Raw genomic sequence first — 57,671 nt, forward strand, 5'->3', positions numbered from 1 at the left:
AGCATCAGAGCATTTATAAAATTGAGTGCTCGTTACTATTGAGATCACCCAAATTAAATATCGGGCATCCCAATTTCATTGACAGCAGCCTAGCCAAAACCCCAGTTAACTTATTTTGCCACGCGTTGCTGATTCTCCAGAATCTCAGGCAAACTTTTTTCAATCCAGCCAATCAGATAATTCATTTTTTCTGCAGCTTGCGAACCTAAAATGGTCAACTGATATTCCACTTTGGGTGGCACCACCGGATAGACCGTACGTAAAATAAAACCATCCTGTTCCAGCATTTTCAGCGTCTGCGACAGCATCTTTTCACTCACCCCTTCAATGCGCTGTTTCAGCTCACTAAAACGATGTACCCCATCACTTAAACAGCGTAAAACCAATACCGACCATTTGTTCGCCAGATGTTCCAATATTTCTCGTGATGGACATGCTGTGGATAAAACTTGACCTAATAATTTACTGGTTGCGTAGGCTGTCATCAATTCTCTCCTTTGGGTAATAAGCTTACTTTTTAGTATGTACTTACATTTAGTAAGTTAACAGATTAAGATTTAGCCATCAAGTACCTTTATTCATCAAAATCCAGAGGTTCATGTTATGAAAATTGCAGTCACAGGTGCAACAGGTCAACTTGGTCAACTCGTCATTGAGTTTTTATTAAAAAATACCGCTGCACAAAATATTGTCGCCTTGGTTCGCACACCCTCCAAAGCCCTGGCTTTGACAGATCAAGGGGTTGAAGTGCGTCATTTTGATTATGATCAGCCAGAAACATTAGAACCGGCTTTACATGGCATTGATAAACTTTTACTGATTTCAGCCAATGAAATTGGCCGCCGCACCCCACAGCATCAAGCCGTGATTGAAGCAGCGAAACAAGCAGACATTCCTTATATTGCCTATACCAGTCTACTCAATGCAGATACTTCTCCTTTAGGTTTAGCACAGGAACACCGTGAAACCGAAAGCCTGATTAAGGCGAGCGGTTTAAACTATACTTTTTTACGCAATAACTGGTATAGCGAAAACTACCTGGCTGGCTTAGCCCACACCATTGAAACCGGAACTTTATTCGGCGCAGCACAAAACGGTTTAATCAGTTCCGCAGCTCGGGCAGACTATGCAGAGGCAGCAGCCAAAGTATTAACAAGTTCAGGGCATGAAAACAAAACCTATGAACTTGCAGGCTCAAGCAGTTTTAGCCTTGCGGATTTAGCGGGCTATATTTCGGTAGCCTCGGGTAAAACGGTAAACTACCAAAACCTCAGTGCTGAAGAATATACACAAGCCCTGATGCAGGCTGGTTTGCCCGCGGGCTTGGTCGAAGTGATTGTAGATGCAGATGTACAAACCGCAAAAGGTGCTATGTTTAGCGATCGCAAAGATTTGCAACAGCTGATCAAGCATCCAACAACGCCAATACAAGCATCAGTTCAGGCAATGCTTTAAATTTAACTGCCCTTTATCTTTATCCCTCTGTATGCTCAGGGGGATTTTTATAGTGGTGTCGAGAGACCTTATAAATATTCGGCAAAGCAAGGCATCTGCCAATTTTTTTAATGCAAAAAAAAAGAGCCTCAAATAAGGCTCTTTTTCGTACTACTTTACAAATTATGCATTTGTTTCAGTAGGAATCTTAGGATAGCTTACGCCGCCCATTTGTTCCGCAATACGTAATACCTGGCAGCTATAACCCACTTCGTTATCGTACCAAACGTAGCAAGTTAAACGGTTGCCTGAAGTGATTGTTGCTTGCGCATCAAATACACCTGCAGTACGTGAACCGATAAAGTCAGAAGATACAACTTCAGTCGAGTTGGTATAACCAATTTGACCTTGAAGGTTAGAGTTGATCGAGATTTGACGAATGTATTCGTTCACTTCTTCACGATCTACTTCTTTCTCAAGCGTTAAGTTAAGAATAGCAAGTGATACGTTTGGAGTAGGAACGCGTACAGAGTTACCCGTCAACTTGCCTTTAAGTGCAGGAAGCGCTTTAGCAACAGCTTTAGCAGCACCAGTTTCAGTAATAACCATGTTCAAAGTCGCAGCACGGCCACGACGGTCAGCTTTATGGTAATTGTCGATCAAGTTCTGGTCATTCGTGAACGAGTGAACTGTTTCAACGTGACCATTCAGCACTTTGTATTTGTCTTCTAACACTTTAAGTGTCGGAGTGATGGCGTTCGTTGTACAGCTTGCAGCAGAGATGATGGTGTCTTCATCAAGAATGTCGGCTTGGTTCACACCAAATACAACGTTCTTCATGTCACCTTTACCAGGTGCAGTCAAGATTACACGTGCAGCGCCTGGGCATTGAAGATGTTGAGCAAGACCTTCTGCATCACGCCATTTACCCGTGTTATCAATCACCAATGCATTGTTAATACCATAAGCAGTGTAATCCACTTCAGCTGGGCTAGATGCATAGATCACTTTAATGAAGTTACCGTTTGCAATAATTGCTTCGTTTTCTTCATCAACTGAGATTGTACCTTGGAACGGACCGTGAATTGAGTCACGACGCAACAATGAAGCACGTTTTTCCAAATCGCCATCAGATGATTTACGTACTACGATCGCTTTAAGGTTTAAACCACGACCCAAACCTGATTGGCCAATGATTAAACGAGCAAGAATACGACCGATACGACCAAAACCGTAAAGAACAACATCTTTGCCTTCTACAGCCTTCGCACTACCTGCTAAAGATTTCACTGCATCAGCAACAAAAGCGTCTACATCGCCGCCTTTTTCTTTGAATTCAACAGCAAGTTTACCTAGATCAATTTCTGCTGAACCAATATTTTCAATTTTAGCTAAAGCTTCTAAAATCGGGAAAGTGTGAACCACTGAAAGCTCAACATCCATCACACGTGTACGGCGATGAGCTTTTAAAATTTGGATTACTGAACGGTTAACTAAAGAACGACCGTATACAGAAGTCACGATATTTTTTTCACGATATAATTGACCAATAAGTGCAATCATACGTTCCGCGATTTCTTCACGGTTTTTCCAGCGACCTTGGTGCTCTGCATGTAGGGCGATGATAGTGTCTTTGCTCACAGATACGTCCTCTAATTAATTGTATATCTAGGCATAAATTTCAAAACCCGGCAATTGTAAAGGAATTATCAGCAACTTTGAATCGAAAGCTGAATTTTCAATGCGCTTTTTACGATATATTCACTATAAATTTACAAAATAGTTGTAATTATTATAATGATTTTGCTTTTGAAATTTTAAAACCGCAATTTTTGTGGTTTTAAAAACTTTTTTGTTACATGTTGTTTAATCAAACCACCTAAGTTTTTATTCAATTTAGCAAATGGAGTCTATTTCAAACGATCCTGATAGTTTTCTACATTTTGATTCAGCGCCTGCTGTTTACGCTTTTGTTTGATGATATGAATTGTACCTTCTACCACCAACAATAAAACGGCAATCCAGATGGGAATATAAGTGAGCCATTCCCCTGCCTCAACCCGCTCACCCAGCACAATTGAAGCAAAGGCCAAAAGCACCGGTTCCAGATAACTGAGTAAGCCAAAAATTACAAAAAGCAGATAACGGCTGGCCAAAATATAACTGCCCAGTCCAAGTGCGCTTAAAAAGCCCAAACCGATAATGGCCCAGATCAGATGCGGGAAAGATCCCATCACACCCAAGGTGTCACTGTGAATAAAGCCCAAATAAAAGGCCACCGGCAAAATGAGGCATAAATCCCACCAGAAACCACCCAGATGATCCGTTTTAAAGACACGGCGTAAAAAGAAATATAAGGGGTAAGCTAAAGCGACATAAACCGTTTCCCAGGCGATACTGCCGATACGCCAGATTTCATGTCCTACCCCTAAAATGGCCAAGATCACAGCTGCCAGCTGCCATTTCGATAGTTTTTCTTTATAAAGTACACAACCGACCAGCACCATCACCAAAGGCAATAAGAAATAACCCAGTGAAACTTGCAAGCCACGGCCATTGATGGGCCCCCACAGAAACAGCCATAACTGTGTGGTACACAAAATGGAACTAAAAATCAGCCAGATCAAAAATACAGGCTGTTTAACCATACGTTTAAAAATCTGGGAAATATGCTGCAAATCACCAGACCAGTACATAAACAGGGTTAAAAAAGGCAGCGTCACCAGCATCCGCCAGGCAAAAGTTTGTTCGCTATCAAAAGGTTTCAAAAACTGACTATAAAAATACAACACCCCAAAAGTAACAGATGCCAATATCGACAAAACCAAGCCTTTATACATCTTTTACCTCAAGGATATTATCCATTTCATGCGCATACCGAATGATCCCAGAATAATGGATCATTCATCTTTTTTTAAGTCAGGCTATAGTAGCAAATAAAAAACCATGCCTAAGCATGGTTTTGAACTTTTGTTAAATATTCAGTCTGCTATTTCATGGTCTGCTTGGTATGAATCACATCGCCCACGTCATAACCCACCGACTTGGCATATTCCAAATATTCGTTGACAACTGCCTGATCAGGTTGCGGGCTACGTGACAATACCCACATGTATTTGCGTCGCGGCTCACCGACTAATACCGTCTGATAGTTTTCATCCAGTTTAAGCACCCAATAATCACCGCGACCGAAAGGTAACCAGCGGATCGCTTCAGGCAAGAAACTCACTTTTAATTTGCTATTAAACGGTGCATTTTGCACAAAAGCCTCACCAATAGACTGGTTTAGGCTACCATCTTTGCTGTAACAGCGGTTGTCTACAGCAACATTGCCATTCTCGTTCAAGGTATAAGTCGCAGTGACATCACGATCACACTTGTTCTGGAAATATAAAGGTTTACGTGCCACTTCATACCAGACACCCAGATATTTATCCAGCTCGAGCTTTTCGACCGTTTTTAAAGGCTTGGTTTGTGCATAGGCCATGGTAGCCATACCCAGCCCCAATAATACCGCTCCACCTATGGCAATTTTTGCTATTTTATAGCCTGCTTTTGGAAGATTATTGGATGTCATAAAAGTACCTTTCAGTCAAAATTTCAAATTCTTAAAATGCTTATACATTTAAAAGTAACGATTTCGACTGCTTCATACTGTAGCGTTATGTAATGATTTTGCAATAAAAATCATCCAACTAACTGAGCATTTGAGCTCTCAAGCGGACAATCTCGTCACGTAGTCGCGCTGCCTGTTCAAACTGCAATTCTTTCGAGGCTTTCAGCATCTCTTTTTCCAGTTTGGACAAATGTTTTACCAGCAATTTAGGGTCTGCCAAAATGTGGCGTTCATCGGCACTTAAAGCACGGGCCTGATCCGAGATTTTCTCGTCAATTTGATCATCAGTCAGCACTTCACCGGTATCGATATCCTGGTTATTCTGACGCTTGGTACTTCGTGGTGTAATACCATGCAGGGTATTAAACTCAATCTGTTTGGCACGGCGCCGATCAGTTTCATCAATGGCTTTTTGCATGGAATCGGTGATCCGGTCGGCATACAAAATCGCTTTACCTTTCACATTACGCGCCGCACGACCAATGGTCTGAATCAGTGAACGCTCAGAACGCAAGAAACCTTCTTTATCGGCATCCAGAATTGCCACCAGTGACACTTCTGGCATATCCAAACCTTCCCGCAGCAAGTTAATACCGACCAGTACATCATGCACACCGCTACGCAGCTCATGAATAATTTTGGTACGTTCTACGGTATCAATGTCTGAATGCAGATAAGCCACCTTAACGCCGTATTCTTTCAAATACGAGGTTAAGTCTTCCGCCATGCGTTTGGTCAAGGTCGTGACCAGAACACGTTCATCCAGTTCCTTGCGGATATTGATTTCTGAAAGCACATCATCGACCTGAGTCAGCACTGGGCGAATTTCAATTTCAGGATCCAACAGCCCAGTTGGACGAACCACCTGTTCGGCAATTTGCTGCGATTTTTCCAGTTCATATTTTGCCGGGGTTGCACTGACATAAATCGTTGATGGAATAATGCGTTCCCATTCTTCAAATTGCATTGGACGGTTATCCAGCGCACTCGGTAAACGGAAACCATAATTGACCAGATTCTCCTTACGCGAACGGTCACCCTTATACATGGCACCGATTTGCGGAACGGTTACATGCGATTCATCAATAATCAGCAAGGCATCATCCGGAATATAGTCAAATAATGTCGGAGGTGCTTCACCTGCCGGCCGACCGGATAAATGTCGTGAATAGTTTTCGATACCGTTGGTATAGCCCAATTGTTGCATCATTTCCAGATCATAGCGGGTACGCTGTTCAATACGCTGTGCTTCCAGCAATTTGTCATTGGCCCGAAAGAAACCTAAACGCTCCTGAAGTTCTTCGCGAATGGTGCCAATAGCACGGGTCAGATTGTCTTTTGGAGTGACATAATGACTTTTAGGATAAATCGTTACCCGTGGTACTTTACGCACCATTTTTCCGGTTAAAGGATCAAACCAGCGGATGGAATCGACTTCATCATCAAAGAGTTCAATCCGAATGGCATCCTGATCCGACTCGGCCGGGAAAATATCAATAATTTCACCGCGGATACGGTAAGTACCACGCAAGAATTCCAGCTCGTTACGGGTATATTGCATTTCAACCAGACGGCGAATGATGTCATCACGACTGATCCGGTCACCCTGTACAATATGTAGCAACATGCTCATGTAGGCATTCGGATCACCCAGACCATAAATTGCAGAAACCGAAGCCACGATAATGGCATCACGACGTTCTAGTAATGACCGTGTTGCCGAAAGCCGCATCTGGTCAATATGATCATTAATGGCGGAATCTTTTTCAATAAAGGTATCGGAAGAAGGCACATAAGCTTCAGGCTGATAATAGTCATAATAACTGACAAAATATTCAACCGCATTATTCGGGAAAAATGACTTGAATTCACCATACAGCTGTGCAGCCAAGGTTTTGTTATGCGCCATAACAATAGTCGGACGCTGTAACTGGGAAATCACATTCGCCATGGTATAGGTTTTACCCGAACCGGTTACCCCGAGTAACAACTGGTCGTGATAGCCTTTTTGAATACCCTTGACTAATTTTTCAATGGCTTGTGGCTGATCACCCGCGGGCTGATAGCTGGTCACTAATTCAAAAGGTTGATGACTATCCGACATATTTTTCAGCTTCTATACAATAATGCAGTTTCAATAATATGAGGGTTAAAGCTCAACATTCAATATCAATGTTCCGATATTTAGTGCTGTCCTTATATTGAGAAAATTGCAGCATTTTTGTCTTGACCGCATGCGCATTCAATAGCAACATGAAACAAAGCATCGTGATCACAATAAAGCCTATGACTTACCATTACCATGACGAAAGTATTGTCAAAAATCTACCGGAAGATAGCGTTTTTGTCTTTGGCAGCAACATGGCAGGAAACCATGCAGGTGGGGCTGCGCGTACTGCCCTGCAACATTTTGGTGCAATGCAAGGCGTAGGACGTGGCTGGTCGGGTCAAAGTTATGCCATTCCAACTATGAATGAGCATTTGCAGCAAATGCCCTTGTCGCAAATTCAGCACTATATTGATGACTTCAAGATTTATACCAAAAACCATCCGAAAATGACCTATTTCATTACCTCGGTGGGTTGCGGCATTGCCGGCTATAAAACCGAAGAAATTGCCCCAATGTTTAAGGGTATTTCACATAATGTGATTTTTCCTATTTCTTTCCGCCCTTTTGTAGAAAGAGCCTTACCCAAACTGACCCGTCATTTTCTTAGAACGGTATTTACTGATGAGGTTATTTTTTCCTCTCCAGATGAAGATATTACTGCCTGTTTAGATTTGTCAGAAAATGAAAAAAGTGCCGCCCGCATTATTCTCAATACCCAAATCTACCCAACCGATAGCAATGGCCGTGATCGTAGTTTTGAAATTTCAGACATTTTGCATGTGCTAAACGGCAAGATTTTTGACTGGCAAGACCATTCAGAAGGTTCAATGATGTTTGGCGGAGTGATTCTGGCCTTGCTGGAACTCTACAATATCAACGAAAAAGACTTTATGGATGTCTGGCAAGGTGAACGTGAAATTTCTCCGCCCAAACCAGAAAACAAGGCCCGTAGAGCCAGCCGCTAAGCTTTAATCTATTTCATAGAACCGATCTTGAAAGCCAGTTCCTGAATTGGCTTTTTTTTATCCGCCTGATTTTTTATTTTGAGACACCCTGCTCATTAAAAATACATATTATTTTACTTATCATATTATTTTAAAATCATTTTTTACATCATATACTTGATACTTAAATTCTAAAAAATAATGAGCGTCTTGAATGGACATGCTGAACTCCCCCTTTTTTGAACTCTCTCCCGTTGCCATGTGGCTGGAAGACTATAGTGAAATCAAAAAACAATTTGATCTTTGGCGTAGTCAGGGCGTGCAAGATCTGTTCAGTTTCCTGCAACAAGATGAATCGCGTATTCTTGAATGCGCAAAAAAAATTAAATTATTAAAGGTCAATTCTAAAACCCTTGAACTTTATCAAGCCCAAGACTTTGAACATTTATCGCAAAACCTGGAATTAGTCTTTAAAGAAGACATGACAAAAACCCATATCCACGAACTTGTTGCGTTGTGGAATGGTGAAACCCGTTTTTCCAATCCCGCAGTAAACTATACCTTGAATGGCAAGCGCCTGGATATCCAGCTCAAAGGCCTTGTACTGCCGCAACATGAACAGGATTTATCCTTGGTATTAATTACCACAGAAGATATCACTCATTACACTGAAGCCTGCCGTAGAGAAGAACGAAGCCGTCATATGGCAGAGGCACGCTTTACTTATTCTCCAACCTCACTGTGGATAGAAGATTTCAGTCGTATTAAAATTAAATTGGATCAATTGCGTAAATTAGGCATTGAAGATTTTGCAACTTTTCTGGATGTGCATAATGAATTTGTCATTGAATGCATCAAGGAAATTAAAGTCATTGATGTCAATCAAGCCACACTCGACCTGTTTGGTGCCCCGAGCAAAGATATTTTATTAAAAAATCTTCATATTGTTTTTGCTGAGGAAATGGTTCGAACTTTTCGGGAACAATTGATTGAATTGTGGAACGGTCATCTGCATCATCAACGTGAAGCGGTCAATTACGCGATTGATGGCAGCATTCGCCATGTGCTGCTGCAATTTACCGTATTTCCAGATTATCTGGATGACTGGAGCATTGTACAGGTTGCCCTGACTGATATTACCGCACGCAAAAAGGCTGAACATTATCTGGAATATTTAGGCAAACACGACGTACTCACCAAACTGTACAACCGTTCTTTTTATGTAGCAGAACTGAACCGGCTGGAACGCAATATATTACGTCCAGTCTCATGTATTTTTATGGATTTAAATGGATTAAAACAGCTGAATGACAGCGAGGGACATGATGCAGGTGACAGTCTATTACGGCGTATGGGTAACATTCTTACCCAGCTGATTCAACATACCCGCTATTCAGCTTCACGTATTGGCGGAGATGAGTTTGTAGTCCTTTTACCGGGTGCAGATGAAGCCGCCTTACAAAATTGTTTGCAAAGTCTGCATGAGCTTTTATTGGTCGATAATCAATTTTATGCCAATCAGCCGATCAGCCTGTCTATAGGTCATGCGACAAATTTTGAGCACGAACGGATTGAAGATATGCTTAAGCGTGCTGACCTGGACATGTATCGTCAGAAAAAGAATTACTATCAGAATCATGATAGACGCAGTCAGCTTTCTAGCTCGGATTAAAGATTCATAACACCGGGTTATACAGCAATAAAAAAGCCATGGTCTGACCATGGCTTTTTATATGGAGAACTTAACGCTTGCCCATAGAGCGGCGCGTACCACGTGGCGGCATCCAGGTACGATCAGCATAGCGCTGGGGTTTAGGGCGTAAATCTTCTAATACTTCATCGGAAGAATTTTCATCTGCCTTTTTAATTGGAAAAGGCAAATTCACAAGAGGCTTTTTCTTGGGAGTATTTTGGGTGCTCATATGATTCACTCAAGGATTTCTGCGACATATTGTACGGAAAAATACCTCGCAGTGCGAGGATTGGATTTTAGCTCATTGCGCAAGCACTTTATTCATGCCAGCAATCCGCTATTTTTCACCGCATAGTAACAACAATTGATCACCTAAAACCTTCATATCACCGCTATGAAAGCGTTAAAAATATACAAATATTTTTTCACTTCTAGTTTATGTCTAACTAGCTAAAAATCGCATCAAACAGTAAAAATAACATGTTACATAAAATTGTTTTTCTCCATGTTATTGAAACAAAACAGCTAAATTTTTACACGAATACTACCAGATTAATGTTTTTTAATAACAGAATGATTTTTCTCTAAACATAGAATAAGAAAAGTGAACGAATAAAACGAATAAACGCAAAATGGACATGGAGTCCCTGAATGAAAAAAACATTACTTTGTATGATGTCGTCTCTTGCTGCCCTACCTGCCCTGAGCCATGCCGATTCCCCCTATTTCAGTTTAAAAGATGGGGATGGCTTTAAACGCTTTGCTGTTTCTGTAGGTGCACTGCATGTTATGCCTCAAGGTAAAGCTCAGCCTTTTCAGGTGAAGACTGCGGTTAAAAATGGTGAGGTTGCCAAGAATGGTGATATTCAAGTCGATACCGTACTCAACAATCTCAATCCAAAGGTGAATCAAACTGCACTCGCAGCAGCATTAAAAGGATTAGGCTATCTTAGTGGTGGTCAACTCAGTAGTGGACTGAGTGGTAGTTCAAAGATTCAGGGCTTAGAACAATGGAACAATCCGGGTACAGGTCTGGAGGCAGATGATGTCACTACACTGGGGATCATGACCAATTACTTCTTTACCGATCATGTTTCCTTTGAAATGAAGGCAGGCATTCCCCCCAAAGTGGACTTACAGGGCAAAGGAAAAATTTATGCGCCCTTCTCTGCTGTGGCAACACCGCAAATTGGCAACTTGCCTTTAGAATTCCTCAATATTGATTTGCAAAATGATATTTTTATTACCGATTTAGAAGCCCATGGACCTGCTGCGTCGGCACGTGCCTGGACGCCTGCCGTTGAACTCCAATATCACTTTGGTAAAACTGGTATCAATAAATTCCGCCCTTATGTCGGTTTAGGGGTGATGTATGCTTACTTTAATGAACTGGAAATTAATCCGCGTACTGAACAAGATTTGATTGCAGCTGGTCATATGATTGCCAATATCAAACAAGGCTATGCCGGAGCTTCACTGGAAGGCAAACCAAGTAAAGCCAATCCTCAAGTAGACCTCGAAGCCACCGACGCTTTTGCTCCAATTGCCACTGTAGGTTTCACCTATGATTTTAATGAGCGCTGGTTTGCAGTGGGTTCAGTGTCTTATGCACATCTTAAAAATGAAACCACCATTACCGTATCTGATGACAGGCTGGGTAAATTAATTACCTCCAAAGCGGATATTGAAGTCAACCCAATACTAGCTTATGCAGGGGTGGGCATTCGTTTTTAAGTTCACCCTGAATAAAAAGGCGACTTTTTGTCGTCTTTTTTGTATTTATAAAACTTTCTATAACTTAATTTTATCTTTTGTTTCAATTTTATTTAATCGCCTCGCTCTTTATAATCGAATAACATAGCCACAACAAAACCCCGCATGGATGAATTATGTCAGACACCCGTTTTTCCAAACCTCTGATTTATATGTTAATTGGAAGTGCCATTATTCTGGCTTTGTCATTGGGTGTTCGTCATGCATTTGGCTTGTATCTTGTTCCAATGAGTCATGAATTTGGTTGGGGACATAATGTTTTTAGTCTGGCTATCGCCATGCAAAACCTGATTTGGGGTGCGGTACAACCGATTACCGGTGCTTTTGCCGATAAATATGGCAGTAAAATTGTGGTTGCTGTTGGGGGTGCACTCTATACCCTAGGTTTGTTGCTTATGGCTGTCAGCTCAACCGGATTATTACTGAATTTAAGTGTGGGATTGATCTTAGGTTTAGCACTTTCTGCGACTTCTTTTCCGGTACTGCTTTCTGCCGTGGGGCGTGCTGCACATCCGGAAAAGCGCAGTCTTGCCATGGGCATTGCCAGTGCAGCAGGTTCTTTTGGCCAATTTATTATGCTGCCGTCCACCTTGCTCCTTTTACAAAGTGTAGGCTGGTCAGCAGCATTAATCGTCAGTGCCATTCTGATAGCTCTGATCATTCCTCTGGCATGGCTACTCAAGGCACCGATGTATGTAGCCCCTCATGCTCTTGCCCAGACCAATAAACCGGCATTAAGCGTCAAAGAAATTTTGATTATTACCAGAAATCACAAACCGTTCTGGTTCCTGTCTTTAGGCTTTTTTGTCTGTGGTTTTCAGGTGGTGTTTATTGGTATTCATTTACCGGGTTATCTGATTGATCATGGTTTTGATGCCACCACAGGCACGATTTTCCTGGCCTTGGTCGGTTTATTTAATATTGTCGGCACCTATACCGCAGGCTGGCTGGGTGGAAAATATTCAAAACCTTATTTGCTTATGGGTTTATATGGCCTACGTGGTATTGCCATTATTGGCTTTTTATTGCTGCCTTTGAGTACCTGGACAATTTACAGCTTCGGCATCATCATGGGTTTATTGTGGTTATCAACCGTACCGCTGACCAATGGTATTGTGGCCAATATGTTTGGGATAAAATACCTCAGCATGTTAAGCGGCATTGTATTTTTTACCCACCAAGTCGGTTCCTTCTTTGGCGGATGGCTGGGCGGTGTCAATCATGACATCACCGGTGACTACAATATGGTGTGGATTTTTTCCATTCTACTGAGCATATTTGGTGTATTGGTGCATTTCTTTGTCAATGAGGAGCATGTCATTCATGACTGATTCTACCCTTGGACTAAGACTGGCGATTATAGCTGCCTTATTGCTTTTATTCGCGTTTGCCATCTTTTTATGGCTCAAGACACCTGAACTGTTTGAGTATTTCAATCAAGCTTTCTGTGCCCACTAAACTGCTGATTTTTAAACACAGCAACAGCTATTTTTACACTAAAAAATACAGTTTTTATTAAAAGCTGTATTTTCAATACATTAGTTAAATTTATGCATTTTTTCATAAACTTAGAATATTTTTTGATTTTTCAGCTGCTGCATTTTTTCTTAGATTGAGTGATAACGACAAAACAATCTGAGTAATAAACTATGACCGCATTAACCCAGCTTTCACAAGCCATTCATGATGCACCACGCTGGCATCAGGCAGAGCAATTTCAAAACCCGCAGGAAATTAGCATTGAGCCTTTAGCAGATCAGGCACTGGGTGCAGTGGTATGGGGTTTAGATGCACGTAAAGCCCAAGCAGGTGAAACTATTTACCGTCTAAAACAGGCACTGGCCGAACATCTCATTTTGATTTTCAAAAATCAGCATCTGGATGATTTACAGTATTTGGCCTTTGCCAGCTATTTTGGTTCCATTTTCCGCCCAAGTGCAGATAATCCTGTACTTGCCACCCAAACAGATACCGGGACACCACCCGATGTCGTTCCTGTTTCCAATGCTGTGGGACAGGGTGATTACACCGGCTATGGTGAACTTTCGCCGCATGCCGATCACCAATGGACGCCACAACCTTCTTTTGGTTCATTGCTATATGCCATTGAATTACCAAAGGATGGCGGACAAACATCCTGGTTTAATACCATCAAGGCTTATGACGCTTTAGAAGAAACAACCAAACAGCATATCGATCAATTACAACTGATTACCTATAACCCCTTTGTACGTCGACAACACCTTAAAGACAATGACAGTAATGGTTATGGCAGCAGTCCTTTATATCGTTTTAAAGATCAACCGATTATTGGTTATGCCTACCCACATCCACTGGTGCGCACCCATCCTGAGAGTGGTCGTAAAGCACTTTGGTTAAATACCCATTCCGAGGTGGAACTGGTCAATTATGATGATCAGGCTGGCAGTGAAATGATTGCTTCATTGCGCGAACATCTGTTAAAACCTGAATTCCGCTATGAACATCAATGGGAACCGGGTGACATTGTATTCTGGGATAACCAGGCCACGCTACACTCTCGTCGTCCCTTCCCATCCGATCAGCGCCGTTTACTGAAACGCATCAGTCTGGCAGGCGGTCGACCTTATTAATCAATGTCATCGATCTGAAATAATAACAATAAACAATACCTCATAAGATTACTCCACAGCATCATGGCCACTAGATTTACGAATGCGCAAAATCGTAAATCTAGGTATGGCCATGATGCTGCTTTTTTTACTGTTCAGCTCTCATACATTGACTGAAAAAGGCTGTTGATTTTAACTGCTGTATCATGGAATGCAGCGATTATTGAGTCTACGATCCTTTCATATCGAACACCAACCCATCAAATCGTTGATTATTTTCAAGATGGTCATTTTATTTAAATATTTCCAGCTTAAATTAAAAAATAAAAGCCCATCAAAAGTAATCACTTGAAATGGCTTTTTTCATGCTAGAAATATGTATTGCAGGAAAAATACATAACAAATTAAATCTGGCCTGTTAATCTTGCTCCGGCTAAAACTCAAATATTTTTTGGATCATTATGTTGCCCTCTGTTCCCATCTTGTCAAATTTCAGTTTATTTAAAATATTTCTTAAATTAGGCTGTACGGCATTTGGCGGCCCAGCAGCTCATCTGGTGTTTTTTTATCAGCGTTTTGTGCAACAACTTAAATATCTGGATGAACAGCAATATGCCCACCTCTTGGCCTTGGCACAAATTTTACCCGGGCCCACCAGTAGTCAAATGGGCATCGCGATTGGCTATCAGCTAAAAGGTTATCCTGGTGCGCTGCTGGCATGGCTCGGCTTTACTTTACCGTCCGCCCTGCTCATGACCCTTGCTGCAATGATCGGCATTCAATTTTCCAACTATTTTTCTGCCGATTTTTTTCATGTGATTCAGCTGATTGTGTTTAGTGTGGTGGCATGGGCTTTTTGGCAAATGTTGACTACTTTTTGTAAATCCAAATGGCAATATTTCTTGATGTTTTTGGCCGGATTACTGGTTTATGTTGTACCGCTAGGAATCAATCAGGTTTTAGCCATCCTATTCGGGGCATTTGCAGGACTGATTTATCACCATTATTTTCCGCAACAAAATACGCTTAAACCTGTTGCCAAGGAATCAATCACAGCTAAAAAATCTTTTACTTATCTCTGGCTTATTTTATTTGCCTTACCTTTTGTATTGGTACCCCCATTACAATATTTTTTCCCTAGTCTCTGGTTAGAAACTTTTTCAGGTTTATACCGTACCGCATCTTTAGTCTTTGGGGGTGGTCATATTATCTTGCCATTTTTACAGCAAGATTTTGTTGCTACTGGTTTAATCTCGAACCAGCATTTTGACTTGGGCTATGCTATTGCCCAGCTGATGCCGGGACCATTATTTAGTTTTGCCAGTTATTTAGGTGCATTATTGCCCTTAAGTTCATCTACTGTATTGAACGCGGCTTTTGCCACCGTGGTGATTTTTTTACCTTCTTTTTTACTCATATTTGGTGCTTTACCCTACTGGTCACGTTTAATGCAACAGCCACGTTTATTTCAAGCCTTGGCAGGAATTAATGCCGCAGTGGTTGGCTTGTTATTGTGTCTGGTGGTGCAGATGGGGCAAAAATATTTACTCTCTGGCTTAGATATTGTTTTTGTTATTGGTGTCATTGCATTACTTAAAAGCAAAATTCCAGTCTGGCTCAGCATTATTGGCAGTTTCTTGGCTTATTATGCGGTGCTGCTTCTCTTGAACAATTCTTTTTATTAAACAATTATGTAAACAAGCATGCCTTTTTGGTATTTAGAATTCCAATCACCCATTTTATATCTAGGCAGAATCAATTCTATATTCTTATCTTGATCTTACTGAAACCAGATACTTTTTACTTTTACTCACTGAATATCCCTAGTGTATTTTCCCATTTCTGCTTAGCGTATTAAAAAATTGCAACAACACTATGTGGATAAAGGAGAAAAGGATGAATGAGATCCAGTTTCCGAATTGTGTTCAGGCTTGCATGACTTGCTCCCTAGCCTGTACCCACTGTGCCAGCTCCTGTTTAAAAGAACAGGAGCTGGAGATGATGCGGGAATGTATACAACGTTGTCTGGACTGTGCGGATATCTGTCAGCTCTGTGCCCGCATGCAACAAAAGCAATCTTCTTTTCTAAAAGAAATCTGTGAGCTTTGTGCTCAGGCTTGCGAATATTGTGTAGAAGAATGCAGTCATCATGAGCATGAACATTGTCAGCAATGTGCTGAAGCCTGCCGCCGTTGTGCTGCTGAGTGCCGAAAGATGGCTACTTAGAATCAGGATATAACCAACAATATCTAGGCATGATGTTTTCCCTCCCTATAAACAAAAAACCCGCAAGTTTTCACTCACGGGTTTTCTATCTAAAATTTATAAAATCTTAGAACAAACGGTTCATACCATTCAATGTCGCTACACGGTACGCTTCCGCCATGGTCGGATAGTTGAACGTGGTTTCCACAAAATACTTGATGGTATTGTTTGGACTGTTCATCACGGCTTGACCAATGTGGATAATTTCCGAAGCATTATTACCAAAACAATGCACACCTAAAATTTCCAGAGTGTCACGGTGGAATAAAATTTTCAATTCACCCACGGTGTCACCGGTAATTTGTGCACGCGCCAAATGACGGAAAGATGCCTGCCCAACTTCATAAGGAATTTTTTCTTCAGTCAACTGCTGTTCAGTCTTACCAATTGAAGAAATTTCCGGAATGGTATAAATACCTGTCGGAATATCCGTTACAGGTTTAACATTCTCTTCACCACTCATGTTTGAACCAGCGCAACGACCCTGGTCATAGGCGGCAGAAGCCAATGATGGCCAGCCAATCACGTCACCGGCAGCGTAGATATTTTCCACTTCAGTCTGGTACTGATCATTCACTGTGAGCTGACCACGACTGTTTGGTGTAATACCCACATTTTCCAGACCTAAACCGTCAGTATTTCCCGAACGTCCATTACACCACAAAATGGCATCGGCTTTAATTTTCTTGCCACTTTGTAAATACATCACCACATGATCATCAAATGTTTCCAGATGATCTAGTTGTTCATTATGACGAATCAATACACCCTGCTCACGTAAACGGTAAGACAAGGCATCAGAAATTTCATCATCCAGGTAGCTGAGCAATTTAGGCTGGGTATTGATCAAATCGACTTTATGGTCCAGACCAATGAAAATGGATGCATATTCACAACCAATTACACCAGCACCGTAAATAATGATTTTTTGGATGGAGAAATCCAGATCCAGAATTTTGTCTGAATCAAAGACACGTGGATGATTAAAATCAAGCGCCGCTGGACGGTATGGACGTGAACCCGTCGCAATCACCAATTGCTGAAAAACGATCGTTTCTGTTACGCCTTCAGGGCTGAATATCAATACAGTATTTTTATCTTGGATGTACGCACGACCGTGATAAATATCAATTTTATTGCGGTCATAGAAACGGGAATGCGTTTCAACCTGTTGTTGAATTACTTTATGTGCATTACGCAGCACCTGTTTCATGGTGAACTGTTTCCAGTCGCCCACTTTTTGGAACATCGGGTCACGCTGGTAACGCAAAATGCTTGATACGGTCTGACGCAATGCTTTACTTGGAATGGTTCCTACATGTGTACAGTTACCACCTAACTGTTCACGCACATCAATAATTGCAACACGCTTGCCAGATTTGGCAAGTTTCATTGCCGCGCCTTCACCCGCAGGGCCTGAACCGAGAACTACCGCATCGTACTTGACGAAAGTTCCACTAACGACCTCTTTCTTACGTGGCATTCAACGCTCCTATATTTAATCCTGATCTATCTTCATTATATTATGACGTAATTAGTAGCAATTTGCTGTATTTACCTCACATATATTAAGTGATGACTACATTTATTAAATGAATATCGTTTTTACCCCATTTAGATTCAAGTCCGTTATAATAAAACCACTAATATATCTAGTATCTCCCCCGTCAAAAACAGTGGAAAAGTTGAATATGTCTGAAAACCGTAAACCTGAACAGGGTGTCAAACTTCGTGGCGCAGAGAAGGTCGCTCGTATTCCTGTAAAAGTTGTACCTACGGTTGAAACGCCACGTAAACCGGATTGGATTCGTGTGAAAATGGCGGCTCCAGATGAAGTTCAACGCATCAAAACCACCTTACGTGCACAAAAACTACATACCGTATGTGAAGAAGCTGCCTGTCCGAACTTGCCTGAATGTTTTGGTGGCGGTACGGCAACCTTTATGATTATGGGTGATATCTGTACCCGTCGCTGCCCTTTCTGCGACGTGGCACATGGCCGTCCTAATGCACTTGACCCTGACGAACCACGTCATATGGCAGAAACCATCGCTAACTTAGGTTTAAAATATGCCGTGATTACTTCAGTTGACCGTGATGACTTAAGAGATGGCGGCGCCCAGCATTTCGTGGAGTGTATTAAAGAAGCTCGCAGCTTAAGCCCAAAAACATTATTAGAAATTCTAGTTCCAGATTTCCGTGGCCGTATGGATGTGGCACTTCGCATTATGACCGAATGCCCACCAGACGTTTTTAACCACAATATTGAAACTGTGCCGCGTTTATACAAAGCCATGCGTCCAGGTTCAGATTACCAGCACTCTTTAAACCTGCTGAAAATGTTTAAAGAATACTGCCCGGATGTTCCAACCAAATGTGGCTTGATGGTCGGTATTGGTGAAACTGAAGAAGAAGTAATTGCACTGCTGGATGACTTACATGCACATGGCGTGGACTATGTGACCATTGGCCAGTATTTGCAACCTTCTAAAGAACATGCACCGATTGACCGCTTTGTAACACCTGAAGAATTCGAACGTTACACCGCACATGGCCAAAAACTCGGCTTCAAAAATATTTGGGCTGCACCGATGGTACGTTCAAGCTACTTTGCAGACCGTCAATACTACGGCGAACCTGTACCAGCAGTACGCCGTAAAACTGATCCAGCGAAAAAAATCGCGGTTCAAACTATCGAGGCTTGATCTTAAGTCCCGTTTAAAAAATGTCTGTTTGATCAATGCCAATCTCTGTAAAGAAGATTGGCATTTTTAGTTTTGATCTTAAAAAGATTGTAAAGCATAGACATAAAAAATCCCCTATTCAAATAAAGGATTTTTAAAACAGAAAAACCATTAAGCCGCTTTATTAGGTACACCGCTATGAAAGCGGAATAAATCATCCGGACTTAAAATCAGGTTTTTTTCAACTTCACGAAAGTGTGCGATACGCTGCTGAATATCTTCTTTAGGATTTTTTAACTTCGAGGTTTGAGCAACATCCAATGCCAAAGCCAAATAATCCTCAAAATGTCGCGATTCAGACTTCAGCAAATAGCGGTAGTATTTACCCAAATCTTCATCCACAAGCGGCGCAAGCGCATAAAAACGCTCACATGAGCGTGCTTCAACAAAAGCACCAATAATCATAATGTCGATTAAAGCTTCAGGCTCATACGTGCGTACTTCTTTACGCAAGCCACCTGCATAACGACCGGCACTAATCGATTGCCACTCCTGACCGCGCTTGGTCATCAGTTCAAGTACTTGTTCATAGTGCAGCATTTCTTCACGCACCAACTGTGCCAACTTGACCTGTAAATCGGTAAAGAAGGTGTAGCGAAACATCAGGTTCATGGCCGTACCTGCTGCTTTTTTTTCACAATTGGCATGATCTTGCATGAGCAACTCAAGGTTATTCATGGCTTCATCTAACCATGCTTTTGGCGTTTCACATCCCAAGAAGCCCAAAACGGGCTTCATAAGATCATCATAATTTATTAACGACATAATTCTAAAAACTTATCTTGCTGATTTAATGACAGCTTTCATTTGTTGAACGGCTTGGGCCAAACCGATAAAAACAGCATCCGCAATAATGGAATGGCCAATATTGAGTTCATGAATTTGAGGAATGGCAGCAATAGGTGTGACATTTTCAAGGTTTAAACCATGTCCTGCATTGACCACTAAACCTTTAGACGCCGCATATTCTGCACCTTTGACAATGCGTTCTAATTCATGCTGCTGAGCTTCTTCAGTTTCGGCATCGGCATAGGCACCTGTATGTAACTCAATGGTTGGAGCACCACACGCTACCGCAGCATCAATCTGGGCCAAATCAGCATCAATAAACAACGAAACATCACAACCAATGGCAGACAGGGCCTGGGTCGCGGCTTTGACATCTTCAAAATGGCCGACTACATCCAGACCACCTTCAGTGGTCACTTCCTGACGTTTTTCTGGCACAAAACAGACATGATGCGGCTGGATTTCCTTGGCAAATTCAACCATTTCAGGGGTTACTGCCATTTCCAGATTCATGTGCGTTTTTAGTACTGGACGCATGCGGCGGACATCGTCATCTTGAATATGGCGACGGTCTTCACGTAAATGCAGGGTAATGCCTTCTGCACCCGCCTGTTCACACATCAGTGCAGCATTCACCGGGTCTGGATAAGTGGTTCCGCGCGCCTGTCGCAATGTCGCCACATGGTCAATATTTACACCAAGCAATGCAGCCATAACAATTTCCTAACTAGGTTCTAAATTAAGATTGAGTATTTTGAATCCACAATTGACGGCTTTTCAGCGGTCGGTCTCCCAAAAGAGAGGTGATCATTTGCCGATACAGTTGTGACAATAATTGTAACTGCTCAGGATTAAAATCCCTACCTTTTTCATATTCACGCATCGAGAGAATTTGCTGTCCCAATAAAGTCGAGCGTGATTGTTGTGCGGTGGCAATAAAACCATCGTTAAGTTGGAATATATAATGCTGGTTTTCCTGAATTTCCTGTTGATGCGCATCCACTGTAAAATCCAGTGCGTAGCCTAACTCTTCCAGCAGGACATGTTCAAACTGTCGCAAAATTTGCCTTAAATAAAGATTGGGCTGTTGATGCTGTGCCAATTGCTGAAGCTGTTGTAAAGTTTGATGATATTGTACAAAGGTTTGCGGCATTTCTACTTCGACCGGACATAACCGAAGGATAATTTCATTCAAATAGAAGCCAGAAAAGAAGGCATCTCCAAAGAAAAAAACCGGCTGATTGACAATTTCCAGCTTGGTAAAATTTTTAAGATCAGATTTACCCGAAGCTTGCAAGCAAATGGGTTGATATTGCGGAGGTGGAGTTTGCCTTAAGATTCCATCAACGCGGCCATACTCTTTGGTAAACAGATGCACAATGTGACTGCGCTCCCGGTATTTACGATGATGGATTAAATAACCATGCAAGAGTTCATTGCGCATGACAAATTAAATCTAGTCTTTGTTCTTTTTTTTATCAGTATCACTTTCTTCATCATCCCCATCTGGAATGATTGCCCCCACAACGGCAGCGGTACCTTTGACTACGCCTTTAGTGGTTTTATAAGCCACTTTGACAGGAACTGTGACAATCTTGTAAATACATCCTTGCAAAAACATTATACACGCTACAACAGCCAGTACTTTAATCATCACCGTTCCTTTCAAAGTTAAAAGCTAGATATCGCTATAACCTAAACTTTTTAATGCTCGTTCATCATCAGACCAGCCACCTTTGACTTTCACCCAAAGCGTCAGCATGATTTTCTGTTCGAACATTTTTTCCATATCGGCACGCGCATCCATCCCGATTTTCTTCAATTTTGAACCTTTTTCACCAATCACAATCGCCTTTTGCCCTGGACGATCAACAAAAATAGTCGCATCGATATAGGTACAGGCTGCTTTCGGACGACCAGTTTTCGCATTAATGGTCGCTTCTTCAGTCTTGAATGACTCAATTTGCACAGTCAAATCATAAGGCAACTCTTCACCTAACTGACGCATGATTTTTTCACGAATTACTTCAGAAGCCAGGAATCGTTCTGAACGGTCAGTAATTTGATCCAGTGAATAAAGTGGCGGCTGGAACGGCAGATATTTTTCAATGGTATTACGCAAATGCTCAAGGTTGGCACCACGTAAAGCCGATACAGGAACAATCTCAGCAAAGTTCATCAGCTTGGCACGTTCCTGAATTAATGGAAGCGCCTGATTTTTGTTCTCAAAAGTATCCAGCTTATTGATGACCAGGATCACCGGCATTTCAGCATTTTTCAGCTTTTCCAAAACTAGTTCATCATTTTGGGTCCACTTTTGCGCATCCACCACAAACAGTACCAGATTGACGTCTCGTAGTGCCGAATGTGCAGCACGGTTCATCATTTTATTGATGGCACGGACTTCTTTCTTATGCATCCCCGGCGTATCTACGAATACAGCCTGAGATTTTTCACGGCTATCAATCCCGACAATCTTATGACGCGTGGTTTGTGGTTTACGTGAAGTGATTGAAAGTTTTTGACCCAGCAAATGGTTCATCAATGTAGATTTACCCACATTCGGGCGTCCAACAATAGCGACAAAACCACTTTTAAAATCAGAAGGAATAGTGGTTCCTTGTGCACTAAAGAATTGATTAATTAAATCGTTACCGCTCTCTTGCGGCTCGTGATCAGCATCGATGTGATCGGAATGAGTAGTCATTAAGACTTTTGCTCCAATTGTTTTAAAATATCTGCCGCAACTGCCTGTTCAGCAAAGCGACGACTTGAACCTTCACCATACAACACAGGCAAGCCCTCAATAATGCATTCCACCTTGAAATGCTGATTGGGAGCATCACCTTGAATATCCACCACATCGTAAACAGGGAGAGGTTTTTTACGTGCCTGTAAATATTCCTGTAAGCGTGATTTAGGATCTTTGAGTTGGTCTGTAGGCTCGATATGGTCTAAATATGGCGTGTACCACTTTAATACGATGTCTTGCAAGACTTTTAAATCATTACAATCGACATAAATTGCACCAATAATCGCTTCTACAGTATCAGCAAGAATAGATTCCCGATGATGTCCACCCGATTTCAACTCACCCGTGCTCAAAATTAAACATGGGCCGAGTTTCAAATCGTTTGCAATTTTGCCTAATGCTTCTTGACGAACCAATGTGGCACGCATACGCGTTAAACGCCCTTCATTTTCATGAGGGTAGGCTTGATACAAATAATGGGCAATGATCATCCCTAACAATGAATCGCCTAGAAACTCCAGACGCTCATAGTTAGTTTTGTGACTAACCGATCGGTGTGTCAGTGCAAGCTGCAATAATTCTGGCTGTTTGAACTGATAACCGATACGGTGGACTAAGCGCATATCACTTAGTTTGGGTTGACCTTTGATCAAAACTTTTCTCGAACTTTAACACTAAATCTATATTGAGCAAGAATGGCTTTCTTATCTCATAATCTTTTTTCACTTGCAAACCATCCACATTCGTGACTTGGGCGATTTCATCAAATTTAAGATCGCGAACATTGTTCATCTCTAAACGTTGACTCATCTGACTTGTAAACTTTAAAGGATCGGTATTGGCCGGGCTACTTTGCATTAACTCTGTAATCTGGCTATCTACGACCCGATCATCCCAGTACGGTGCCCAAACAGCAATTGCAATTTTTGCTAAGAAAGCAAAGCCAATAATTGCAATTAAAATTCCAATATAGGATGCCCCTTGTTGATTTTTACGCATTTGTTATTTTTTCCAATCATGCTTAATCAATTACACCGTTGCGCTTAAACGACGGTAATTTAAATCCAGGTTCTTTATGCATCCATTTATAGAACGCACGACCTGTTAGGTTTTCCTCTGGTACAAAGCCCCAGAAACGACTGTCAGCACTTTGATCGCGATTATCCCCCATCGCGAAGTAATGACCTTTGGGAACTTTTACCTCCCAATATAAACCATTTTCAGATGAATATTTACCATTTTCAATATAGTTAATAAATGGTGCCTGACGTGCAACGTTTACACCTTCAAGCTCACGCATCTTAAATGTGTGCTTGCCCAATGTTTCCTGATGATAAATTGAAGTAGGCGTATCCAGAATATCTTTTTCACGACTAAATTCCACCGGAACTTTCGCCACTTTTTGTCCATTAATACTCAGTTGTCCATGATCATAAACAATGTGATCACCTGGCAAACCGACCACACGTTTAATATAACTGATGGTCGGTTGTGGCGGATAACGGAACACGATCACGTCACCACGTTCTGGTTCACCCACATCAATGACTTTGGTATTCACAATTGGCAAGCGAATACCATAGTTAAATTTGTTGACCAAAATAAAATCACCCGTTTCTAATGTCGGAACCATAGAATCGGAAGGAATATTAAATGGTTCATACAAGAATGAACGTAGCACCAGAACCACTGCCAGGACTGGCCAGAAGTCATATGCCCAGGTGATGATGAAATTTTCATTACCCTTGCCTAGTGTTTGTCTTTGTTTAAATACAAACTTATCCAGTAGCCACACCAAAAAGAAAATCAGTGTGACGGGTACAAGGATTAAATTAAAATCAAAATCCATGAGCTAAATGACCTCTTTTATTATCTTTCTACTTTTAATACGGCAAGGAACGCTTCTTGTGGGATTTCAACACTCCCCACCTGCTTCATACGTTTCTTACCTTCTTTTTGTTTCGACAGAAGTTTCTTCTTACGCGACACGTCACCACCATAACATTTTGCCAATACGTTTTTACGCATCGCTTTTACAGTAGAACGGGCAATAATTTGCGCCCCAATGGCAGCCTGAATAGCCACATCAAACATTTGACGCGGAATCAGCTCTTTCATTTTTTCAACCAGTGCAATACCACGATGACGTGCATCCTGACGGTGACAAATCATTGCTAAAGCATCAACTTTCTCACCATTAATTAACACATCAACCTTAACCAGAGATGAACTCTCAAAACGGACAAAGTTATAATCGAGTGATGCAAAACCGCGTGAACATGATTTCAATTTATCAAAGAAATCCATGACCACTTCAGCCATTGGAATTTCAAAAGTAATCGAAACCTGATTCGCCATAAACTTCATGTCTTTTTGCACACCACGACGCTCTACACATAAAGTCATCACATTACCCAGATATTCCTGAGGAACTAGGATATGACACTCAGCAATCGGTTCACGCAAATCTTCAACCGTTGAACCATCCGGCATTTTTGATGGACTGTCGATATAAACTGTATCGCCATTCTTCATCACCGCTTCATAAATTACGGTTGGTGCAGAAGAAATGAGGTCAAGATCGTACTCACGCTCTAAACGCTCTTGTACGATTTCCATATGTAGCATACCCAAGAAGCCACAGCGGAAACCAAAACCTAAAGCATCTGAACTTTCTGGTTCAAAGAATAATGCCGAGTCGTTGATTTGCAGCTTATGCAATGCTTCACGGAACGGTTCAAAATCACTTGAATCAATCGGGAACAAACCGGCATAGACCTGCGGTTTGACCTTTTTAAAACCAGGCAAGATTGCCACGTCTGGTGTAGTCGCAAGCGTAATGGTATCGCCCACTGGCGCACCAAAAATATCTTTGATCCCGGCAATGATAAAGCCTACTTCACCAGCTTCAAGCATGCCTGTTTCAGTATGTTTAGGATTGAAGATACCTACAGAGGTAATGATGTGCGATTGACCTGTTGACTTAATCAACATTTTGTCGCCTTTACGCACACGCCCCTGTTTGATACGTACCAAAGACACAACGCCCAGATAATTATCGAACCATGAGTCAATAATCAGAGCTTGTAGCGGTGCATCACGGTCACCTGTAGGCGCAGGAATAACATTGACCAGCGTTTCAAGTACCCCTTCAATGCCGAGGCCTGTTTTCGCTGAACAGGTCGGTGCTTCAGTCGCTTCAATCCCGATAATGTCTTCAATTTCCTGAATCACACGCTCAGGTTCAGCCTGGGGTAAATCAATTTTGTTAAGTACAGGGAGTACTTCAAGTCCTTGCTCAATCGCGGTATAACAGTTTGCAACCGACTGCGCTTCAACCCCTTGCGCAGCATCGACAACCAAAAGAGCGCCTTCACATGCCGCAAGCGAACGTGATACTTCGTAGGAAAAGTCCACGTGTCCAGGAGTGTCAATAAAGTTTAATTGGTATTCTTGACCATTTGGATGCGTATAGTACAACGTCACCGATGCCGCTTTAATGGTAATACCGCGCTCACGTTCAAGTTCCATAGAATCCAGAACCTGAGCCTGCATTTCGCGATCTTGCAAACCACCACAGGTTTGAATAAAGCGATCCGCCAGTGTCGATTTACCATGATCGATATGCGCAATAATCGAAAAGTTACGAATGTTTTTAATATCAACAGATTTTTTAGCTTGCGCCATGGGCTACCTTGAGAAAAAACACGCCATGCAACCAATAATTAATGCATGGCAAAAGCCGAATAGAAATTGCGTAGGATTATAGCAGATGGATTTTTCAATGTATTCTAAATAATGAGTTCCTTTTCGCTTTGTGCAGTCATTTTCAAAGCAAAGCTGGATTGAACTCATTTATTCAATTTGAAACCATCTTATCGTATTGGCTAAAATCTAGCGGATTCACCTGTTCCGATATCGGCTGATAGGCTTGGATAAATGTCGGAGACATGCGTTTTGGTCGACCTGAAGCAATTTCCACACAAGCCCATTTAGTATTTCCCATAAACAGAACCGCTTGGTCGTGCGGACGGTAAAACACATATTGACGGAAAGAATACAAGGCATTGATATCATCCAGCCAGGTACGCAGAATGATCTTTTCGCCTGCAAATGCCGCTTTACGGTATTGCACATGATGCTCTACCGCGACCATGGCATGTTTCAGTGCCAGATATTCATTCAAGCCCAAACCTACGGCATCAATATGTGCAGTGGCGACATCCTGCATCCAGTGCATATACACCACATTATTGACATGTCCCAAACGGTCAATATCTTTTGCTTGAACGGTGATTTCCAAATCAAAAACTGTGCTCATCTATTTCACTGATCCTTACGCTGTTCAAAAACTACCTTCAAGACCAAACAGTCTACGTAATTTTGAATGGCAGTAAAATTGCAAAATATAAAAAAACCACTCCTCGATAGAGTGGTTTTCATTTGATAGTCTAAGATTATTCAATACGCATGCCTAAAATTGCACGCTGATCTTGACGAATAATTGAAACCCGTGCAATTGAGCCTTTTTTCAATTCAGACACAGATTTAATAAAATCATTACTATTCAAAATGGTTTCATTATTGATTTGAGTAATGATATCGCCTGCAATCAAACGCGATTGTGAAGCAATTCCCCCGCGCTTCACTTCCTGTACCAAAATACCACCTTTAATATTCAACTGCGTTTGTTCTGCAGCCGTTAAGTTACGAATGCTAACTCCTATAACAGGACCTTTTTGTTCAGTAACTTGTTCCACTTTCGCCGGGGTATCATCTGGAGCAGTGGTAAGTGTTGCCGAGATATTACGGGTTTTATCATCGCGTAAAACTTGCAATTGAATGTTTTGATTTGGTGTAGTTCGGTTTAAGTAATTAAGCAAATCCGAAGTTCTTGAAATGGGTGAACCATTATATTTCAAGATCACATCGCCCGACTTAAAGCCTGCTTTGGCTGCCGGGGAGTTGGGTGCAACCTGAGTGACCAGTGAGCCTTCAGGTTTGGACAGGTTATAAGATTCCGCAAGGGTACGATCGATGTCTTGCAACATGACACCTAAATAAGAACGTGTCACCTTGCCATTCTTTTTCAGCTGCTCCGCCACATCCATCGCCACATCAATCGGAATGGAGAACGACAGGCCCATATATCCGCCAGTACCACTAAAAATCCGCGAGTTTACCCCAACCACTTCACCATTCTGGTTAAACAAAGGACCGCCTGAGTTACCCGGGTTTAAAGCCACATCGGTTTGAATAAATGGCACCGAGGTTTCCCCCATCATGTTACGCATTTTCGCGCTGACAATGCCTGCTGATGCAGAATAATCAAAACCGAAAGGTGAACCAATGGCCAATACCGGCTCTCCCACTCTGAGCCGGTCGACATTACCGGTACGTAATTCAGGGAAATTGGAACCATTGACTTTTAGTAATGCCACATCGGTACGTGCATCGCTTCCGACCACCGTCGCATCTATTTCGCGGCGATCATTCAACATAATAGTTACTTTAGAAGCATCTTCAATCACATGATGATTGGTTAACAGATAACCATCCTTACTGATAAAGAATGCACTGCCATAAGCTGTTTTATCCTGCTGATTTTGTTGCTGCGGAACAATCACTTGATTACCAAAAAAACGTTTTAAAATTTCAGGGATCTGTTGCTGGATCAGCTCTTCCTGAGTCATTTTTTTGACGACATTTACACTGACCACCGCCGGACTGACTTGTTCAACCAGATTAGAAAAGTCTACCGAAGAAGCTGCTTGTGTTTGCATAGCCGCCATTGTAAATACAGCAGCATACATTCCTTTTTTTATATCGCGATTGTTCATATAAAGCATGCACTCCATTCATTATAAGTATGCAGAGACAGTATTTAGCATAAAACATGTCTGTCTTGGGTAATAATATGTTTGATTATATTTGTATAAACAACAGCTTAAATCTTTCTTAAAAGTTTGTTGCTTTATTACTTTTTCTCATCATACATTAGCATATTAGCCCTTGTCTTTTGATCAAAAAAGCGGTGTTATTAGCAAACTTTTTTCGAATTAGCTGATGGACATGTCTAATTTAAATACAACACATCATTTTGACGTGATCATTGTGGGTAGTGGTGGCGCAGGTTTGAGTCTGGCCTTATCATTACCCGATCATTTCAATATTGCTGTTTTGGCCAAATCGACACTCACCGAAGCCAGTACTTTTTATGCGCAAGGCGGCGTTGCTGCGGTTTTAGATGAAACCGATTCCATTGCACAGCATATTGATGACACCATGATTGCAGGTGCACAGTTATGCGAACGTGAAGCCGTCAAGCAGACTGTAGAAGGCGGCAAACCTTCTGTCGATTTTCTGTTAAAGCATGGCGTGCAATTTACCTTAGATGAACAGGAACAACTGCATTTAACCCGTGAAGGTGGACATTCACAGCGCCGTATCATCCATGCTGCAGATGCGACCGGTCGTGCCATTTCAACCACTCTGGTGCAACGTGCCCGTGAAAAGCAAAACATCACGATTTTTGAAAACTATATTGCCATTGATTTAATTACTTCAAAAAAACTCGGTCTGAAAGATCAAACTAATCGTGCCCTTGGCTTATACGCGCTCGATGAAAAGACTGAAAAAGTCCATACCTTCTTGGCACCCTCTACAGCCTTGGCGTGTGGCGGGGCCATGAAAGCCTATCTGTATACATCTAATCCGGATATTGCGACCGGTGATGGTATTGCCATGGCCTATCGTGCCGGTTGCCGGGTTGCCAATATGGAATTTAACCAGTTCCATCCAACCTGCCTGTATCATCCGCAAGCACGTTCCTTTTTAATTACCGAAGCCATGCGTGGTGAAGGGGCTTATTTACGCTTGCCTGACGGTGAACGTTTCATGCTGCGTTTTGATGAACGTGCGGAACTAGCACCGCGTGATATCGTGGCACGTGCCATTGACTATGAAATCAAGCGCTTGGGTATCCGTCATGTCTGGCTAGATATTACCCATAAAGATGAAGCGTTTATTAAAGAGCACTTCCCGACCCTATATGCACGGTTACTTGAACTAGGAATCGACATTACCAAAGAAATGATTCCAGTGGTTCCTGCAGCCCACTATACCTGTGGCGGCGTGGTGGTTGATGAAAATAGCCAGACCGACATCGAAGGTTTATATGCTATTGGTGAAACTTCTTATACCGGCTTACACGGTGCTAACCGAATGGCCAGTAACTCACTTTTAGAATGTTTCGTCTACGGTATGAGTGCAGCAAAACATATAGAAAGCCTGTTCAATCCGGATTATGTTTCTCCTGATGCGCCAAGTTGGGATGATTCCCAAGTTATGAATCCGGATGAAAATGTCGTTATTCTGCAAAACTGGGATGAACTGCGTCAAACCATGTGGAACTACGTGGGGATTGTACGAACGACTAAACGTCTGCAACGTGCCTTACATCGTATCGAAATGTTGAAGCGTGAAATCACTGAATATTATCAGGATTACCATGTCAGCAAAAACCTGATTGAACTGCGTAACCTGGTACTGGTTTCAGAGATGATTGTGCGCTGTGCCATGGAACGCAAGGAATCACGCGGTTTGCATTACACCCTGGATTATCCGGAGCTTGGGCCTGAATTGCGTAAAACGGTACTGACTCCACCCAACTTCAAGGTGGAAACCCCGTTGGTCAATGTCGATGCTTAAACCCGTCTAGTCTAAATAAAAAAGCCGAACACCTTTGTTCGGCTTTTTCAATTTGCATGATATTTCTTTATTGCGGGGGTGGGATGGAATAAGTACCTACCGCATGTGCAATCGGCTCATCTAGATTGATGGAGTATAACCATACATCACCGACAATGAGGGCCTTGCCGACTTTCATTAATTGACAAACCGCACGAATATCCTGTGCTGCCGTCGGTTTTCTTAAAAAATTAACGGATAAACTGGTCGTGACAGCCAAGGCAACAATACCGATTTCACCCAGTATTGCAATATAAAGTGCATAATCGGCAGCAGTCATCATGGTCGGGCCAGACACCGTTCCACCCGGCCTTAAATCAGCAGCATCCACATGATAGAGGATGGTAGCCCCTTTTTCAGTGACTGTTTCTATTTCGCATTTTTCCAGGCTTTGCGGAAATTCACGTTGCAAAAATTCAATAATTTCGGCTTTATTACTTTTCATTGTTTATAAAAAATCTTCCATAATGTTGCTCACTATAAAAGATTTTTCATTTAAACCCAATTGCTGCGAATGACTACACCGATTGCAAACATCCAAGTGCCTGGCTAAATACCTTTTCGGGCGTTTGGGTGGCATCCAGACGCTTAATTCGCTCACCGTCCTGCTCCCAAAGCTGCTGATAACCAGAGCGTACTTTCTCAAAGAACGTGGCTTTCTCCTGCTCAAAGCGATCTAGCGCACCCCGTGCACGCGCGCGTGACATCCCCAGCTCAGTCGGCGCATCCAGCCAAAAAGTGATATCAGGCATATGCGAGACAAAATTTGCATTTAATAAAGCCAGTTTTTCTTTGCTTAAGCCACGCCCTGCACACTGATAGGCAAAACTGGCATCGGTAAAACGGTCACACAGTACTGTTTTACCTGCCTTCAATGCCGGAACAATCACCTGCTGTAAATGCTGTGCACGTGCCGCATACATTAAAAGCAGTTCTGTGTCATTCGACATGCTTTCTTCATGGTTGATTGACAACAGCAGGGAACGGATTTGTTCTGCCATCGGCGTACCACCTGGCTCACGCGTCAGTACAACTTCATGACCTTGCTGTTGCAGATAATCATAAATTTTACCAATGAGTGTGGTTTTCCCGACACCTTCAGTGCCTTCAAAACTAATAAACATCCCCACTCCTTAATTTTTTGAACGAATTACAGTTAAATATTCTTGCACAGCACGATTATGGTCTTGCAAATTACTGGTGAATTTATGTCCCCCATTGCCCGTTGCAACAAAATAAACGTTATTCGAGTTATCTGGATGCATGGCGGCTTCAATCGCCTTTTGACTTGGCAAGGCAATCGGTGTCGGCGGTAAGCCATTGTTGGTATAAGTATTATAGGGTGTGGGCGTACGCAAATCGGTGCGGGTGATATTACCTGTATAACGATCGCCCATGCCATAAATCACGGTTGGATCGGTTTGCAGACGCATGCCTTGTTGCAAACGGCGGATAAACACCCCCGATACCTGATTTAACTCACTATCCAGGCTGGTTTCTTTTTCCACAATTGAAGCCATAATCAGCGCTTCATATTTATCCTTATAAGGTAAACCGCTGGCACGATTGGCCCATGCCGCATCCAAAGCCTTCATTTGACGTTTATATAGATCGGTCAAAATCTTTTTATCGGTTTCACCTTTGGCAAAGAAATAGGTATCTGGCGCAAACAGCCCTTCAGGATGGTTAAATGGAATATTCAAGGCTTTTAACATTTGATCTTGCGGAAGATTCAACACTTCTTTAGTGACCAAATCATCTTTCTTTAGAAGTTCAATTAACTGTTTAAAGGTCGTACCTTCAATCACCAGAATGCGGTTCATCTGTGCATTTTCAGCATTCGAGACCAGTTCCAGCACTTCACGTACCGACATGCCTTGACGAATTTCATAAACACCAGCTTTCATGCTGTCATGAATCATGATTTTTTGATAAAGCTTCAGGATAATAGGAAAACTGACCTTATCTTGCTGAGCTAGACGGTCAATAAAGCCTGAATAACTGTCACCATCTCCAATCGCCAGCATCTGCTTTTCACCTTGCACCGGATAGGACTTGAACAAGCTGGCAGCCAAGATGACTGCAAATAATACCGTCAGACCTGCAATTAAAATAAGGATGCCTTTTAAAGGAAATCCTGATGCAGTTTTATTTTTCGATTTTTGCTTTTTGCTAGACATATTAATGAATCTGATTCAATTGAAGGATATTAAAGAGTTCAATACACGGCTGAATATTCAACGGTTGCCGGTTAAGTTCAGTCACAGCTTTCATGGGACTTAAGGCATTACAGAAAAACAGGCTTTCAAATTTTGAAATATCTTCCATTTCAATAAAACGCTGTTCACAATCAATGCCCTGCTGCTGCATGCGGGACAAAATTTCGGCCCGCATCACCCCATGCACGCCATTATAACGGAGTTCTGGCGTAACCCATGAATTGTTTAAACGAATGAAACAATTACTGCTTACGCCCTCCACAACAGTGCCTTGTACATCGGTGACCAAAGCTTCTGCCCAGCCGTGCTGATCAGCTTCATGTTTTAATAATACCTGTTCCAAGCGGTTCAGACTTTTTAATCCCACCAAAGCCGGCATGCTCAAGCCCAAGGCCTGCTGCAACACCCCGGACTTGATTTTTTCAATGCGAAAATCATCTACAGCCTGAGGATAAAAAAACACCCAGACATCTGCCGGATGATCAGGCAAGCTATAGCCGCGTTGTCCCTCACCGCGACTAATGATGATTTTTAATGTGCCATTGACTTGTAAAAATTGCTGCTGCAACACCGCCAAAGTTTTCTCAATGTAGCTTAAGTCCACTTGCAGCATCAGCCGCTCACAACTTAACTGTAGCCGTGCCCGATGCAAGCTTTCAAGTTCAATCTTGCCATGTCGCACACGCGCAGTGGTAAAACAGCCATCACCATAATGGAAAGCACGATCCAATAATGAAATTTCGTTGATTTGCTGTGCATTTTTAAAACATGGCATAGGCAAACATCCTGTAAATAATGACTTAGTTTAAGAACAGCCGCCTTAGATTAATAGCTTTTTTATTCATATCAAATTCGTTTCTTATTATTTTTTCAACAAAAAAGATAAGGCTATGCTTGGCCCTGTTACAAAACATTAATAATTCAAAGGATAGCAAAATGCGCTCATTAAAAATCGGGGTTTTAGCGGCTCTTATTTCAGCAACATCTTTTACTGCGCTGGCAAAAGACTTTTTAAATGTTTCCTATGATCCAACCCGTGAATTATATGAAAACTACAACAAAGAGTTTGGCGCATATTGGAAAAAAACCACTGGCCAAGATATTAATTTTAAACAGTCACACGGCGGTTCTGGCAAACAGGCACGTTCAGTGATTGATGGTCTGGGTGCCGATGTGGTGACCTTGGCACTTGCAGCAGATATTGATGCCATTGCAGAAAACTCGAATCTGCTGCCAAAAAACTGGCAGAAACAGTTCCCGAATAACTCTACCCCCTATACTTCTACCATTGTATTTTTGGTACATAAAGGTAATCCTAAAGGCATTAAAGACTGGGGCGATTTGGTGAAAAATAATGTCGGCATTATTACCCCAAACCCTAAAACTTCTGGCGGTGCACGCTGGAACTATCTGGCAGCATGGGCTTGGGCAAAACATCAGCCAGGCGGTAACGATGCCAAAGCACAGGAATTCGTACGTCAAATCTATAAAAATACCAAAGTACTTGACTCGGGTGCACGTGGTGCAACCACCACATTTGCTGAACGCGGCATTGGAGATGTATTGCTGGCATGGGAAAATGAAGCTCACCTTGCGATTCGTGAACAACCGGGCAAGTTTGAAATTGTGACACCTTCTCTTTCAATCTTGGCAGAACCCCCTATTGCCATAGTAGAAAAGAATGCACAGAAAGACGGCAACCTGAATTTAGCCAAAGCTTATCTCAGCTATTTATATTCACCTGCAGGTCAAACCATTGCTGCCAATAACTTTTATCGTCCGCGCAATGCAGCTGTATTGGCCAAGTACAAATCCGTATTCAAACCATTGAAACTGGTCACCATTAATAAAGAATTTGGCGGCTGGACCAAAGTTCAAAAGCAGCATTTTGAAAATGGTGGTGTATTTGACCAGATTGTAAAAGCCAACAGTGCAAAATAATTTGAGTTCATCCATCAAAGCATCAGCTTTATTCATAAGGCCGGTGCTTTACTTATCAAACCAGTTTAATTTATCTTTTTTATTCATATAAAATTCATTTTTTATTATTTTTTATGCATAAAGAATAGCGCTATTCTGCATCCATGTGATGAAACATTTGAAAATATTGAGGTTCGCATGAGCATTTCAGCAAAATTGAAACTTGGGGTTTTAGCAGCAGTCGTATCCACCTTTTCTCTGGGTGCTGCAGCGAAAGATTTCCTTAACGTATCATACGATCCAACACGCGAACTATATGAAAACGTGAATAAAGATTTCAGCAAATACTGGGAAAGCCGTACCGGACAGAAAATTAACTTCAAACAGTCACACGGCGGTTCAGGTAAGCAAGCTCGTGCGGTCATTGATGGCCTCGATGCAGATGTCGTGACTTTAGCACTTTCTGCCGACATTGACGTGATTACGGAAAAAACCAAACTTTTACCGGCAGACTGGCAAAAGAAACTTCCACAAAACTCTACCCCCTATACTTCTACCATTGTATTTTTGGTACATAAAGGTAATCCTAAAGGCATTAAAGACTGGGGTGATCTGGTTAAACCGGGTGTAGGCATTATTACCCCAAACCCTAAAACCTCTGGCGGTGCACGCTGGAACTATCTCGCTGCATGGGCTTGGGCGAAACATCAGGCCGGTGGTAACGATAAAACAGCTCAAGAATTTGTACGTAAAATCTATAAAAACACCAAAGTCCTCGACTCTGGTGCACGTGGTGCAACCACCACATTTGCTGAACGCGGCATTGGTGATGTGCTGCTTGCATGGGAAAACGAAGCTCACTTAGCCATTCGTGAACAACCGGGCAAGTTTGAAATTGTAACGCCATCTCTGTCTATTTTGGCTGAGCCACCTGTGGCGATTGTGGAAAAAAATGCAGAGAAAAAAGGCAACCAATATCTGGCCAAAGGCTACTTGAACTTCCTTTACTCGCCACGCGGCCAGCAAATTGCGGCTGAAAACTTCTACCGCCCACGCAACGCACAAACACTGGCGCAATACAGCAAGGTATTCAAGCCATTAAAACTGGTGACCATCGACCAAGAATTTGGTGGCTGGAGCAAAGTTCAAAAAGCCCACTTTGAAAATGGCGGCGTATTTGACCAAATCGTTAAAGCCAATAGTGCAAAATAATAGCGTTCGATAGACAGGAGCATCGACATGATTCATACCGTAATTGTTCCGGGTGTAGGTGGCAGTGAATCTGCGCACTGGCAATCTTGGTTACAACGACAACTCATGTCATGCTCGCGTGTGCAGCAACAAGACTGGAACACCCCTGTGTTACAAAACTGGATTGCCGAGTTTGTAAAGACCGTGGCGCCTATTCAAGGCAGTGTCCAGATTGTTGCACATAGTTTTGGTTGTTTAACCACTGTGGCAGCTTTAGCCCAGCATCCGGAACTCAATCAAAAAATTAAAAATTTGATTCTGGTTGCACCGGCCAATCCTGCCCGTTTTGGCGAAGCCGGTTTTTCACGTGATAGCCAGCAAGATTATCAACGCTATTTTCATCAGCTTAAAATTGCTGTACCAACCACAATGATCATTAGTGAAAATGATCCCTGGTTAAATTTTGAAGATGCGCAATGCCTGGCCAAAGCGTGGAAACTCAATCCAATTAACCTGGGTCAAGTTGGACATATTAATGTTGCTTCCGGTTTTGGGCCTTTCCCTGAAATTTATGATTATTTGATTTCAGAAAATGTGTTGCAACACATCAATTTAACTGATGATAACAAGTGCTTTTTTAAATTTGCAATTTGAACCCCGCAAATTATGCTTGTGCCGATTTAAACTTTTATTTTCGCTGACTTTATTAGTCAGCATTCGCTCTTTTTGAGGAGTCATCATGTCGCAGCGATCCCGAGTGCTGCCAGGATTTGGTCTTTCTCTAGGCTTTACCCTAGCGTATTTGTCATTAGTCGTGCTTATTCCACTTTCGGCAGTGTTTATTAAATCACTGGGAATTGGATGGGACGGTTTATGGGAAATTTTAAGTTCAGAACGTATCTTAAAATCTTTGCAGTTAAGTTTTAGTGCTGCCCTGCTTGCAGCCTTAGTCAATGTGGTCTTTGGTTTACTGCTGGCGTGGTGCTTGGTCCGTTATAGCTTCCCTGGCAAGCGTATTGTGGATGCTTTGGTCGATTTGCCTTTTGCCTTGCCTACAGCCGTTGCCGGTATTGCACTGACCTCTTTATATGCCCCTACAGGCTGGATCGGTCAGTATTTAGAGCCTTTAGGCATTAAAGTGGCATATACCCCCATCGGGATTACTCTGGCTTTGATTTTTATTGGTATTCCATTTGTAGTCCGTACCGTACAACCGGTTTTAAGTGATCTGGAAACCGAACTGGAAGAAGCAGCATCGGCATTGGGTGCGAACCGTTTTCAGATTATCACCAAAATCATTCTACCGATTCTGTTTCCTGCACTATTAACTGGTTTTGCCTTGGCATTTGCACGAGGTGTGGGTGAATACGGCTCGGTCATCTTTATTGCCGGTAACCAGCCCTTCGAGACTGAAATTGCGCCACTGATGATTATCTCCCGTCTGGAAGAATATGACTATGCAGGTGCAACCACCATTGCAGTCGTGATGCTGGTACTGTCATTTGCCATCTTGTTCCTGATTAACCTGTTACAGGCATGGGCAAGCAAACGTACAGGGAGAACTGCACGATGAGTTTAATCACCAATAGCAATGCTTTGGCCGAGAAATTGCAGTCCCGCGATGCTACCCGTGAACCCACCTGGATTCGTTACCTGCTCATCACCATTGCCCTGATTTTCTTTTTAAGCTGCTTGATTCTGCCTTTAATTCTAGTGTTTGTTGAAGCGTTTAAACAAGGTGTCGGGGTTTATTTTCAGGCACTGGTGCATCCAGATACTTTATCTGCGGTAAAACTGACATTATTGACCGCCGTGATTGCAGTACCATTAAACGTGGTGTTTGGTGTAGCAGCTGCATGGTCGGTAGCGAAGTTTAATTTCCGTGGCAAATCCATTTTGACCACTATTATTGATTTACCTTTCTCGGTTTCACCTGTAATCGCAGGCATGATGTTAGTACTGATTTTCGGTACCCAAGGCTGGTTTGGTGGCTGGCTGATGGACCATGACATTAAAATCTTGTATGCCGTTCCTGCTATTGTGCTGGCAACCGTGTTTATTACGGTGCCATTTGTAGCGCGTGAACTGATTCCGTTAATGGAAGCACAAGGTACAGAAGAAGAAGAAGCCGCAATTGTACTGGGTGCTTCAGGTTGGCAAACTTTCTGGAAAGTGACCTTACCCAATATTAAATGGGGTCTGATTTATGGTGTCATTCTGTGTAATGCCCGTGCTATGGGTGAATTCGGTGCAGTATCGGTGGTGTCTGGTCACATTCGTGGTGAAACCAATACCTTACCTCTGCATGTAGAAATCCTTTACAACGAATATACCTTTAGTGCTGCGTTTGCCGTGTCTTCACTGTTGGCTTTACTGGCTATTGTGACCCTGATTTTAAAAACATGGGTAGAGATACGCCAAGAACGACAAAACAAACGTAATGACGATTCAACAGTTTCTTAAGGAATGACATCATGAGTATTCAAGTTAAAAATATTGAAAAACACTTTGGTGCATTCCATGCACTTAAAAACATCTCACTCGATTTTCCAGATGGTCAGCTGGTGGCATTACTCGGTCCATCAGGCTGTGGTAAAACCACTCTGCTGCGTATTATTGCAGGTCTGGAATCGGCTGATGGCGGTCGAGTCATTTTAGAAGGTGAAGATGCAACCAATGTTCACGTGCGCGAACGTGAAGTGGGTTTTGTATTCCAGCACTATGCCCTGTTCCGTCATATGACCGTATTTGACAACATCGCCTTCGGTTTACGTGTGCGCCCGCGCTCTACCCGACCATCTGAAGCCGAAATTAAAAAGCGTGTCTCCCGTTTACTTGATCTGGTTCAATTGGGCTTTTTGGCAGACCGTTATCCTGCACAACTCTCGGGGGGGCAACGTCAGCGTATTGCTTTAGCACGTGCATTGGCGGTTGAACCTCGTGTTTTACTGCTTGATGAACCTTTTGGTGCACTGGATGCCAAAGTACGTAAAGAATTACGCCGCTGGTTACGTACCCTGCATGATGAATTGCATATCACCTCGATTTTTGTCACCCATGACCAGGAAGAAGCACTCGAAGTTGCTGACCAGATCGTGGTCATGAACAAAGGAAATGTCGAGCAAATCGGTTCGCCGCGTGAAGTTTACGAAAAACCGGCAACCCCGTTTGTATTCGACTTCCTGGGTCAGGCCAACCGATTCGAAGGCCAACACCAGCAAGGCATCATCCATCTTGGCGAAGACCGCATTCAATTGCCACAAGCCAAAGATGCGCCGCAAGGTGAAATTATTGCCTTTGCACGTCCAAGCGAACTGCGTATTCATGCCACTCCGCAAGAAAATGCCATTCAGGCGATTTTCCTGCGTGAAATATGGATTGCCGGCAAAGTTCTTGCTGAGCTGCAAGACCGCCAAGGCAATTTAATTGAAATTTCGCTTAACTCGGAAGAAGCGAAATTACATCAATTTAAGCCAAATCAAACAGTGTGGTTAAGCCCAACGGCATTGCATCTGTTTGCCAATGACGTCGCTTAATAACAAATAGATGGGGCCAAAAACAGCCCCCATCCCTTTTAAGGTATACAGCATTATGAATTTCCAACAATTAAGAATTATTCGAGAAACCGTTAGACAGAATTTTAATTTAACTGAAGCTTCAGCAGCACTTTACACATCACAATCTGGTGTGAGTAAACATATTAAAGATTTAGAAGATGAGCTGGGCGTACAACTGTTTATTCGTAAAGGCAAACGTTTACTGGGCCTGACTGAACCGGGTCAATCTTTACTGGGCATTGTAGAACGCATGCTGGTGGATGCAGACAATATTAAACGTCTGGCAGATGATTTTAACCGTGTCGATGAAGGCACCCTGACCATTGCAACCACGCATACCCAGGCACGTTATGTGTTGCCACCGATTGTCAACCAGTTCAAAAAAGAATTTCCGAAAGTCCATTTGATTTTGCAACAAGCCAGTCCGGTTGAAATTACCGAAATGTTGCTGCAAGGCGAAGCAGATATTGGTATTGCCACTGAATCTTTAACCACTGAAGAAAATCTGGCTAGCGTACCTTACTATAATTGGCAACACAGTATTATTACACCGCAAAACCATGCACTTGCCAACAAAGCAAACATCACGCTGGAAGATTTGGCACAATTTCCGATTATTACTTACCATGGCGGTTTCACAGGGCGTTCTAAAATTGACAAAGCATTTGAAGATGCCGGCATTGATGTTGATATTGTGATGTCAGCGCTGGATGCCGATGTGATCAAAACCTATGTGGAATTGAATATGGGCGTCGGTATTGTCAACAATGTCGCTTATGATGCGGAACGGGATTATCGCCTTAAACAGATTCCAACCGATATCTTTGGGGTAAATACCACCTGGATTGCGGTACGTAAAGGACATTTGTTGCGCGGTTATGGCTATGAGTTTATTTCACTCTGCTCGCCAGAAGCAGATATCAAGGCACTGAAAAAATTGGCTTATCCCGAAGATTAAAAATTTGATTGATTAAGAAAGGGATATTAAATATCCCTTTTTTTAATTTTAATTCAAATTTTTTATTATTTTACTTATCAATCAAATAAATAATTCACTTTGTTACAGATGTAGGCTATGCCTTCGAACCAGTCAGCAGCAGCCCGGTAAATTTAGTCAATGCAGTACGTTTTAAAATAGACACTCACAATCTGACCACGCTTTTAGGCTATCAACCCAATTCGGCTTGGAATTTTTATGGCGGTTTAAGTTATCAGACCCTAGACACTCAACTGAAAATTTCAGGGCAATCGATGGGAATACAGGCTAATTATATTGCAAATATGGATAAAGACTCGGCCTTGGGCTGGTTGGCAGGTATCAGCTATCAAATTCCTGAATATGCACTAAAAACCTCACTCACCTATCGTTCTAAAATTCAACATACGCCACAATTTTATGAGCAGACTTCATCCATTCCTGCAATTCCAGTCTTGAATTTAAGCTCTGCACAGCACATCAGCATCGACACACCGCAGTCGCTAAATCTCGAGTTTAAATCCGGGATCACGCCTCGCAATGTCATCTATACCTATTTGCGTTGGGTCAACTGGAAAAATTTAAAAATGGTTTCTCCCCTGATGAGCTTGGGTGAAGCTACACCGGTCAATTTGGTGGATTATCAAAAAAATCAGCTTTCAGCCACCTTGGGACTTGCCCATATCTTCAATCAGCAATGGACATCGGCCCTGGATATAGGGGTGGATTCAGGCATTGGCTATCCAGCCTCTACCTTAAGCCCTTCGGATGGTTATTATAGTTTTGGCGTTGGCGGGTTTTATAATGTATAGCCTAATTTATTTATTGCCGCTGGCATTAAATATTTCAAGCTAAACAAAGCCAAAGTTTATATGGATCAAGAAGGAGCAGGCAATTTATTTGGCGTGTTATCTTCGGTAAACAATAACAAAGCTATTGCTTATGGCCTCAAGGTCGGTTATCGCTTTTAACTAAAACCAGCTTAATTTTACATAATTTAATTTTGAAAAAATAAAAAAACGAGCCGAAGCTCGTTTTTTTTAATGGGGGGGCAATCTTTGATTACCAGTTGAAGCTTACGCCTACTTTACCCACTGGCAACCATTGATATTTATCATCATTTGCGATTTCATTCGCTTCTTGATCTACTGCAACTTGAGCAGGTATGGTATTACCTGTTACTGGTGCTAGATTATTTTGTGTTAATTGAACCTTTGGGTTACCTGTGTAGTAAGCACCTACTTCACCAAATAATCCCCAGTTCTTATTAATTTTTGGTGCGAAACCAAAGCCTACATAAGGAGCAATATCGTTTTCGTAGGACATTTGACCACGTACATTACCTTCTTGACCTGCAACAGCTAATTCATAGTTATTGCCGTTAATGCTTAAGGTTTCCCCATCTCCAATACGTTTTTGTAAATCATATTGGTTATCCAGATAACCTACACCCGCAGCCATGTATAAGCCTTGTGCCCAACGGTTTGTACTTGCACCCCAAGGACGAATTTCTGCATTTAAATAAGCCAGCTTATTATCCATGTCCAAGTCATATTTTGTACCATTTACTGATACATCATCTGTCCAAGAAATATCACCGCCATTATAACCTAGGGCTAAACCGACATACGGGTTTGCAGTCCAAAGCAAGGCACCACCATAACCAGTTGTCCCTACTTCAGCACGAACACCGGTAGGAATAAGCTGGTTACGCTCAAATGTATAGCCATCTTGCACTACTGCATCATCAGCTGCCATAGCTGTTCCTGCAATAGCAGTTAATATAGATGCTGCTAAAATCGTAGCTAAAGTTTTCATGATAGATCTCCTCAAAAAATTTCTATTTTCATCATTAGTGCTTTTCTGATCATTAAAACTATAAAATATTAATTGCTTAACTTTTATTCGAAATTTGCTTAGTTTTTGTTATTTTTTGATACATTTTCTGTTTGCTTTTGATTATTAAATCATTTTTTGTTTACTTAATATTCATCGCTGATTTTTTATCTTATTTTTCGCCTCTTTCATAATTAATTCCGATCCAAAGCCACTTTTTCATCTATTTCTGTCTCAATATAGTGTAAAATCTTGAAAATTTTTTTTGGAAATGGAAGATCATGTCTCAGCTTTCAACAATCATTGAACAAGCTTTTGAAGACCGTGCAAATTTCACTGCGGCAGACTGCTCCGCTGAAATTCGTAGCGCTGTAGAAGAAGCTATTGCTGGCCTAGATAACGGTACACTTCGTGTGGCTGAAAAAATCGACGGTGAATGGGTTGTCCACCAATGGCTTAAAAAAGCTGTTTTGTTATCTTTTAAATTAAATGACAACAAACCAATCGAGTCTGGTGATCTTCGTTTCTACGACAAGGTAGAAACTAAATTTTCTAATTGGACTGAAGAACAGTTTAAAGCTGCAGGCGTACGTGTAGTACCACCTGCTGTTGCCCGTAAAGGTTCTTTCCAGGCGAAAAACGTGGTATTGATGCCTTCATACGTGAACATCGGTGCTTATGTGGATGAAGGTACCATGGTTGATACATGGGCAACTGTAGGTTCATGTGCGCAAATTGGTAAAAACGTTCACTTGTCTGGTGGCGTGGGTATTGGTGGTGTTCTTGAACCACTTCAAGCAAACCCAACCATTATTGAAGACAACTGCTTCATCGGTGCACGATCTGAAATCGTTGAAGGCGTAATCGTAGAAGAAGGTTCTGTGATTTCTATGGGCGTGTTCATTGGTCAATCAACTAAAATCTTTGACCGTGAAACTGGCGAAATCCATTACGGCCGCGTTCCTGCAGGTTCGGTTGTGGTTTCAGGTAGCCTTCCATCTAAAGATGGTACTTGCAACCTGTATGCTGCAATCATCGTGAAAAAAGTAGATGCGAAAACCCGTGCAAAAACCAGCTTGAACGATTTATTACGCGAAGACTAAGATTTCTTAAGTCTGTTGCGGAGCGATCGCTCCTCATCTCTACGGTCAGCAATGATCGTAGGGATTTTTGTTTTTGTGCTCTGTCATTTTTTGGTGTGGTAATTTTTTGTTATGAATACTCTTCGATCTTCCGCTATTCCTGTTTCTGATCCGTCTGCGGGTTTACGCATCACGGAGATTTTTTATTCATTACAAGGTGAAGCCAATGCTGCGGGTTTGCCTACGGTTTTTATTCGTTTAACCGGTTGTCCTTTACGCTGCACCTATTGTGACACCACCTATTCTTTTGAAGGTGGCGAGCGACAATCACTCGAAGATATTATTCAAACTACGCTCGATTTTAAAACCCCTTATATTTGTGTGACGGGTGGTGAACCACTGGCACAGCCTAATGCCCTGCCTTTGATGCAGCGTTTAGCTGACTTGGGCTGTGAAGTCTCACTTGAGACCAGTGGTGCTTTAGATGTGTCTAAAGTCGACCCGCGCGTTTCAAAAGTACTCGATTTAAAAACCCCGACTTCCGGTGAAGTTGCACGAAATTTGCTTAGTAATCTCGATCATTTAACCCCGCACGATCAAATCAAGTTTGTAATTTGTAACCGGGAAGATTATGAATGGTCAAAACAGCAGGTTGAACAATACCAACTCGCCGATAAAGTGAGTACCGTTTGGTTCTCGCCTGCTTTTGCGGTGGAAAAAGGTGCGGTACGCTTGCCTCAACTTGCCCGTGATTTAGCACAATGGATACTTGATGACCATCTCCCTGTTCGTTTCCAGTTGCAATTACATAAATTGCTGTGGAACGATGAAACTGGTCGTTAATCTATTTTTGTTCTTACTTATTTTTTGGAGATTTTGATATGCGCCCTCGTGCCATAGTTTTATTATCTGGCGGCTTAGATTCAACAACCTGTTTGGCTTGGGCGCAAGCACGTTATGAATGTATTGCTTTAAGTTTCATGTATGGTCAACGTTCAACCACCGAACTGGATGCAGCTAGAGCATTAACACAACGTGCTGGTGTAGAACATCGTGTCATTAATATTGATTTGGGTAATTTGGGCGGCTCTGCGTTAACCGACCATAGCATTGATGTACCAGAGCATGAACAAGAGGGTATTCCTGTAACTTATGTTCCAGCACGTAACACAATATTTCTTTCTTATGCACTCGCAGCTGCCGAAGTCTTTGGTGCAGAAGCGATTGTCATTGGCATCAATGCCGTTGATTATTCAGGTTATCCTGACTGTCGCCCTGAATTTATTGAGGCTTTTGCCAACATGGCGCGCCTGGCAACCAAGGTGGGTGTAGAAGGAAAACCTCTTAAATTTGAAACACCTCTGTTACATTTATCTAAAGGAAATATCATTCGCTTAGGTATAGAACATGGCGTAGACTATAGTCAAACGGTGTCTTGCTACCAAGCAGACGACCAAGGACGTGCTTGTGGTAAATGCGATAGCTGCCGCTTACGTAAACAAGGTTTTGCTGATGCGGGTATCGCCGATCCGACACGTTATATACCGTCATAACAGGGTACAGTACATGAAAAATTTGAAGTCAAACATTATTCTTTCTACATTGGTTTCTGCGGTTGCATTAATGGCTACTGCTTCAAATGCAGCTGAAACAAATAAGCTTCAAGAAGCTTATAAAAGCACTAATGTAAAATCTGCTTTAATTAATGTTTGTAAAGAAGAAACTGGCAAAAGTAAAAAACTTAGCTCATCTGAAGTAAGCAAATACTGTACTTGTGCAGTTGAAGCCGATGGCCGCTTAACCAATGCACAAAAATGGGAAATCCAAAGTACCATTAACCAAAAGAAAAGCCCTGCAACTTTAGCTTTTGTACAAAAACAAAATAAAGACTTACAAGCTTGTTTCGGCCCACAATTGACCGGCAAACTTAAAAGCTTGACTGAAGAAGCAATGAAATCTGCTCAACAACCTAAAAAATAAGTTGGTTTAGATTGAATAAAAGCCTGCATCGTTGCAGGCTTTTTTATGGTTAAAATTTATATCCCAACTTCAGCATAAGCAGGGCTAAATTCGCTATCATGTCAGCATAAACTTAAGATCAATATGATAAATTCGACTTGATAAGGATCCACACATGTCTGCTATTACGCTGCCCAATCAAAGCTTCCCAACCACAAGCGGTGAAATTAACCTGACTGAAATACCGACCGAATGGCTGATTGTGTATTTTTATCCTAAAGATTCTACCCCGGGCTGTACTACACAGGCGATCGGTTTTTCCTGCCTGAAAGACCAGTTTGATGCCTTGAATACTACAATTTTAGGTATTTCGCGTGACTCGGTTAAAGCGCATCAAAACTTTACCGAAAAACAAAATTTGACTATTAATCTGATTAGCGACAAAGAAGAAGTTCTGTGCAATCTTTTTGATGTGATTAAAGAAAAGAACATGTATGGCAAACAAGTGATGGGTATTGAGCGTTCAACCTTTATTTTCCATAACGGCAAACTGCTAAAAGAATACCGTAAGGTCAAAGCTGCAGGCCATGCAGAACAGGTGCTTGAAGACTTGAAAGCTCTGCAAGCCGCTTAATTTTCCCCTATAAAAAAGGCATGATTTTAACTAGAAATAGTATTGCTCATGCCTTTTGTGTTGTGCATCTACTTATTTCAATAAGGAAATGGCAATAGACCACATCACGCAGCCAATTATTAGATCCAGTATTTTCCAGGCTTGTGGGCGTTGAAAAATCAGTTGCAAATAACGTGCTGCATAGCCCAAGCTAAAAAAGAACAGGAATGATGCACTGATTGCCCCTAGGGCAAAATACAGTTGCGTGTCTGGATATTGGGTCGAGACTGAGCCGAGTAACACCACTGTATCCAGGTACACATGCGGGTTCAGCCAGGTTAAGCCTAAACAAATCAACAAGACCTTCCATAAACAAGGCACATCATCTTGAGTAACATCTAAATGCTGCTCACCTTTCCAGGCCTGATGAAAATGTTGTGCCCCATATATCAACAGGAAAGTCGCACCCAAATACTTGGCAATATTCAGCCAATCCGGATGCAACAAGACCAGTTCTGAAAAACCCAGTACTCCTACTGAAATCAATATTGCATCAGACAAGGCACAACATAGGCACACGGCAAAAATATGTTGCTGTTTGATCCCTTGTTTCAATACAAAAGCATTTTGTGCACCAATCACCACAATCAGGCTTAAAGCCATGGCAAAACCATGTAAGGCACTATTTAACATAGGTACTAAATCTTAAAAATAATTCACAAATCCTGTGGTAAATTATCCCAGCTTAAAGCTCAAATTAAGTATGATTAAGAAAATATCAATCTTACTTAATTTTTCTTAGGTTATTGCCATGCTCTCAAGTAAATCCTGTGAAGCTTTTCTTGCCGTTGCTGAATCCGGCAGTTTTGACGAAGCTGCACAGCGACTGTGTATTACCGCTTCTGCAGTCACCTTGCGGGTGCAGGCTTTGGAAAAAGATTTGGGACAGATTTTATTGCTGCGCGAACGTCCCTGCCGGGTGACGCAAGCCGGTCAAAAGCTGTTAGAACATTTACAGCATCAACGCCTACGTGAACAGAATCTGTTACAACAGTTCATGGGGCAATCCAGCCAGCATGAGTTTCATCAATTCAGTATTGCCACCAATGCCGACTCTTTATCGACCTGGCTACTTAAAGTCCTGCAAAGCACATTGATTGAGCAAAAGATTGCGCTAAAACTGTCTCTGGATGATCAGACCCAAACTCATCAGCTGCTGGAAACCGGTTTGGTCAATGCCTGCATCTCGACCGAATCCACTGCCATGAAGGGCTGTGAAGTGCATTACTTGGGGCAGATGACTTACCGTATGGTGGCAACAGCTTCTTTTGTAGAAAAGTGGTTTAAAGATGGAATTCACCGTGATACTTTAAGACATGCTCCAGCCATTATTTTCAATGGTAAAGATTTAATGCATCATCAGGTGATCCTGAACTTGTTTGGTCTGAACCAGCAAAGCTATCCGCATTATTTTATTCCCTCCTCGACTGCTTTTGTAGAAGCAGTACATTTGGGTTTAGGCTTTGGTTTAGTGCCGCAATATCAAATGGGTGATGATCTTCAAACCGGGAAATTGATTGAAGTGATTCCAGATGCCAAAACCGAGATGAAACTGTATTGGCATCACTGGAAGCAGCAATCTGCGCTATTACAACAATTGACGCTAGACTTGCTGGAAAATGCACCACATCACATGAATTAAAAACAACCCGATCCACAGAAACTGGTTTCAGATAGATATGCTGTGTTATTTGGGCTGCCACTGGCCAAAGACCTCAATATTGACTTTTTCCCCTATGCCGCCGAAGGCTTTTTTCATACCAAAGTCACTGCGTTTAACCACTGTTTTAGCTTCAACATCCATCAGCTGGGGATTGGTTGGATTGGGTTTTAAAAGGGTATCCAGAACTACCGGCTGGGTCACGCCACGCAAGGATAAATCCCCTTTTATGCTGTAATGATTATTGCCTAAAGCGATAAATTGATGGCTGGTAAATGTTGCAGTCTGGTATTTTTCAGCATAAAAAAAATCTTCACCCAAAATTAAATTTCTGAGCGATGGCTTGGTCAGACTCAAGCTATTCACATTCAATACAAACTGGGCAGAAGCATTTTGTGGGGCTGCGAGATCAAAGCTCATACTGGACTGAACCTGTTCAAATTTGCCTTTTACGATCGAAAAGCCCATCGACTTGATATCAAAACCAACATGCGTTGCTGGCGTGAGAGACCACTGCTGGGTATTGGCATGCGCGTTGATCGCGTTAATATTTAAGCTGAGGACAGCCGTAATGAAGATACATTTCAAACTTGTGTTGAGGTTCATCTTACCCACTCCTGGATCGTTGCAATGGCTTGCCTCGACCTAGTAGCTTACTGAAGATTATTCAAGATTGGTTTTATCTTGAGTCAGGTATTTGTCCTGCAATTGTTGATAAATGGCCATTTTTTTAAATTTATGTAAAAACTCGCTGGTTCCGAGCGGAAAAGCAGATTCGATAATTTCACCATAGTAATAGGCTTCACGTAGTGGCGTCGCTGAAATTACCCCAACCAGGCTTTCCAGTTCTACCATCTCCCATTCCAGGAAGAATTTTAGATCTTAAGACAATTTTCTTAAAATGGTCCAATTAAAAATATATTTATATTATATAGCTTTCCATTGCCCAATCAGATGAATACTCACTTTCTCACCCACACCCGTACTCGCTTTTTTCATGCCAAAATCCGAGCGGTTAATCACGGTAGTTGATTTTACATCGAGCAGATTTGGATTGTTGTTGTTGGGCGTTAAGATGGTATCAAACACAACTGGACGGGTGATGCCACGCAAGGTCAGATTTCCCCGAATCCAATATCTGTTGGTAGCATGCGGTTTAAACTGGGTACTTTTAAAATTCACTGTTTTATAGCGTGAGGCATGAAACAGCTCCTCACCCATAATCATATTTTTTAAACTTGGTTTGGATACATTCATGCTATCCACCTGCATGCTAAATTCCGTCGAAGCCTGTTGCAGTTTTTGTGGATCAAACTGCATTGTTGCCTTAAACTGCTGAAAACTCCCCTTCACTACAGTCAAGCCCAATGAGTTAATGCTAAAGCCTACATCACTTTTAGGCGTCAAGCTCCAGCTCTTGGCATAAGAGGCTGACATACACACAGCTGAGAGACATCCTGCATAAACAATATTTTTTAAGAATAGATTCATCATGTTGCTCCCTAACAATTAAATGAACTCAATACTTAAAACAGCTTCAGCTCAGATTTGTTTTATCGTTCATTGCAAACTTATGTGCCAATTGTTGATAAGTCTCAGTATTTTGAAACTTATGTAAAAACTCGCTGGTTCCGAGTGGAAAAGCCGATTCGATAATTTCACCACGGTAATAAGCTTCACGTAGTGGCGTTGCTGAAATTGCCCCGACCAGGCTGTCCAGTTCTACCATCTGCCATTCCGGGAACAGCTTCAGATAATAGGAAGATTCATCTTTAAAGTGACCAATTAATCCGACTTTCGCTTCGGGCTCGACTACGCCAGTGACCAAAGATTGCACCAGTTGTTGCCATTTTTGATCGTCATACACATCAATCACATGCACAAACTTGATCCGCTGTTGATCTGCTTCTGAAAAGTTGGACAAAATCATCTGTTCACGCTCGGAAGCACTAAACGGATTTTTAATATTGCGTTCATTCTGTGCCGAGCCCAAAGCCAGAATCACATTCTGGCTTTGCTGCAATGCAATTTTAATGGTTTGCATATGTGCCAGATGAAAGGGCTGAAAGCGACCAATGAAAACCAGATAATCAAATGTATAGTTCATAACGGTTCAAATTTTTTATGACTCGTGAGTTGTGCCGCTAAAATAAATATGCGACATAATAAACGCCATAAAATCAAATTAAATTAAATTAAATTTTAAAGCAAGGATAGTACGATGACACTGAGCTGTATTCAACAACCACATCAACATTTGAATGCGAATTTAGAGCATGGGGTGCTTACCTTAGCCATTAATCGTCCGGAAGCTAAAAATGCCTTGTACGGCGAGCTGTATCTAAAAATTGCTCAGGCACTGGATGAAGCCGATCAGGATAAAGAGGTTCGCGTGGTGATTTTGCGTGGTTCGGATGCCGACTTCAGTGCCGGTAACGACATGCAGGATTTCATGAAGTTTATCCAGACCCCTCTTGCAGGTAAAGCCGGTGATGCCCCTCCATTTGTTGTACTCAAATCAGCTGCAAAATTTTCCAAGCCTTTAATTGCAGCAGTGCGCGGTGTTGCCATTGGCATTGGGGTGACCATTTTACTGCATGCTGACCTGGTCTATAGTGATGCTACTGCCCTGTTCCAGATTCCATTTGTCAGTCTGGGACTTTCTCCTGAAGGTGCTTCAAGCAAACTGTTAATCCAGCAAGCGGGTTATCATAAAGCAGCAGAGTTACTATTCACCGCGCAAAAATTTAACAGCGAAAAAGCCTTGAGTGCTGGAATTGTAAATAGTATTGAAGATGACGTTTATGCTACTGCACTGAAACAGGCACAAACTCTGGCTGCACTTCCTCTAGCGTCGATCAAACAGACCAAAGCCTTAATGAAGCACAATCTTGAAGAAATTATTGGCTGTATTGATGATGAAGCTGAAATCTTTATGAAGCGTGTATCTTCACCTGAAATGGCTGAAGCGGTTGCTGCATTTATGCAAAAGCGTAAACCGGATTTTGCACAATTTAACTAATTTTTTATAGTTAAATGAAAAGCCACTGAATACTGAATAATGACATTGTTCGGTGGCTTTATGCATTTTATAGATATAAATTTTAAGCTTTAAAAGCTGAGTAAACAAAGATGACCCAATCAAGCGAAACCCAAACTGAAAAGAAACGTTATTTTGAGCCAGCCCCAACAGATATTGATGTTGAAAACTTTAAAAAAGTCGTACAAAGCCGTCGTTCTGTACGTAAATTTACGAAAAAACCCATTCCTGCAGAAGTACTGGATGACTGTTTAGATTTGGCTTTGCTTGCCCCAAACTCATCCAATTTACAGCCTTGGATTTTTTATGTGGTGCAAAACTCTTCCAAAAAGAAACAGCTGGTCAAAGCCTGTTTAAGCCAGCTTGCAGCAAAAACAGCTTCGGAATTAATTGTTTGTGTGGCGCGTACCGACCGTATTGATGAAATGGCGAAAATGAACATTTCCGAGTTTCCATTTCCTGAAGCACCTGCTGCTGTGCAGAAGTATTACAAGTTTATTCCATATAATTATAAAACGGGTTATTTCAATGCTCTGGGTAACTTTAAGAAAGTTGCTTTCAAAATTGCACGTACACTGGATAAGCAATTGCCAGTAACTGCTTTTAACCCGGCAGATGCAAAACTTTGGGCAAGCAAAACTACAGCGTTGGCTTGTGAAAATCTAGTTTTAGCGTTAAGAGCTTATGGTTTTGATAGCTGTATGATGGAAGGTTTTGATGAGCCGATGGTTCGTGAAATTCTGAAATTAAATGACGAACAGTATCCGGTCATGGTGATTGGTGCAGGTGAACGGGCTAAAGACGGCGTATTCTTCCCGCAATACCGTTTTGAGCGCGAGTTGTTTATTCAGAAGGTTTGATGATCAATATTTTGAAAATTTAAATATCTAAATCTGATACGCATAAGGCGACATGGATGTCGCTTATTAGCTTAAGGTATATAAATATGCCATTAATTTAAACAAATTCAAAAACATAACAATAACTTAAAATCCTCTCCTAACTGTAAATCTATAGAAATTATAGGAGGATGTAAGCCATTAACAGAATATCAAGACTTAAAATCCAATGATAAAACAGGTACTGCAACTATTGTTTATGATCCAACCAAACAACGTGAAGCAATACAAACACAAAAATACCTAGACTGGATTAAAGCCAATTATGGAACCGTATTAACATTTATACCTAAGACAGGCGTTTATAATGGTCAAACTTATTAAAACGAGCATATTTATAAATATAATAATGTTAGCTACAGGATGCTCATCAATGATGAAAAATAGTATTAGTTTCTCAATACACGGGCAAAACAAAAGCTATATTTACAAAAACACATGGCCTGAATGTGCCAATTTTAAGATTAATCCGAAGTTAAAGTATAATGACTTATCAGATAGCTGTAAGGTATCTCCTGAAGGTTATGTTCCTCAACAAATTATTATTGAATATGCGCCTTGGATGACTTATGAAGAGCAGATAAAAAAAGGATATGGTGTTCCTGAAGAATTACGTTATGCGAGTGGAGAAAATGCCGAGCAAAGAAGACAAGCAATAATGATTGCACAACAAAATGGTGTAGCGAAACTTCCCCCTACCGCTTGGAAACAGATTGTACTCACTCCCCCTAAAGAAGTAGAAAAATACAAATATCAAGTTCCCGAAAGAAAAGGCAATCGAAGTCGAGGTAAAAATATCCATTACATCATTTCCCTTAATTCCGATGGTAGCTACAGGATAGAAACCAAATTGTACTGGGTTCAAAAATATCAAGAAAAATGGAATTGATATTTTATAGTAAGCATCCGGTAAAGCTCACTTGATTTCAGGCAGGCTTCCAATTGTGCGGCAGCAATTCCTCAATCCGGCTCATTTTCTGAGTCGGAAGTCTTTTCAGCACTCAGATCAGCATAGCAATCCAGTCTGTTCAGTTTGGCTGAATGGATTAAGACTGAGTTTAAAGCTCCTATTCTTATGAATACCCCTCACACTCGAATTCACTCTCATGAAGATATATTAGTATTCAATCTCCACCATCTGAATAAACTCAAACGCAGGCTCTTCATAAGGATGGCTGGCCTTTAATGCTTTTGCTACTTTTGAAGCCCGATCTTCCGGCACAATGGTTTCTACACGCCATTCCCCCACCTGTTCTAGCTCTCCGACTTCGCCAATAAAAGGATCTGCACCTTTTAGCGGTTTAAACTGTCCTATACCCAACACCTGCCAGGCACAATGCTCATAGTTGCCTATCCCACCTGCCCCTGCTTGAAACACGGCGTTTTTGGTTGATTCAAGATGAGATTCAGGAACGTAATAAATCAGTTTAAGCATGCTATCAACAAACAGAATAAAGATAGGATTATCTTAGCCCTTATACCTGAATTAATCTTTATGAGATTTCATTTAGACTTTATCAGAACCTCAAAAATCAAAACTATTTTAAATACAACCGCCTATTACTTTTCGTGACATTTCTCAGACAGTTCAATCTTTTACATTGCTCAAAAAACGCTCTATGTTTAAAAATATATTTTGTTCTAAAGCTTCGAGTTCGAAAGTTTTTATTTTCTTCTCGGTCATGACAACAATATTTTCATTACACCAATAGTCTTTCTAATAAAACAGTCCAACGCAATGTTTAGGTATTTTCCATACCATTTACTGTTTCTCTGACTTTGTACTGGTGTAAGCAACTGGAGACAATAAATGCTATTCATCATCAGTGTGCTTATTCAATTTTTTACTCTCTGGGCCATTTTCTTTTTTGGATTGAGCCGTAATACTGGCGCAATTACGACAATTATTGTGGCAGTCGTGACTGCATTTATCAGTCCGTGGTCTCTTCTTGTCGGTATTCCACTAATTCTGCTCAGTGTTATCGTCATGGTCGATTCGTTGCGTATGACATTTATCACCAAACCTGCCTATAAGGCCCTTGCCAATGCCATGCCCAGCATGAGTTCAACTGAACGTGAAGCATTAGATGCAGGCACCAGCTGGTGGGAAAAAGATTTATTTATGGGCGCACCGGACTGGTCTAAATTTGAAAGCTATCCCTATCCTCAACTGTCAAATGAGGAACAATCTTTTTTAGATCATGAAGTTGAACAGCTATGTTCGATGTTAAATGACTGGGATATCCGCCATAACTATAAAGACCTGCCTCCTGAAGCATGGACTTATATTCGCGACAATGGTTTTTTAGGCCTGATTATTCCCAAAGAATATGGCGGTCGCGAGTTTAGTTCATTTGCCCAAAGCCGCGTTATGAGTAAAATCGCTTCACGTTCCTTAACGGCAGCGGTCAGTTGTATGGTGCCCAATTCTTTGGGGCCTGGCGAGCTACTCCTTCATTACGGAACCAAAGAACAAAAGAACCGTTATTTACCGGGCCTAGCCAAAGGCAAAGAAATCCCCTGCTTTGGTCTCACCAGCCCTGAGGCAGGTTCAGATGCCGGTGCCATTCCCGATACTGGCGTGGTGTGCTATGGCGAGTTTGAAGGTCAGCAAGTGCTCGGTTTACGCATGAACTTTTCCAAACGCTGGATTACCCTTGCCCCAATTGCCACCGTCATTGGTTTGGCTTTTAAACTGTACGACCCGGAAGGTTTGTTGGGTGATAAAAGTAAAATGGAATATGGCATTACCTGTGCCTTGATTCCTGCCAGTCATGAGGGTGTGAAAATAGGCGCACGCCATAATCCGGGCGTACCCTTCATGAATGGAACGGTGGATGGTAAAGATGTCTTTATTCCACTGGACTGGATTATTGGCGGCAGGAAAAATATTGGTAAAGGCTGGCGTATGCTGATGGAATGTCTGGCGGTAGGCCGCGGTATTTCCCTTCCAGCCCTATCCACTGCTGCAAGTGAAATGACCTATCTAAACGTAGGGGCTTTCGCAAAAATCCGTCAGCAATTCAAAATTTCAGTGGGTAAATTTGAAGGTGTACAAGAGGCAACCAGTGATATTGCCAGTGAAACTTATATGCTGGAAGCATTTCGCTACCTAGTGACTTGTGGACTGAACCAAGGTGGTAAACCTGCGGTCATGACTGCAATGGCCAAATACTACGCCACTGAAACCATGCGCCATGTGGTCAATCATGGCATGGACGTGGTTGGTGGCCGTGCGGTACAAATGGGTCCGCGCAATTTTCTGGCATTAATGTATCAGACTATACCTGTATCCATTACGGTGGAAGGTGCCAATATTTTAAGTCGCTCCTTAATGATTTTTGGTCAGGGTTCAATGCGCTGTCATCCTTATTTGTTTGAGGAATTGCAACTGCTACAAGCCAAGGATAAAGAAACGGCCTTAGATACTTTTAACGATATGCTGTTCAAACATTTAGGCTATACCTTTAATCGTACTGCACGCGCATTCGCTTATGGATATATCGGTGGCTCATCCGATGCACCGAAAAGTGTAGATGAGTTTAGCCGTCCCTATTACAAGATTATTAACCGTTTAAGTGCCGACTTTTCAGTCACTGCCGATATGTGTTTAGGCTTACTTGCGGGTGATATTAAGCGCAAAGAAATGCTGTCCGGCCGCCTGGCAGATATTCATGCCAATCTGTTTATCAGCACGGCGATTATTAAATATTATGAACATGGAAAAAAAACTGAAGCTGAACAGATTCATGCCAAACTGGCGCTGGAAAAATCACTTTACAATGCTCAGGAAGCTTTCTATGGCTTGTTTGAAAACTTCCCAGTCGGTATGGCAGCAGGTCTGATCAAATTTATCTGTTTCCCGCTGGGCCGACCTTTGAAAAAACCAAGTGATACTTTGAAACAACAGGCTGGTGATATCATTATGCAGGACAATGCTTTCCGCGATGAACTGAAAAAACATGTGTTTTATACCACTCAGGAAGATGATGTGACCGGTCGTATGGAATCGACCTTTAATATGTTGCTGGAAATAGAACCCCTGTGGGATAAATTCAAGAAATCAGAATCTAAAGGTCAATTTAAAGGCTTAACTTTTGATGAACGTCTTGCGGATGCTGTAGAAATCGGTTTTATAACTGAAGATGAAGCATCAAAACTTGCTGTTTATAATGCTAAACGCTATGACAGTATGCTGACTGATGTATTTGATTCTGAGCTTGATCAAGCTTTGGAACTGGAAAATCCTTATAATGATAAGGAAGAATCCGCACCTATGCCTGATCCAAAACAGCAAGAACCATTATCGCCTTAAGGATTTCGGAAATAAAAAACGGCTGATTGAAGCCGTTTTTTATTATCTTAATTATGAAAATTAGAAAAAGAGTTTAACTATTTTCTACGATGCAGTTGCTAATTTATCGAGTTTAATTTTTATAGCATATAATTTTGCATACACTTCAATAGCATCATTTAATTCTGATCTTCCTTCTTCCATGGTGAATAGATGAGACTTCCTTGAAATATATTTCTGTATACATTCATCGCTTATTTTAATTCTTAAATCTCGAGGGTTATCATAACTTTCAAGTGAATCTGTATGCTTCTTATTTGGCAAATGAAGCATATACAAGTTATTGTACTGCCGAGATAATATTAATCTTAATGATTTTTCAACATCTAACCTTAATTTATTTAAACAGTTAAATTTTTCAATTTATTCAATTAACTCACAAAATGATTCAGCACATTCATCTACTATACAATCACTACGAAACCCACCTGATCCATAAATACTTTTTTGGACTAAAACTCTAAATAATTCTGTTCTAGCTTCTTTTAACTCCTCTATGGTCTTTTCAGCTTCCGACCTTAATTCTTTCAATTTGACACCATTTCCTGCAATCGAAAATTCTTGCACCTCTGCTGCAAAGGCTATGATCAATCCAATCACAGCAAATCCAAGAGCAAAAGCCACAAACTCAGTTCCTGATAATTTCTCCAAAGAGATTAGAAGCCACAAACCACAAGCAATCCCTGTTAAGCCAACAACAGCTCCAAAAACAATATTATTCTTTGATTTCTGTTCTTTAGTCTTCAATTTCTATCTCATATATTTTTAATTAACCCATAATAACAAAAGAAAAACTCTATTTTTATTATTAACCATAAAATCACATGACTAGCGACATGGATGTCGCACGTTTGGTAGGAATACAGGGATGTATCCTCTACCAAACAAAGCAGTTTTGTTACTTTTGCTGCATCAAAAGTAAAACACTGCTTATGCGTTATTTATTAAAATTTTGCACAATCAGTCAAGCTGTGACCTTATTAAAATATCCAACACAAAAAAACCACCTCACGGTGGCTTTTTTAAATCTAAAAATTAAGAGCTTTGAAGCAAATAGCTACCGATCAAGAACAACATTTGTAGCCCGACGACAGCCATAAAAAACATCCAGCCTTTCTTACGTAAAGTCGCCTTATCAACATTTGTATATGTCACAGTTTTTAGCATTGTGTCACCTCACTTAGAGATTCAATCCTGAACTTGTATTTAGTGAACCATCTTTCTTCCATATTGCATCGTTATTGTGCATAAAACACACAAATTATCTTTCACTCCAATATAGAAGCAAAATCCAAACCAAGTCCAGCGGGAGAAATAAAAATAAAAATTGTTCAAAATAAAAAAGCCACCCGAAGGTGGCTTTTTAAATTCGGGAAATATTAACCAATAAACTTACGAGCATTACGGAACATACGTAACCATGCACCATCTTCAGTCCATTCTTCAGGTTTCCAAGAATGCTGAATTGCACGGAAATTACGTTCAGGATGCGGCATCATAATGGTTGCACGACCGTCTTTCGAAGTCACACCGGTAATCGCTTCTGGTGAACCGTTCGGGTTCAATGGATATTGCTGTGTAGCATTACCCAAGCTATCTACATAACGTAGGCTGACCTGGTTACCTGCATTTAACGCAGCAATCTTGTCTTCAGTTGCAACTACACGACCTTCACCATGCGCAACCGCGATTGGAAGAATCGAACCTTCCATACCGTCTAACAAGATCGAGTTAGATTTTTCTACACGAACGTTCACTGCACGCGCTTCAAACACTTCAGAAGTGTTACGGTGGAAACGCGGCCAGTTTTCTGCACCCGGAATCAGTGGAGCCAATTGCGACAAC

At 41.7% G+C, this 57,671-nt stretch carries 60 protein-coding genes and 1 pseudogene (1 of these 61 only partly in view); 29 read left to right on the plus strand and 32 right to left on the minus strand.

Annotated features, from left to right (window positions below):
* Positions 1-110: 110 nt before the first annotated feature.
* Entirely contained in the window at positions 111-485 is a 375-nt protein-coding gene (locus B9T29_RS08725) for a winged helix-turn-helix transcriptional regulator (RefSeq protein ID WP_086175542.1), read from the minus strand.
* Positions 486-603: 118 nt separating this feature from the next.
* Here B9T29_RS08725 and B9T29_RS08730 point away from each other — a divergent pair, with 118 nt between their 5' ends.
* On the plus strand, positions 604-1,455 hold the full coding sequence (locus B9T29_RS08730; RefSeq protein ID WP_086175543.1) for an SDR family oxidoreductase: 852 nt from the start codon (positions 604-606) through the stop codon (positions 1,453-1,455).
* A gap of 162 nt (positions 1,456-1,617) precedes the next feature.
* On the opposite strand, the gene B9T29_RS08735 is transcribed toward B9T29_RS08730, so the two are convergent.
* The 4 genes from B9T29_RS08735 to uvrB form a co-directional block, all read right to left on the minus strand.
* Complete coding sequence (locus B9T29_RS08735; protein ID WP_086175544.1) at positions 1,618-3,075, minus strand: glyceraldehyde-3-phosphate dehydrogenase; 1,458 nt, start codon at positions 3,073-3,075, stop codon at positions 1,618-1,620.
* A gap of 269 nt (positions 3,076-3,344) precedes the next feature.
* Positions 3,345-4,274 (minus strand): EamA family transporter RarD, encoded by a 930-nt coding sequence (rarD, locus tag B9T29_RS08740; protein ID WP_086175545.1) that lies wholly within the window; start codon positions 4,272-4,274, stop codon positions 3,345-3,347.
* A gap of 149 nt (positions 4,275-4,423) precedes the next feature.
* A complete protein-coding gene (locus tag B9T29_RS08745; RefSeq protein ID WP_086175546.1) occupies positions 4,424-5,011 on the minus strand; it encodes a lipocalin family protein in 588 nt (195 codons plus the stop codon).
* Positions 5,012-5,129: 118 nt separating this feature from the next.
* Positions 5,130-7,154: an excinuclease ABC subunit UvrB gene (gene uvrB, locus B9T29_RS08750; RefSeq protein ID WP_086175547.1), complete on the minus strand. Its 2,025-nt coding sequence runs from the start codon at positions 7,152-7,154 to the stop codon at positions 5,130-5,132.
* Positions 7,155-7,336: 182 nt separating this feature from the next.
* On the opposite strand from uvrB, the gene B9T29_RS08755 reads away from it, so the two are divergent.
* Both B9T29_RS08755 and B9T29_RS08760 read left to right on the plus strand, forming a co-directional pair.
* The gene (locus B9T29_RS08755; RefSeq protein WP_086175548.1) at positions 7,337-8,125 is read left to right on the plus strand and encodes a hypothetical protein; all 789 of its coding nucleotides are present in this window, start codon (positions 7,337-7,339) and stop codon (positions 8,123-8,125) included.
* Between the two features lie 193 nt (positions 8,126-8,318).
* Positions 8,319-9,776 carry a sensor domain-containing diguanylate cyclase gene (locus B9T29_RS08760; protein WP_086175549.1) on the plus strand — a complete coding sequence of 486 codons (1,458 nt, stop codon included), beginning with the start codon at positions 8,319-8,321 and terminating at the stop codon, positions 9,774-9,776.
* A 70-nt stretch (positions 9,777-9,846) separates the two neighbouring features.
* Here B9T29_RS08760 and B9T29_RS08765 read toward each other — a convergent pair whose 3' ends face one another.
* Entirely contained in the window at positions 9,847-10,026 is a 180-nt protein-coding gene (locus B9T29_RS08765) for a hypothetical protein (protein WP_086175550.1), read from the minus strand.
* Positions 10,027-10,448: 422 nt separating this feature from the next.
* Here B9T29_RS08765 and B9T29_RS08770 point away from each other — a divergent pair, with 422 nt between their 5' ends.
* From B9T29_RS08770 to B9T29_RS08790, 6 genes are all read left to right on the plus strand, one after another.
* Entirely contained in the window at positions 10,449-11,531 is a 1,083-nt protein-coding gene (locus tag B9T29_RS08770) for an OmpW/AlkL family protein (RefSeq protein WP_086175551.1), read from the plus strand.
* Between the two features lie 155 nt (positions 11,532-11,686).
* The gene (locus B9T29_RS08775; RefSeq protein ID WP_086175552.1) at positions 11,687-12,901 is read left to right on the plus strand and encodes an MFS transporter; all 1,215 of its coding nucleotides are present in this window, start codon (positions 11,687-11,689) and stop codon (positions 12,899-12,901) included.
* The gene (locus B9T29_RS16740; RefSeq protein WP_265733364.1) at positions 12,894-13,028 is read left to right on the plus strand and encodes a hypothetical protein; all 135 of its coding nucleotides are present in this window, start codon (positions 12,894-12,896) and stop codon (positions 13,026-13,028) included. Before B9T29_RS08775 ends, B9T29_RS16740 begins: the two co-directional genes overlap by 8 nt.
* Positions 13,029-13,219: 191 nt before the next feature.
* Positions 13,220-14,182: a TauD/TfdA dioxygenase family protein gene (locus tag B9T29_RS08780; RefSeq protein ID WP_086175553.1), complete on the plus strand. Its 963-nt coding sequence runs from the start codon at positions 13,220-13,222 to the stop codon at positions 14,180-14,182.
* A 440-nt stretch (positions 14,183-14,622) separates the two neighbouring features.
* On the plus strand, positions 14,623-15,846 hold the full coding sequence (chrA, locus tag B9T29_RS08785; protein WP_086175554.1) for a chromate efflux transporter: 1,224 nt from the start codon (positions 14,623-14,625) through the stop codon (positions 15,844-15,846).
* 211 nt (positions 15,847-16,057) lie between these two features.
* The gene (locus B9T29_RS08790) at positions 16,058-16,387 is read left to right on the plus strand and encodes a four-helix bundle copper-binding protein (protein ID WP_086175555.1); all 330 of its coding nucleotides are present in this window, start codon (positions 16,058-16,060) and stop codon (positions 16,385-16,387) included.
* A gap of 106 nt (positions 16,388-16,493) precedes the next feature.
* Here the strand turns inward: B9T29_RS08790 and sthA are convergent, their stop codons facing one another.
* A complete protein-coding gene (sthA, locus tag B9T29_RS08795) occupies positions 16,494-17,909 on the minus strand; it encodes a Si-specific NAD(P)(+) transhydrogenase (RefSeq protein ID WP_086175556.1) in 1,416 nt (471 codons plus the stop codon).
* 208 nt (positions 17,910-18,117) lie between these two features.
* On the opposite strand from sthA, the gene lipA reads away from it, so the two are divergent.
* Positions 18,118-19,131, plus strand: coding sequence for a lipoyl synthase (lipA, locus tag B9T29_RS08800; RefSeq protein ID WP_086175557.1), 1,014 nt, complete (start codon positions 18,118-18,120; stop codon positions 19,129-19,131).
* Between the two features lie 150 nt (positions 19,132-19,281).
* Here lipA and B9T29_RS08805 read toward each other — a convergent pair whose 3' ends face one another.
* The 11 genes from B9T29_RS08805 to B9T29_RS08855 form a co-directional block, all read right to left on the minus strand.
* A complete protein-coding gene (locus B9T29_RS08805; protein WP_086175558.1) occupies positions 19,282-19,935 on the minus strand; it encodes a tRNA-(ms[2]io[6]A)-hydroxylase in 654 nt (217 codons plus the stop codon).
* Positions 19,936-19,947: 12 nt separating this feature from the next.
* Positions 19,948-20,673, minus strand: a complete 726-nt coding sequence (gene pdxJ / locus B9T29_RS08810) for a pyridoxine 5'-phosphate synthase (protein ID WP_086175559.1) — start codon at positions 20,671-20,673, stop codon at positions 19,948-19,950.
* A 25-nt stretch (positions 20,674-20,698) separates the two neighbouring features.
* The gene (gene recO, locus B9T29_RS08815; protein ID WP_086175560.1) at positions 20,699-21,403 is read right to left on the minus strand and encodes a DNA repair protein RecO; all 705 of its coding nucleotides are present in this window, start codon (positions 21,401-21,403) and stop codon (positions 20,699-20,701) included.
* Positions 21,404-21,415: 12 nt separating this feature from the next.
* Positions 21,416-21,613: an NF038104 family lipoprotein gene (locus B9T29_RS08820; RefSeq protein WP_086175561.1), complete on the minus strand. Its 198-nt coding sequence runs from the start codon at positions 21,611-21,613 to the stop codon at positions 21,416-21,418.
* Positions 21,614-21,637: 24 nt separating this feature from the next.
* Positions 21,638-22,666 carry a GTPase Era gene (gene era, locus B9T29_RS08825; RefSeq protein ID WP_086175562.1) on the minus strand — a complete coding sequence of 343 codons (1,029 nt, stop codon included), beginning with the start codon at positions 22,664-22,666 and terminating at the stop codon, positions 21,638-21,640.
* The gene (rnc, locus tag B9T29_RS08830; protein WP_086175563.1) at positions 22,666-23,364 is read right to left on the minus strand and encodes a ribonuclease III; all 699 of its coding nucleotides are present in this window, start codon (positions 23,362-23,364) and stop codon (positions 22,666-22,668) included. Before rnc ends, era begins: the two co-directional genes overlap by 1 nt.
* The gene (locus B9T29_RS08835; RefSeq protein ID WP_086175564.1) at positions 23,336-23,710 is read right to left on the minus strand and encodes a DUF4845 domain-containing protein; all 375 of its coding nucleotides are present in this window, start codon (positions 23,708-23,710) and stop codon (positions 23,336-23,338) included. The genes rnc and B9T29_RS08835 overlap by 29 nt, the downstream gene beginning before the upstream one ends.
* A gap of 22 nt (positions 23,711-23,732) precedes the next feature.
* Positions 23,733-24,560, minus strand: a complete 828-nt coding sequence (gene lepB / locus B9T29_RS08840; protein ID WP_086175565.1) for a signal peptidase I — start codon at positions 24,558-24,560, stop codon at positions 23,733-23,735.
* Between the two features lie 20 nt (positions 24,561-24,580).
* Complete coding sequence (gene lepA, locus B9T29_RS08845) at positions 24,581-26,398, minus strand: translation elongation factor 4 (protein ID WP_086175566.1); 1,818 nt, start codon at positions 26,396-26,398, stop codon at positions 24,581-24,583.
* 172 nt (positions 26,399-26,570) lie between these two features.
* Positions 26,571-27,032, minus strand: a complete 462-nt coding sequence (locus B9T29_RS08850; protein ID WP_086175567.1) for an acyl-CoA thioesterase — start codon at positions 27,030-27,032, stop codon at positions 26,571-26,573.
* 136 nt (positions 27,033-27,168) lie between these two features.
* On the minus strand, positions 27,169-28,551 hold the full coding sequence (locus B9T29_RS08855; protein WP_086175568.1) for a Do family serine endopeptidase: 1,383 nt from the start codon (positions 28,549-28,551) through the stop codon (positions 27,169-27,171).
* A gap of 226 nt (positions 28,552-28,777) precedes the next feature.
* Here B9T29_RS08855 and nadB point away from each other — a divergent pair, with 226 nt between their 5' ends.
* Positions 28,778-30,421, plus strand: a complete 1,644-nt coding sequence (gene nadB, locus B9T29_RS08860; RefSeq protein WP_171264014.1) for an L-aspartate oxidase — start codon at positions 28,778-28,780, stop codon at positions 30,419-30,421.
* A gap of 67 nt (positions 30,422-30,488) precedes the next feature.
* On the opposite strand, the gene B9T29_RS08865 is transcribed toward nadB, so the two are convergent.
* The 4 genes from B9T29_RS08865 to pabC form a co-directional block, all read right to left on the minus strand.
* Positions 30,489-30,905, minus strand: coding sequence for a PaaI family thioesterase (locus B9T29_RS08865; RefSeq protein ID WP_086175570.1), 417 nt, complete (start codon positions 30,903-30,905; stop codon positions 30,489-30,491).
* A 73-nt stretch (positions 30,906-30,978) separates the two neighbouring features.
* On the minus strand, positions 30,979-31,584 hold the full coding sequence (gene tmk, locus B9T29_RS08870; RefSeq protein WP_086175571.1) for a dTMP kinase: 606 nt from the start codon (positions 31,582-31,584) through the stop codon (positions 30,979-30,981).
* Positions 31,585-31,593: 9 nt separating this feature from the next.
* A complete protein-coding gene (gene mltG / locus B9T29_RS08875) occupies positions 31,594-32,640 on the minus strand; it encodes an endolytic transglycosylase MltG (RefSeq protein WP_086175572.1) in 1,047 nt (348 codons plus the stop codon).
* Position 32,641: 1 nt separating this feature from the next.
* On the minus strand, positions 32,642-33,454 hold the full coding sequence (pabC, locus tag B9T29_RS08880; protein ID WP_086175573.1) for an aminodeoxychorismate lyase: 813 nt from the start codon (positions 33,452-33,454) through the stop codon (positions 32,642-32,644).
* 161 nt (positions 33,455-33,615) lie between these two features.
* Between pabC and B9T29_RS08885 the strand changes: the two genes are divergently transcribed.
* From B9T29_RS08885 to B9T29_RS08920, 8 genes are all read left to right on the plus strand, one after another.
* Positions 33,616-34,620: a sulfate ABC transporter substrate-binding protein gene (locus B9T29_RS08885; RefSeq protein ID WP_086175574.1), complete on the plus strand. Its 1,005-nt coding sequence runs from the start codon at positions 33,616-33,618 to the stop codon at positions 34,618-34,620.
* Between the two features lie 177 nt (positions 34,621-34,797).
* Positions 34,798-35,811, plus strand: coding sequence for a sulfate ABC transporter substrate-binding protein (locus B9T29_RS08890; protein ID WP_086175575.1), 1,014 nt, complete (start codon positions 34,798-34,800; stop codon positions 35,809-35,811).
* A gap of 27 nt (positions 35,812-35,838) precedes the next feature.
* Positions 35,839-36,444, plus strand: coding sequence for an RBBP9/YdeN family alpha/beta hydrolase (locus B9T29_RS08895; RefSeq protein ID WP_086175576.1), 606 nt, complete (start codon positions 35,839-35,841; stop codon positions 36,442-36,444).
* A gap of 85 nt (positions 36,445-36,529) precedes the next feature.
* Positions 36,530-37,363 carry a sulfate ABC transporter permease subunit CysT gene (gene cysT, locus B9T29_RS08900; protein ID WP_086175577.1) on the plus strand — a complete coding sequence of 278 codons (834 nt, stop codon included), beginning with the start codon at positions 36,530-36,532 and terminating at the stop codon, positions 37,361-37,363.
* Positions 37,360-38,253, plus strand: coding sequence for a sulfate ABC transporter permease subunit CysW (gene cysW, locus B9T29_RS08905; protein ID WP_086175578.1), 894 nt, complete (start codon positions 37,360-37,362; stop codon positions 38,251-38,253). The genes cysT and cysW overlap by 4 nt, the downstream gene beginning before the upstream one ends.
* An 11-nt stretch (positions 38,254-38,264) precedes the next feature.
* The gene (locus B9T29_RS08910; protein ID WP_086175579.1) at positions 38,265-39,326 is read left to right on the plus strand and encodes a sulfate/molybdate ABC transporter ATP-binding protein; all 1,062 of its coding nucleotides are present in this window, start codon (positions 38,265-38,267) and stop codon (positions 39,324-39,326) included.
* Positions 39,327-39,381: 55 nt separating this feature from the next.
* Positions 39,382-40,305, plus strand: a complete 924-nt coding sequence (locus B9T29_RS08915) for a CysB family HTH-type transcriptional regulator (RefSeq protein ID WP_086175580.1) — start codon at positions 39,382-39,384, stop codon at positions 40,303-40,305.
* A gap of 92 nt (positions 40,306-40,397) precedes the next feature.
* Complete coding sequence (locus B9T29_RS08920; protein WP_416202483.1) at positions 40,398-41,135, plus strand: outer membrane protein transport protein; 738 nt, start codon at positions 40,398-40,400, stop codon at positions 41,133-41,135.
* Positions 41,136-41,385: 250 nt separating this feature from the next.
* Here B9T29_RS08920 and carO read toward each other — a convergent pair whose 3' ends face one another.
* The gene (gene carO / locus B9T29_RS08925) at positions 41,386-42,141 is read right to left on the minus strand and encodes an ornithine uptake porin CarO (RefSeq protein WP_086175582.1); all 756 of its coding nucleotides are present in this window, start codon (positions 42,139-42,141) and stop codon (positions 41,386-41,388) included.
* Between the two features lie 299 nt (positions 42,142-42,440).
* Here carO and dapD point away from each other — a divergent pair, with 299 nt between their 5' ends.
* The 5 genes from dapD (at position 42,441) to B9T29_RS08950 (ending at position 45,834) form a co-directional block, all read left to right on the plus strand.
* The gene (dapD, locus tag B9T29_RS08930) at positions 42,441-43,262 is read left to right on the plus strand and encodes a 2,3,4,5-tetrahydropyridine-2,6-dicarboxylate N-succinyltransferase (RefSeq protein ID WP_086175583.1); all 822 of its coding nucleotides are present in this window, start codon (positions 42,441-42,443) and stop codon (positions 43,260-43,262) included.
* Positions 43,263-43,373: 111 nt separating this feature from the next.
* Positions 43,374-44,084: a 7-carboxy-7-deazaguanine synthase QueE gene (queE, locus tag B9T29_RS08935; protein WP_086175584.1), complete on the plus strand. Its 711-nt coding sequence runs from the start codon at positions 43,374-43,376 to the stop codon at positions 44,082-44,084.
* Between the two features lie 38 nt (positions 44,085-44,122).
* A complete protein-coding gene (gene queC, locus B9T29_RS08940) occupies positions 44,123-44,794 on the plus strand; it encodes a 7-cyano-7-deazaguanine synthase QueC (RefSeq protein WP_086175585.1) in 672 nt (223 codons plus the stop codon).
* A gap of 13 nt (positions 44,795-44,807) precedes the next feature.
* Positions 44,808-45,221, plus strand: coding sequence for a hypothetical protein (locus B9T29_RS08945; protein ID WP_086175586.1), 414 nt, complete (start codon positions 44,808-44,810; stop codon positions 45,219-45,221).
* 154 nt (positions 45,222-45,375) lie between these two features.
* Positions 45,376-45,834: a peroxiredoxin gene (locus tag B9T29_RS08950; protein ID WP_086175587.1), complete on the plus strand. Its 459-nt coding sequence runs from the start codon at positions 45,376-45,378 to the stop codon at positions 45,832-45,834.
* A 72-nt stretch (positions 45,835-45,906) separates the two neighbouring features.
* Here the strand turns inward: B9T29_RS08950 and B9T29_RS08955 are convergent, their stop codons facing one another.
* The gene (locus B9T29_RS08955; protein ID WP_086175588.1) at positions 45,907-46,506 is read right to left on the minus strand and encodes a LysE/ArgO family amino acid transporter; all 600 of its coding nucleotides are present in this window, start codon (positions 46,504-46,506) and stop codon (positions 45,907-45,909) included.
* A gap of 118 nt (positions 46,507-46,624) precedes the next feature.
* Between B9T29_RS08955 and B9T29_RS08960 the strand changes: the two genes are divergently transcribed.
* Complete coding sequence (locus B9T29_RS08960) at positions 46,625-47,515, plus strand: LysR family transcriptional regulator ArgP (RefSeq protein WP_086175589.1); 891 nt, start codon at positions 46,625-46,627, stop codon at positions 47,513-47,515.
* A 45-nt stretch (positions 47,516-47,560) separates the two neighbouring features.
* Here B9T29_RS08960 and B9T29_RS08965 read toward each other — a convergent pair whose 3' ends face one another.
* The 4 genes and pseudogenes from B9T29_RS08965 to B9T29_RS08980 form a co-directional block, all read right to left on the minus strand.
* Complete coding sequence (locus tag B9T29_RS08965) at positions 47,561-48,139, minus strand: YceI family protein (protein ID WP_086175590.1); 579 nt, start codon at positions 48,137-48,139, stop codon at positions 47,561-47,563.
* Positions 48,140-48,196: 57 nt separating this feature from the next.
* A pseudogene (locus B9T29_RS08970) lies at positions 48,197-48,412 on the minus strand (nicotinamide-nucleotide adenylyltransferase); the annotation flags it as partial.
* 48 nt (positions 48,413-48,460) lie between these two features.
* A complete protein-coding gene (locus B9T29_RS08975) occupies positions 48,461-49,024 on the minus strand; it encodes a YceI family protein (RefSeq protein ID WP_086175591.1) in 564 nt (187 codons plus the stop codon).
* Between the two features lie 46 nt (positions 49,025-49,070).
* Positions 49,071-49,640 carry a nicotinate-nicotinamide nucleotide adenylyltransferase gene (locus B9T29_RS08980; RefSeq protein ID WP_086175592.1) on the minus strand — a complete coding sequence of 190 codons (570 nt, stop codon included), beginning with the start codon at positions 49,638-49,640 and terminating at the stop codon, positions 49,071-49,073.
* Positions 49,641-49,754: 114 nt separating this feature from the next.
* Between B9T29_RS08980 and B9T29_RS08985 the strand changes: the two genes are divergently transcribed.
* The 3 genes from B9T29_RS08985 to B9T29_RS08995 all read left to right on the plus strand — a co-directional run bounded on the left by B9T29_RS08985 (position 49,755) and on the right by B9T29_RS08995 (position 52,361).
* Positions 49,755-50,555 (plus strand): enoyl-CoA hydratase, encoded by an 801-nt coding sequence (locus B9T29_RS08985; RefSeq protein WP_086175593.1) that lies wholly within the window; start codon positions 49,755-49,757, stop codon positions 50,553-50,555.
* Positions 50,556-50,665: 110 nt separating this feature from the next.
* The gene (locus B9T29_RS08990) at positions 50,666-51,433 is read left to right on the plus strand and encodes a nitroreductase family protein (protein ID WP_086175594.1); all 768 of its coding nucleotides are present in this window, start codon (positions 50,666-50,668) and stop codon (positions 51,431-51,433) included.
* 412 nt (positions 51,434-51,845) lie between these two features.
* Positions 51,846-52,361: a hypothetical protein gene (locus B9T29_RS08995; protein ID WP_322853469.1), complete on the plus strand. Its 516-nt coding sequence runs from the start codon at positions 51,846-51,848 to the stop codon at positions 52,359-52,361.
* 228 nt (positions 52,362-52,589) lie between these two features.
* Here B9T29_RS08995 and B9T29_RS09000 read toward each other — a convergent pair whose 3' ends face one another.
* Positions 52,590-52,907 carry an NGG1p interacting factor NIF3 gene (locus tag B9T29_RS09000; RefSeq protein ID WP_086175595.1) on the minus strand — a complete coding sequence of 106 codons (318 nt, stop codon included), beginning with the start codon at positions 52,905-52,907 and terminating at the stop codon, positions 52,590-52,592.
* A 375-nt stretch (positions 52,908-53,282) separates the two neighbouring features.
* Here B9T29_RS09000 and B9T29_RS09005 point away from each other — a divergent pair, with 375 nt between their 5' ends.
* Positions 53,283-55,787 (plus strand): acyl-CoA dehydrogenase, encoded by a 2,505-nt coding sequence (locus tag B9T29_RS09005; RefSeq protein WP_086175596.1) that lies wholly within the window; start codon positions 53,283-53,285, stop codon positions 55,785-55,787.
* A 402-nt stretch (positions 55,788-56,189) separates the two neighbouring features.
* Here the strand turns inward: B9T29_RS09005 and B9T29_RS16555 are convergent, their stop codons facing one another.
* The 3 genes from B9T29_RS16555 to purL all read right to left on the minus strand — a co-directional run.
* Entirely contained in the window at positions 56,190-56,573 is a 384-nt protein-coding gene (locus B9T29_RS16555) for a hypothetical protein (protein ID WP_228146585.1), read from the minus strand.
* A gap of 288 nt (positions 56,574-56,861) precedes the next feature.
* Positions 56,862-56,993: a KGW motif small protein gene (locus tag B9T29_RS16745; protein ID WP_265733365.1), complete on the minus strand. Its 132-nt coding sequence runs from the start codon at positions 56,991-56,993 to the stop codon at positions 56,862-56,864.
* A 212-nt stretch (positions 56,994-57,205) separates the two neighbouring features.
* Positions 57,206-57,671, minus strand: the final stretch of a protein-coding gene (gene purL, locus B9T29_RS09015) for a phosphoribosylformylglycinamidine synthase (RefSeq protein WP_086175597.1). The gene runs 3,368 nt beyond the window's last position; only the last 466 of its 3,834 coding nucleotides appear in the window; its start codon lies beyond the right edge, outside the window; it ends in the stop codon at positions 57,206-57,208.

Source organism: Acinetobacter sp. ANC 3903 (assembly GCF_002135315.1).
Taxonomy (GTDB): Bacteria; Pseudomonadota; Gammaproteobacteria; order Pseudomonadales; family Moraxellaceae; genus Acinetobacter.

Bases quoted from the DNA above. Each gene is read 5' to 3' on its own strand.
- B9T29_RS08725 (WP_086175542.1), bottom strand. From the start codon at position 485: ATGACAGCCTACGCAACCAGTAAATTATTAGGTCAAGTTTTATCCACA.
- B9T29_RS08730 (WP_086175543.1), top strand. From the start codon at position 604: ATGAAAATTGCAGTCACAGGTGCAACAGGTCAACTTGGTCAACTCGTC.
- rarD (WP_086175545.1), bottom strand. From the start codon at position 4,274: ATGTATAAAGGCTTGGTTTTGTCGATATTGGCATCTGTTACTTTTGGG.
- B9T29_RS08745 (WP_086175546.1), bottom strand. From the start codon at position 5,011: ATGACATCCAATAATCTTCCAAAAGCAGGCTATAAAATAGCAAAAATT.
- uvrB (WP_086175547.1), bottom strand. From the start codon at position 7,154: ATGTCGGATAGTCATCAACCTTTTGAATTAGTGACCAGCTATCAGCCC.
- B9T29_RS08755 (WP_086175548.1), top strand. From the start codon at position 7,337: ATGACTTACCATTACCATGACGAAAGTATTGTCAAAAATCTACCGGAA.
- B9T29_RS08760 (WP_086175549.1), top strand. From the start codon at position 8,319: ATGGACATGCTGAACTCCCCCTTTTTTGAACTCTCTCCCGTTGCCATG.
- B9T29_RS08765 (WP_086175550.1), bottom strand. From the start codon at position 10,026: ATGAGCACCCAAAATACTCCCAAGAAAAAGCCTCTTGTGAATTTGCCT.
- B9T29_RS08770 (WP_086175551.1), top strand. From the start codon at position 10,449: ATGAAAAAAACATTACTTTGTATGATGTCGTCTCTTGCTGCCCTACCT.
- B9T29_RS08775 (WP_086175552.1), top strand. From the start codon at position 11,687: ATGTCAGACACCCGTTTTTCCAAACCTCTGATTTATATGTTAATTGGA.
- B9T29_RS16740 (WP_265733364.1), top strand. From the start codon at position 12,894: ATGACTGATTCTACCCTTGGACTAAGACTGGCGATTATAGCTGCCTTA.
- B9T29_RS08780 (WP_086175553.1), top strand. From the start codon at position 13,220: ATGACCGCATTAACCCAGCTTTCACAAGCCATTCATGATGCACCACGC.
- chrA (WP_086175554.1), top strand. From the start codon at position 14,623: ATGTTGCCCTCTGTTCCCATCTTGTCAAATTTCAGTTTATTTAAAATA.
- B9T29_RS08790 (WP_086175555.1), top strand. From the start codon at position 16,058: ATGAATGAGATCCAGTTTCCGAATTGTGTTCAGGCTTGCATGACTTGC.
- sthA (WP_086175556.1), bottom strand. From the start codon at position 17,909: ATGCCACGTAAGAAAGAGGTCGTTAGTGGAACTTTCGTCAAGTACGAT.
- lipA (WP_086175557.1), top strand. From the start codon at position 18,118: ATGTCTGAAAACCGTAAACCTGAACAGGGTGTCAAACTTCGTGGCGCA.
- B9T29_RS08805 (WP_086175558.1), bottom strand. From the start codon at position 19,935: ATGTCGTTAATAAATTATGATGATCTTATGAAGCCCGTTTTGGGCTTC.
- pdxJ (WP_086175559.1), bottom strand. From the start codon at position 20,673: ATGGCTGCATTGCTTGGTGTAAATATTGACCATGTGGCGACATTGCGA.
- recO (WP_086175560.1), bottom strand. From the start codon at position 21,403: ATGCGCAATGAACTCTTGCATGGTTATTTAATCCATCATCGTAAATAC.
- B9T29_RS08820 (WP_086175561.1), bottom strand. From the start codon at position 21,613: ATGATTAAAGTACTGGCTGTTGTAGCGTGTATAATGTTTTTGCAAGGA.
- era (WP_086175562.1), bottom strand. From the start codon at position 22,666: ATGACTACTCATTCCGATCACATCGATGCTGATCACGAGCCGCAAGAG.
- B9T29_RS08835 (WP_086175564.1), bottom strand. From the start codon at position 23,710: ATGCGTAAAAATCAACAAGGGGCATCCTATATTGGAATTTTAATTGCA.
- lepB (WP_086175565.1), bottom strand. From the start codon at position 24,560: ATGGATTTTGATTTTAATTTAATCCTTGTACCCGTCACACTGATTTTC.
- lepA (WP_086175566.1), bottom strand. From the start codon at position 26,398: ATGGCGCAAGCTAAAAAATCTGTTGATATTAAAAACATTCGTAACTTT.
- B9T29_RS08850 (WP_086175567.1), bottom strand. From the start codon at position 27,032: ATGAGCACAGTTTTTGATTTGGAAATCACCGTTCAAGCAAAAGATATT.
- B9T29_RS08855 (WP_086175568.1), bottom strand. From the start codon at position 28,551: ATGAACAATCGCGATATAAAAAAAGGAATGTATGCTGCTGTATTTACA.
- nadB (WP_171264014.1), top strand. From the start codon at position 28,778: ATGGACATGTCTAATTTAAATACAACACATCATTTTGACGTGATCATT.
- B9T29_RS08865 (WP_086175570.1), bottom strand. From the start codon at position 30,905: ATGAAAAGTAATAAAGCCGAAATTATTGAATTTTTGCAACGTGAATTT.
- tmk (WP_086175571.1), bottom strand. From the start codon at position 31,584: ATGTTTATTAGTTTTGAAGGCACTGAAGGTGTCGGGAAAACCACACTC.
- mltG (WP_086175572.1), bottom strand. From the start codon at position 32,640: ATGTCTAGCAAAAAGCAAAAATCGAAAAATAAAACTGCATCAGGATTT.
- pabC (WP_086175573.1), bottom strand. From the start codon at position 33,454: ATGCCATGTTTTAAAAATGCACAGCAAATCAACGAAATTTCATTATTG.
- B9T29_RS08885 (WP_086175574.1), top strand. From the start codon at position 33,616: ATGCGCTCATTAAAAATCGGGGTTTTAGCGGCTCTTATTTCAGCAACA.
- B9T29_RS08890 (WP_086175575.1), top strand. From the start codon at position 34,798: ATGAGCATTTCAGCAAAATTGAAACTTGGGGTTTTAGCAGCAGTCGTA.
- B9T29_RS08895 (WP_086175576.1), top strand. From the start codon at position 35,839: ATGATTCATACCGTAATTGTTCCGGGTGTAGGTGGCAGTGAATCTGCG.
- cysT (WP_086175577.1), top strand. From the start codon at position 36,530: ATGTCGCAGCGATCCCGAGTGCTGCCAGGATTTGGTCTTTCTCTAGGC.
- cysW (WP_086175578.1), top strand. From the start codon at position 37,360: ATGAGTTTAATCACCAATAGCAATGCTTTGGCCGAGAAATTGCAGTCC.
- B9T29_RS08910 (WP_086175579.1), top strand. From the start codon at position 38,265: ATGAGTATTCAAGTTAAAAATATTGAAAAACACTTTGGTGCATTCCAT.
- B9T29_RS08915 (WP_086175580.1), top strand. From the start codon at position 39,382: ATGAATTTCCAACAATTAAGAATTATTCGAGAAACCGTTAGACAGAAT.
- carO (WP_086175582.1), bottom strand. From the start codon at position 42,141: ATGAAAACTTTAGCTACGATTTTAGCAGCATCTATATTAACTGCTATT.
- dapD (WP_086175583.1), top strand. From the start codon at position 42,441: ATGTCTCAGCTTTCAACAATCATTGAACAAGCTTTTGAAGACCGTGCA.
- queE (WP_086175584.1), top strand. From the start codon at position 43,374: ATGAATACTCTTCGATCTTCCGCTATTCCTGTTTCTGATCCGTCTGCG.
- queC (WP_086175585.1), top strand. From the start codon at position 44,123: ATGCGCCCTCGTGCCATAGTTTTATTATCTGGCGGCTTAGATTCAACA.
- B9T29_RS08945 (WP_086175586.1), top strand. From the start codon at position 44,808: ATGAAAAATTTGAAGTCAAACATTATTCTTTCTACATTGGTTTCTGCG.
- B9T29_RS08950 (WP_086175587.1), top strand. From the start codon at position 45,376: ATGTCTGCTATTACGCTGCCCAATCAAAGCTTCCCAACCACAAGCGGT.
- B9T29_RS08955 (WP_086175588.1), bottom strand. From the start codon at position 46,506: ATGTTAAATAGTGCCTTACATGGTTTTGCCATGGCTTTAAGCCTGATT.
- B9T29_RS08960 (WP_086175589.1), top strand. From the start codon at position 46,625: ATGCTCTCAAGTAAATCCTGTGAAGCTTTTCTTGCCGTTGCTGAATCC.
- B9T29_RS08965 (WP_086175590.1), bottom strand. From the start codon at position 48,139: ATGAACCTCAACACAAGTTTGAAATGTATCTTCATTACGGCTGTCCTC.
- B9T29_RS08975 (WP_086175591.1), bottom strand. From the start codon at position 49,024: ATGAATCTATTCTTAAAAAATATTGTTTATGCAGGATGTCTCTCAGCT.
- B9T29_RS08980 (WP_086175592.1), bottom strand. From the start codon at position 49,640: ATGAACTATACATTTGATTATCTGGTTTTCATTGGTCGCTTTCAGCCC.
- B9T29_RS08985 (WP_086175593.1), top strand. From the start codon at position 49,755: ATGACACTGAGCTGTATTCAACAACCACATCAACATTTGAATGCGAAT.
- B9T29_RS08990 (WP_086175594.1), top strand. From the start codon at position 50,666: ATGACCCAATCAAGCGAAACCCAAACTGAAAAGAAACGTTATTTTGAG.
- B9T29_RS08995 (WP_322853469.1), top strand. From the start codon at position 51,846: ATGATGAAAAATAGTATTAGTTTCTCAATACACGGGCAAAACAAAAGC.
- B9T29_RS09000 (WP_086175595.1), bottom strand. From the start codon at position 52,907: ATGCTTAAACTGATTTATTACGTTCCTGAATCTCATCTTGAATCAACC.
- B9T29_RS09005 (WP_086175596.1), top strand. From the start codon at position 53,283: ATGCTATTCATCATCAGTGTGCTTATTCAATTTTTTACTCTCTGGGCC.
- B9T29_RS16745 (WP_265733365.1), bottom strand. From the start codon at position 56,993: ATGCTAAAAACTGTGACATATACAAATGTTGATAAGGCGACTTTACGT.